The sequence below is a fragment of the Acidovorax sp. sif0632 genome, assembly GCF_019218805.1.
Lineage (GTDB): Bacteria > Pseudomonadota > Gammaproteobacteria > Burkholderiales > Burkholderiaceae_C > Acidovorax > Acidovorax facilis.
Map to the genome: position 1 here is coordinate 840,516 of NZ_JAHUWW010000002.1, position 55,473 is coordinate 895,988.

A 55,473-nucleotide genomic window follows, 5' to 3' on the forward strand; every position below is an offset into this window, starting at 1 on the left:
GCAGGCGGTGGCATCGGGCGGTAGCTGGGCGGCAGCCAGGGCGGTGGGGGACGCAGGCTCGCTCCAGGCGGCGCCTGATCCTTGGTCCCAAGCGGGCGACAGGCCGGGCGTGCCGTCGGTGCGGTGCTCCAGCACGCCGCAATGGGCCCAGTCCATGCCCTCGCTCAGCAGCCAGCGGGCCTGCTCAAGCGTGGTGCGTATACCGCTGCGCGACAGGCGCGAGAGCACACTGTCATCCGGCGACACATGGGGCGCAAACACCCCGGCGGGCAGGGCCGATGCGCCTGCGGCGGGCTCGGGGGCCTGGTCCAGCACTGTGACCTGCCAGCCGCGCCGGGCCAGGCTGGCGGCGGCGGCGGCGCCTGCAATGCCCCCGCCGATCACGATGCAGGGGCCGGGTGGGGATGGGACGGGTGTCGCCCCCGCTTGGCGCGTGGTGCGCGGCTCCCAGCGCGGGTTGTAGGTGGCGTGCAGGTTGTCGCGCTTGGGCGGCACACCGGGCACACGGGTCACTTCAAAGCCACATTGCGCCAAGCCATCGCGCACAGCGCGTGCGATGGTCCAGGTGGCGAGCTGTGTACCGCGACGGCAACAGCGCGCCACGGCCTTCAGAGTGTGCAGGTCCCAGCTTTCGGGGTTGCGCTGGGGGCTGAAGCCGTCGAGGTAGATGGAGTCCACCGTCAGGTTCTGCTGGCGCAGCATGGCTTGGGTGTCGCCCACATACAGGGTGAGCAGCACCCGGCCCTCGTCAAAACGCAGGCGGTGCACGCCCGGCAGCAGGCCCCACCACTGGCGGTGCAATGCCTCAGCCAGCGGCGCCAGCTCAGGGTGGACCGAGGTGGCGCGCAGCAGGTCGGCTGCACTCACAGGCCAGGCTTCGGTCGATACGAAATGCAGCAGCGTGGGCCGCGCGGGGTCGGCCCGCCAGGCGGCCCAGGTCACCAGGAAATTCAGGCCAAAGCCAAACCCGGTCTCCAGAATGCGCCACTGCGATTGCCCCGCCCAGGCCTCGGGCAGGCCACAGCCGTGCAAAAACACGCGGCGGGCCTGGGTGAGGCCGCCGTTTTCGCTGTGGTAGCGGTCGCCGAAGCGGGGGCTGTAGGGGGTGCCATCCGGCAGCCACTCGATGGGTTCAGTCATGGAAACGGCAAAAGGCCGGCGTGGGGCCGGCCTGTTGGAAAGGGAAGGCGGTTTCTACCGCGAACCGCTCCGGGGTGTGTTGCGCTGCGTCACGCACTGGGCGGGACGTATCCCGCCGCAGCATCTGCTCCGCCGCCAAAGAAATGGTTTTCCATCTGGCGTGCCAGGTACTGGCGGGCGCGCGCATCGGCCAGGTTCAGGCGGTTTTCATTGACCAGCATGGTCTGGTGCTTGAGCCAGCCGGCCCAGGCTTCCTTGCTCACGCTTTCCCAGATTCGCTTGCCCAGCTCGCCAGGGTAGGGCGGAAAGTCGAGGCCTTCGGCTTCCTTGCCGAGCTTGATGCATTGAACGGTGCGTGCCATGGGATGTCCTTGGTGTGGGGCGAGCGAAAAAGGCTTCGCTCAGATGATTTGGATATTAAGAACTGAAATCTCAGTAGTTCCAGTTTTGAAGAGGGCCTTCCAGAATGCGTTCCATCGGTGATTTGCACCGCAACACATTCACAAAAGAGGCCCTTCCATGAACTTTCGCCGCGACTTTATCAAGTTTCCCTTCGCCGCCGCCCTGGTGGGCAGTTTGGCCCTGACGGCATTGCCGTCGTTTGCACAGTCTGTGACGCTGCTCAATGTGTCGTACGACCCGACGCGCGAGCTGTATGTGGAGTTCAACCAGGCGTTTGCCAAGCACTGGAAGGCCAAGACCGGCCAGGACGTGACCATCAAGCAAAGCCACGGCGGCTCGGGCAAGCAGGCGCGATCCATCATCGACGGGCTGGACGCCGACGTGGCCACGCTGGCCCTGGCGGGCGACACCGATGCGCTGCACACCAACGGCGGCTGGATTCCCAAGGACTGGCAAAAGCGCCTGCCACACAACAGCTCGCCCTACACCTCGACCATCGTGCTGGTGGTGCGCCAGGGCAACCCCAAGGGCATCAAGGACTGGGACGACCTGGTGCGCGCCGATGTGAAGGTGATCACGCCCAACCCCAAGACCTCGGGCGGCGCGCGCTGGAACTACCTGGCCGCGTGGGAATTCGCCAAGCGCAAGTACGGTGGCGACGCCAAGGCCAAGGACTTCGTGGCCAAGCTGTATGGCAACGTGCCCGTGCTGGACACCGGCGCGCGTGGCTCCACCATCACCTTCGCTCAGCGCAACCAGGGCGACGTGCTGATCGCCTGGGAGAACGAGGCCTACCTGCTCGAAAAGGAGTTCGGCACCAAGTTCGACGTGATCGCGCCTTCGATCTCCATCCTGGCCGAACCCGCCGTGTCGGTGGTGGACAAGAACGTGGACAAGAAGGGCACCCGTGCCGTGGCCGAGGCCTATCTGCAGTACCTCTACACCGAAGAAGGCCAGGACATTGCGGGCAAGCACTTCTACCGCCCCGCCGTGTCTGACAAAGCCAAGGCCAAGTACGCCAAGCAGTTCCCCAAGCTGAACCTGTTCACCATCAACGACGCGTTCGGTGGCTGGGACAAGGCGGCCAAGGACCACTTTGCGGACAACGCGAGCTTTGACCAGATCTACACGCGCAAGTAAGTAAGCCAGCAAGCCCGCCCGCCTCTGTGCGCGGGTGGGCAGTGCCCCGATCTCCACGCAAGAAACCCAGCCCGGGCGGGCCGGGTAGGGCGCTGTACGTCCTTTTTATAAGAAAAAACAGCCTTCTGCGCGCGTCCATCAAGCGCTGATAGCTATCAAAACAGTAGTAATCAAGGAATCCACACTATGTCCGCCTTGCTCATCGCTGGCAGCCCTTCGGAGCGTTCCCGCTCCGCCGCCTTGCTCGACGCCGTGGCCCAGCGCCTTTCGGTGCGCGGTGCGCTGGTGGACCGCATCCACATCCGCGACCTCTCGCCCCAGGCGCTGCTGCTGGCCGACTTTGGCCACCCCACGGTGGTGCATGCCATCGACCAGGTGGCCGATGCCAGCGTGCTGGTGGTGGCCACCCCGGTCTACAAGGCGGCCTACAGCGGCGTGCTCAAGGTGTTTCTGGACCTGCTGCCGCAAACGGCCCTCAAGGGCAAGGTCGTGCTGCCCCTGGCCACGGGCGGCAGCCCGCACCACATGCTGGCGCTCGACTACGCGCTGCGGCCCGTGCTGCAGTCGCTGGGCGCCAAAAGCATCCTCCCGGGCATTTACGCCACCGATGCCCAGGTCACGCTGACGCCCGAGGGCAGCTACCACCTGCAGCCCGACATCGCCACGCGGCTGGACGACGCGGTAAATGTGCTCGTGACCGAAACCCTGCGCCCATCGCCCGCCCAGGCCACGCGGTTTGCGCCGGTTCCGTTCTCGCAGGTGCGATGTAGCGTCTGACAACGGCCTGGCGCTGCGGCCCTGCCGTGGTGCCAGCGCCTGCCTTCCTCCCCCTTCGTCCCTCTTTTTTGATTTTGTTGCTGCGCCGGGTGCGCGGGCAGGGCGGTGTGCCGCCTGCTGCCAACCCAGTCCGGTCGTCAGTCCCTCACCTGTTTTGAATCTGGAATCCGCACCATGAACGAACTGAACCGCTTCTCCCTGCAACGCCGCCAACTGCTGGCTGCGGTTGCTGCCAGCACCGCAACAGTCGCAACGCCCCAGGCCTGGTCGCAAAACGCTGGCCGCGTGCTGCGCGTGGGCCACCAAAAGGGCTGGCTCTCCATCCTCAAGGGCCGAGGCACGCTCGATAAGCGCCTGGCCCCGCTGGGTGTGAAGGTGACCTGGACCGAGTTCAACGCGGGCCCCGTTCAGCTCGAAGCCCTCAATGTCGGCTCCATCGACTTCGGCGACGTGGGCGAGGCCCCGCCCATCTTTGCCCAGGCCGCTGGCGCGCCGCTGGTCTATGCCGGTGCCACCGTGCCGCGCCCCGCACTGGAGGCGGTCATCGTTCCCAGCGGTTCGCCCATCCGCAGCGTGGCCGACCTCAAGGGCAAGCGCGTGGCTTACAACAAGGGCTCCAACGTGCAGTATTTCCTGGTCAAGCTGCTCGAGAAGAACGGCCTGAAATACGGCGACGTGCAATCCATCTTCCTGGCCCCGGCCGACGCGCGTGCCGCGTTTGAACGCGGTGCGATCGATGCCTGGATCATCTGGGACCCCTTCCTCGCCGCCGCGCAAAAGCAGCTCGATGCGCGCCTGCTGGTCGATGCCACGGGCGTGGTCAACAACCGCGCCTACTACTTCACCTCGCGCGACTTCGCCACAAAAAACGCCGACGTGCTGCGCATTGCCATCGAAGAGGTCAACGCCATCGACACCTGGGCGTCCAAAAACAAGGAGGCCGCGGCGGCCGAGCTGTCTGCCGTGCTGGGTCTGGACAAATCCATCACCGACCTGTACCTGAGCCGCGCCCGCTTCGGCACCGCGCCCGTCACGCGCGAGATCCTGGCCGAGCAGCAGGCGATTGCCGACACCTTCTTCGACCTCAAGCTCATCCCCAAGAAGCTCAACCTGCTACACGCCGCGCCGGTGGATCTGCTGTGACCCGGGCCACGAAAGGACACATCGCCATGACCCACCCCACCATCAACTCCGAGCGCCGCCGCGCACTGCAGCTGCTGGGCGTTACCGCTTTCAGCTGGGCGCTGGCCAGCCGCTATGCCCACGCGCAAAGCGCAGCCGTGCAAGGGCCTGAGCAACTGCGCATTGGTTATCAGAAGTCGGCCGTCAACCTCGTCATCCTGAAGCAGCAGGGCGTGCTGGAAAAGCGCTTTCCGGGCACGCGGATCAGCTGGCTGGAGTTCCCGGCTGGGCCGCAGCTGCTGGAGGCGCTGTCGGTTGGCAGCCTCGAATTCGGCCTGACCGGCGACTCGCCCCCCGTGTTTGCCCAGGCCGCTGGCAAAGACCTGCTCTACGTGGGCGCCGAGCCACCCAAGCCCGACAGCTCCGCGCTGCTGGTACTCAACGATTCGCCCCTGCGCAAGCTGGCCGACCTCAAGGGCCGCCGCATTGCCGTGCAAAAGGGCAGCAGCGCCCACTACCTGCTGGTGCGCGCAGTCGAAAAGGCAGGGCTGCAGTGGGCCGACATCCAGCCCGTGTACCTGGCTCCGGCCGACGCGCGCGCCGCGTTCGAGCGCAAAAGCGTGGACGCCTGGGCCATCTGGGACCCGTTCTACGCTGCCACCGAGCTGGCCATCCAGCCCCGCGTGCTGGCCACGGGGCGCGACCTGGCCAGCAGCAACAACTCCTTCTACCTGGCGGCCCGCCCGTTTGTGCAAGCCCACCCCCAGGTGCTGCGCGTGCTGTTTGAAGAACTCAGCCGCGCCGACCGCCTGGCGCAAGAGGCGCGCAAGGACGCGATCAAGCTGATTGCCGACTTCAGCGGCCTGGACGCGGGCGTGGTGAGCCTGTTCATCCAGCGCCGTCCCTCGTCGCCCGTGGGGCTGTTGAGCAACGCCACGGTGGCCGACCAGCAGCGTGTGGCCGACGCGTTCTTCAAGCTGGGCCTGATCCCCAAACCCGTGAACGTGGCCGACATCGTGTGGCGGCCAGCGGCTGCGCAACTGGCCGCTGCCACCTCCAAGCCCTGAGTCACATCCGCCACATCCACCGCATCCAACCCATATCTATTCCGAGGCATTAATGAAAATTTTCTGGTTCATCCCCACCCACGGCGACAGCCGCTACCTGGGCACCGCCAAAGGCGCACGCCAGCTCAACCACGACTACCTCAAGCAGGTCGCGGTGGCGGCCGACAGTCTGGGCTACGAAGGCGTGCTCATCCCCACCGGCCGCTCGTGCGAAGACCCGTGGGTGGTGGCGTCCAGCCTGCTGCCCGTCACGCGCAACCTCAAGTTTTTGGTGGCCGTACGCCCCGGCCTGCACCAGCCCGCGCTGGCCGCGCGCATGGCGGCCACGTTCGACCGGCTTTCGGGCGGGCGCCTGCTCATCAACCTGGTCACAGGCGGCGACCAGGCCGAGCTGGAGGGCGACGGCGTGTTCCTGGACCACGCCACGCGCTACGAACAGTCGGCCGAGTTCATCCGCATCTGGCGCGAGATTCTGGCGCGCAGCCACCGAGGCGAGAGCCTGGACTTTGAGGGCCAGCACCTCTCGGTGAAAGGGGCCAAGCTGCTTTTCCCGCCGCTGCAACAGCCGCATCCGCCGGTGTATTTTGGCGGCTCGTCGCCCGCCGCACACGACCTGGCGGCCGAGCAGGTCGAGACCTACCTTACCTGGGGCGAGCCACCGGCTCAAGTCGCCAAAAAAGTGGCAGACGTGCGTGCGCGCGCCGCCAAACATGGCCGCACCGTCAACTTCGGCATCCGCCTGCACGTCATCGTGCGCGAGACCGATGAGCAGGCCTGGGCCGCAGCCGAGGAACTCATCAGCCATGTGGACGACGACACCGTGGTGCGCGCCCAGGCCGTGTTTGCGCGCATGGACTCCGAAGGCCAGCGCCGCATGGCTGCGCTGCACGCCGGTGGCGCCAAGCGCAGCCGCAAGGACCTGGAGATCAGCCCCAACCTGTGGGCCGGCGTGGGACTGGTGCGTGGTGGCGCGGGCACGGCCCTGGTGGGCGACCCGCAAACGGTGGCTGCACGCATCGAGGAATACGCCGCGCTGGGGCTCGACACCTTCGTGCTGTCGGGCTACCCGCACCTGGACGAGGCCTACCGCTTTGCCGAGCTGGTGTTCCCGCTGCTGCCCCTGCCGCTGCGCAACCAGCTGGCCAGCGGCAATCCCTTGTTTGGCAACCCGCTGGGCCCGTTTGGCGAAACCGTGGCCAATGACTTTGTGCCGCGCGCGTCGCAAAGCTGACTTGTCCCCGAACCGGAACTCTCCATGACACACACCGCAAGAGAACTGCAGGTATCCCCGGTGGCCGACGCCGTGGACCTGCCCATCGAAGGGCCGTTTTTGCCCGCACCCGTGGCCCGCTTTCTCGCCAGCGTCGCACAGCGCCTCTTGCCCTGGGCCGTGCCCATCGGCCTCATCGCGCTGTGGCAAATCGCATCGTCACAGGGCTGGTTGTCTACCCGCGTGTTGCCTGCACCGCTCGAGGTCGTCAAGGCCGCGTGGACGCTGGCCGCTTCGGGCGAGCTGTGGACCCACGTCCAGGTCAGCGCTGGCCGCGCGCTGGCCGGGCTTGCCGTTGGCGGCGGCCTGGGGTTGCTGCTGGGCCTGCTCACCGGCTCCATCAAGCTGTTCGAGACGCTGCTCGACTCCACCATCCAGATGGTGCGCAACATCCCTGCACTGGCGCTGATCCCGCTGGTGATCCTGTGGTTCGGCATCGACGAATCGGCCAAGCTGTTCCTCATCAGCGTGTCGGTGTTCTTCCCCATCTACCTCAACACCTTTCACGGCATCCGCAATGTGGACCCGGGGCTGATCGAGATGGGCCGCACCTATGGCCTTGGCCGCTGGCAGCTCTACAAGCAGATCATCCTGCCCGGGGCGCTCTCCAGCATCCTGGTGGGGCTGCGGTTCTCGCTGGGGTTGATGTGGGTGATCTTGATCGTGGCCGAAACCATCTCGGCGCAGGCGGGCATCGGCTACCTCACGATGAATGCGCGGGAGTTTCTACAGACCGACATCGTGCTCGTGGGCATCCTGCTGTATGCGCTGCTGGGCAAGTTGGCGGATGTGTTTGCCAAGGGGCTGGAGCGCTATTGGCTGAGGTGGCATCCCGGGTATCAGGCATGAGCATCCCCCTGAGCCACTACGCGGCTTCCCCCTTCTCTCAAATCGCTACGCGATTCGGGAAGGGGGACGACGCCAGCGCGGCGGGGCGGCCCTTGCGCGGCGTCCCTGGCATTGGGCCTCGCCGAGCGCAGTCATTGCGCCCAGGTACTCACTTTTTTATAGCTGCTAGCGCTTTTTAGACATGCGCAGGAGGCAATTTTGACTAGAAATATTACCCCGCCATCGCAGCCACAAGGCGTCCGCCTGGAAGTGCGTGGCGTGGACAAACGCTACGGCACGCGCGACGTGCTCAAGAAGACCGAGCTGGTCATCGAGCCCGGCCAGTTCGTCGCCATCGTGGGCCGCAGCGGCTGCGGCAAGAGCACGCTGCTGCGCCTGGTGGCGGGGCTCGAATCCGTCTCGGGCGGTGCGATCCGCCTCGACGGCCAGGACGTTGCGGGCCTGAGCAGCGACACCCGCATCATGTTCCAGGACTCGCGCCTGCTGCCCTGGAAACGTGTGGTGGACAACGTGGCACTGGGCCTGCCACCCGGGCAACGCGGCGCGGCGGCCGACGTGCTGGCCCGCGTGGGCTTGGGCGACCGGCTGGGCGAATGGCCCGCGCGCCTGTCGGGTGGCCAGCGCCAGCGTGTGGCCCTGGCCCGTGCCCTGGTGCACAACCCGCGCCTCTTGCTGCTCGACGAACCGCTGGGCGCGCTGGATGCGTTGACCCGCATCGAGATGCACCGCCTCATCGAAGGCCTGTGGCGCAGCAGCGGCTTCACCGCGCTGCTGGTCACCCACGACGTGCAAGAGGCCGTGGCCCTGGCCGACCGCGTGATCCTGATCGAGGACGGCCAGATCGCGCTGGACCAGCGCATCGACCTGCCGCGTCCGCGTTCACATGGCGACGCCGCGTTTGCCGCCATCGAAAAGCGCATCCTCGACCGTGTGCTGCAAAAGCCCGATGGGGAGCCTGCGCACGAGGTTTCCTGGCCCGGCGTGCCTGCGCATGGCTTGCGCTGGGCGGTCTGATTTCTCTCTCTCTCTCTCTCTCTTTTCGTTTGCTTGTTTTTCTTTCACTGACCTCTTTTTCAACGGACTATTCAAGGAGAACCCCATGTCCATTCAAGCCATCAACGTCCGCAACCAGTTCAAGGGCAAGGTCCGCGAAATCATCCGCGGCGACGTCGTCTCCGAGGTCGATGTCGAGACGCCATGGGGCGTCGTCACCTCGGTCATCACCACCCGCTCGGTGGACGACCTGGGCCTCATCGTCGGCTCCGACGTGGTCGCGCTGGTCAAGTCCACGGAGGTGTCGATTGCGAAGCTGTGAGGCAACCGTCGTACGGATGGTGGGGGCAGTTCAAGAGGCCCACACTTTGACGTCCAGCGCCCGCAGGATAAGCTCAAGAAGCCGTCAGGTGTGAAGTCTTCGGGCGCGGCTATCTTGCAAGAACCCTGGGGCCATTCAGCCCAAAACCGCCTGCGCGGCCTAGACTCTGCCGCATGACGACCCTCCTAATTTGCACTTTTGCCGCCTTGGCTGCGCTGCTCCACGCTGCGGCTGTCGCGCGAGCGGAAGCAAAGAAGAATGTGCGTCGTCAGCTGACGCCAGCACATTCATAAGCCCGGCGGCACCCTCTCCCCCCATCCTCTTTCAGCGCAACCATCCACCGCCGGGCACCAGCCTCGCGCGGTAGCGGCCGTCTTGTTCACACGGGGCGACAGCCGCATTTGATGGAGTGCTTTCATGCATGAAGCTGTTGTTGTCGTTCACGGCGAGCGCACGCTCACCGACCTGGACTATTCGCGCCTGAGCAAGCTGGTGGGCCACCAGCTCCCCGCTGTTCTTGACGATCTGCTTGCCAACGCAGACATCACCAACTCGCGCGCCGTGTCGGCCAACGTGGTCACCATGTATTCCCGCGTGGAACTGGTGGACGTGCACACCCACCGGCGCCAGGTGCTCACCATTTGCTACCCGCAAGACGCAGAGCCGGCTGCGGGTTTCATTTCGGTGCTGTCGCCCGTGGGCATCAGCCTGCTGGGCCTGAAGGTGGGGGATGTTGCCACGTGGCACACGCCGCATGGCGAAGAGTGCGCGGCCGTTGTCGAAGGCATTCAGTTCCAGCCTGAGGCCACGGGCGACTACGTCACGTAGTCGTCAGCCCCGCAGCAACCCGTCTGCGGCCCGTCAGGGGCCGCGCTCACCCGCGCTCACCAGCATCACCGCCGCCAGCCCGGCGCCACCTTGCGTTGGCGCTTTGGGATAGGTACGCGCTGTGCAAAACAGAAGGACCTTCAACCATGACCCCTCGCTCCATCCTCGCCATCACAGATTTCTCTCTGCAGGGAGGCCATGCCATCGCGCGCGCTGCGCTGCTGTGCGCTGAGCACCGTGCAACGTTGAAGCTCATCTATCTGGCTCCGCCTGCTGAGGCACCTCCGCCAGACGCGGGCGTGCGCCTGTCGCACCATGCGCTGCAACTTCGGCAGCGCCACGGCATCCACGTTCACGCGGTAACGCGCATCGACTTCACCGCTGCGGATGTGGTGCGCGAGGCGGCGGGCGCCGACCTGGTGGTGTGGGGCACGGCGCCGTTGCGTGGCCTGCGCGCCTGGTTCACCGCGCATCCCGCCATCCAGATGCTGCGTGCCTGTCAGCGCCCTGTGATCGTGGTGCGCAATCCTGCCGACCAGCCTTACCAAACTTTGATGGTGGCGGTGGACTTCTCGCGGGTGTCGCACCGTCTGGTCGAGCTGGCTTTTGCGCTGCATCCCACCGCGCGGGTTGAGCTGTTCCATGCGATCAGCACCGCCAACGAGGGCAAGCTGCGGTATGCCGAAGTGTCTGAACGCACCATTCAGATCTACCGGGAGGAATGCCGCCGCCATGCGCAAGACCGGATGTTCACACTGACCGATTCGTACGACGCACGGCGCAACCGGCTGTCGTCTTCCATCGGGCGAGGCGATCCAGCCCGGCAGGTGGTGGTGCAGCAGGAGAACACGGCAGCGGACCTCATCGTGGTGGGCAAGCACCCGGCGTCCAGGCTCTCTGACCTGCTGTTCGAGAGCGTGGCGCAACGCGTCGTGCGCGATGCGCTCGCGGATGTGCTGGTGGTGCCGAACGACTTTCAACCGGCGTCACGTGGCTCGGCGGTACAGCGCCTGGCCACCGATCTGCCGGTGCGCCGCGTCAAGGCGGGTTCGCCGCGTTTGCCGAGTTATCCCAACCCGGCCGCGCTACCGGACTCCTTGCGCCTGTTCACGAACAGTCCTGCACCACCACATCCTTGACCACGGCCAGCGCCCGGGCCAGGTCTTCAAGCGCCACCGACCCCAGCGCGATGCGCAGCGCGTGGGTCACATGGGTGGTGGTGGCAAACCCTTCGGCGGTCGACACGGACACTCCGCGTTCTGCCAGGGTGGCGGCGATGCGGTCGGCCCGTTGGTCGTCGCCCAGCGGCAGCCAGATGAAGTAGGAGTTCGGGTGCCGTACCAATTTCAACCCCGCCAGCGCCCGGGTGGCAACGGCCTGGCGCTGCGCGGTGTCTGCGCGTTTGTCGGCCTCCAGCCGGGCCACGGTGCCGTCTTCGATCCAGCCGCAGGCGATGGCGGTGACGACTCCGGCCGTGTTCCAGGCGGTGGCACGCACGGCGCGCTCGATGGGCCCGATCAGTTCGCGCGATGTGGCCACAAAGCCAAACCGCAAGCCCGTGGCCACGTTCTTGGACAGGCTGGAGAGGTACACCGTGCGCTCGGGTGCCAGCGCCGCGATGGGGGGCGGCGCCTCGGGCGCAAGGTAGGCATAGGGTGCGTCTTCGATCACCAGCAGGTCGTGTGCACGCGCAATGCCCACCAGGCGCTTGCGGGCGCGGGCGCCCATCACGCAGCCCAGCGGGTTGTGCAGGGTGGGCATGGTGTAGATGGCACGCACGGGCCGGGTGTCGCACAGGCGCTGCAAGGCGTCCAGGTCGGTGCCAGCGGGGCCCACGGGCACCGGGGTCAGGTCCAGCCGCAGGCGTTCGGCCAAAACCCGAAAGCCGGGGTAGGTGAGAGCGTCTACCGCCACGACGTCGCCGGGGTTGAGCAGGCCCATGGCCGCCACAGCCATGCCGTGCTGCGCGCCGTTGACGATGAGCACCTGCTCGCCCGTCACTTGCAGCTGGCGCGTCTTCAGGTGCCCGGCCACGATGGCGCGTTCATGCGGCCGGCCGCCGTAGGGGTGGTAGTGCAGCAGCGATTCCAGGTCGCCGGAGGCGGCCAGCTTGCGCAGGGCATCCCGCAGCAGGTCTGCCTGACCCGGCACGCTGGGGTTGTTGAACGAGAGGTCTGCGGCGCTGGGCGCGGGCGTGGTGAGGTCGGCGTCGGCACCGCGCGGGGAGGCGGGGTCGCGCACAAAGGTGCCGCGCCCGGTTTCGCCCACCACCAGGCCGATGGCCTCCAGCTCGGCATACACGCGGCTGGCCGTGGCCAGCGCCAGGCCATGCCGCTGGGCCAGTGCGCGGTGGGTGGGCAGGCGTGTGCCCGGCCGCAGCTGCCCCGCGCGGATGTCCGACGCCAGTGCGTCCACCACTTGCTTGTACCGAACCTGGCCCATGGCGTTGTGCCCCTGCGTTGAAACGTATCTATGACAATTTTTTGATTGTATTGAATACCGTCGATAGGATGCGCTTCGCACATTCCGTGCCTCATTCACTCTCCTTTCCGCTACAGAACAGGACTCCACCGCCATGCGCATCGCCATCCTGACCTTCGACGGTTTCAACGAACTCGACTCCCTGATTGCCCTGGGCCTGCTCAACCGGGTGAAGAAACCGGGGTGGGAGGTGTCGCTGTGCTGCCCTACAGACCAGGTGCGTTCCATGAACGGCGTGACGGTGCAGGCCCAGTCGCTGCTGCCCTATGCGCGGTCAGCCGATGCCGTGCTGGTGGGCAGCGGCGTGAAGACGCGTGAGGTGGTGCAGGACGCCGCCCTGATGGCGGAGCTCGACTTCGATCCGGCGCGCCAGTTGCTGGGCGCTCAGTGTTCGGGGGCTTTGATCCTGGCCAAGTTGGGGCTGCTTGACGGCGTGCCGGCCTGCACCGACCTGACCACGAAACCCTGGGTCCAGGAGGTTGGCATCACTGTGCTGAACCAGCCCTTTGTGGCTCGGGGCAATGTGGCCACGGCGGGCGGTTGCCTGTCGGCGCAGTACCTGGCTGCCTGGCTGATTGCGCGGCTGGAAGGGCCCGAGGCTGCCCGCGAAGTCATCCACTACTTTGCCCCGGTGGGCGAGAAGGAGGAGTACGTCGCCCGGGCTATGGGGCATGTCACCCAACATGACAGTTGATGCGAGTGACCTTGCCATCGCTTGCTAGGGGAACGGACCCTGTGCAGCGGTTGGCGGGTTGAGCGGCTGCGCTTGGGTCCCTATGCAGGGTATTCGCCGGTGCCGTGGGATTCAGAGCTTGCCCTCCCGTCGCGGCGGAGCTGTTTGCGCTGCGCTGTGCTGCGGCGCCAGGTACGCAGAAGGTGGCGGGCGGCGCTTGCCAGGGCTTCGTCCAGCGTGCAGCGCCAGTCCTTGGCCACAGAAGACACCACCACAGCGCCTGCACCATCGGTGCGCAGGGCTATCTGGCAGCGCTTGTCAGGGCCGCCCCGGGGGCCGTTGATGTCCTCCAGCTTGATCTCTGCACGCGGCACCAGGGCGTTCAGCCGGCGAAAGGCGAAACGCACGCGACGCTCCACGGCATCGCGCATAAGTGCGGCTTCGGGGTGGCGTGTTCTGAAAAGAATCTGCATTTGCGATCTCCTGAGTTGAGGGTGACACCGTAGCCCGCAGCTTGGCGGTAAACCAGCAGGAAGTTTCTTCGTTGCATTTCTGAAAATCCTGTGCATTGGCGGCGATTTCGCTGCGGATGAGTCACTTCGACTTTTTGGATGTCTACATCAGAGAAAACCTGCTTCTTGTAAGCGGGCGGTGGCCACACATTCAAGGCTTCTTCCTGTTCGCAACTTTCCGCCTCAAAGGAGCCGTCCGTGAAACCCTGGTCTGGAATCTCTTCACTTATTGCTTCCCTGCGTCATCGCCTTGTGCGCTGGCTCTCCCGTGTCGCCGTGGCTTGGGCACCTGTGCTGCGGCGCGTTCCGGTCAAGGTGCCGCTGCGGGTGCAAGCCCAGTACCGCGACGGCTGGCAGCCGCGTTCACGCTATCGCCGCTAGGGCGCGCTTGGTCAACCATTGCTTGCTTGTCACCTTTGTCATTGCACTTACCCCATTTCAAGGAGATCAGAGATGCGTAGCTATCCCCGCAATAGCCCCGAAGCTGTGGCCCGAATCGTCGCCTTGCTGTTGATATCGGATGGCCATGTGAGCCGGTCCGAGCTGGATGCCTTGCATGGCCTTTATATGGAGCAGGAACTGAGTCTGCCGCAAGGCGGCTTTGGCAAGGTGCTGCATGGCCTGTGCGAAGACCTGTGGATGGGCATGCATGAACAGCGAGTTTTGACCGCCAGCATTGATGGCCCCACGCTGACCTTGCTGTTCGCTGAAGTGACAGACCCTGAGCTGCGGCGCAAGACCCTGGAGTTCGCGTACACCGCAGCCATGGCAGACAGTCACCTGGCGCCGAGTGAGTGGTGGCTGATGAATGCAGCAGGCCAGTATTGGCAAATGGGCTTCATGCCCTCCGGGATCGGCCACTACGAGCTGGCGCAGGCTGCCTGATGCAGCTGTAACTGCAAGTGCAACCATAAACAAGGGGGATGGTGGTTGTGTGGGAAGCCCGCTAGGCTGTACCCAGCCCTGCGGAAGCATCCACCAACTGCCGCACCAGCGGGTGGTGCTGCCCCCGGCGCGACCAGATAGCGTGGACCTCCTCAAAAAGCTGGGGGCATTCACCCAGCAGGCGCAGCCCACGCACCAGCCCCACATCTTGCGCACCCAGACGGCTGACCGGAAACACCCCAAGCCCCCGGGCCGCAAACACGGCCAACAACGCGCTGTCTTCAAACTCACCCACCACACGTGGTTGCACCCCAACGTCCTGAAACCAGGCATCCAGAGTGGCCCGTAGTGGTGCATGGTGCGTAGGCAGCAGCACGGGAAAGTCTCGCAACGACTGGGGAAACCGGTCACGCACCTGCTTTTTTACCAGCGACGCCGGGCCATACCACTGCAGGGCCGAGCGGGCAATGCGTTGACTTGTCAAGCGCTGGTGGGGGTTGCGCGGCGCGGCTTGCCCGGCCAAAACCACGTCCAGCTGGTGCAGTGCCAGCTCGGATAGCAACTCGTCGGACTCGCCCTCGTGGCACACCAGCCGCAAATGGGGCGTGGCCAGAACGGGCTCCAGCAGTGCGTGCGCCGCCAGTTTGGAGATGCCGTCAGACAGACCCACCGACAACCGGGCCACGCGGGCGGTTGCGGCTTCGCGCACCTCTTCTTCGATGTGCTGGCCCAGTTGAAAAATCTCTTCAGCCCGTGTGAATGCGGCTTGCCCGGCTTCGGTCAGTGCCACACCGCGCCCCGAAGGCTTGAGAAGCTGGTGGCCCAGCGCTTTTTCCAGATCGCGCACCTGTGCGCTGATGGTTTGCACAGCCATGTTCAGCCGGTCTGCCGCACGGGCAAAGCCACCTTCCTTGGCAACCATCCAGAAGTAGTACAGGTGGCGGTAGTTCAGCATGGGCGGGCTCAGGTTCGAGAAAACCGAATGCTAGGTGCGGCTGGGGCTGGTGTCTATGCCGCGCAGGTTTGCCCATACTCGCCGCTTGCCAATTTGAAAATAAAGGAAGCTTTCACATGTTCTACGCACTCAACTGGTTTCTTTCATTGACGCTGCTGGCCCTGTGGTCTCTGGCATGCTGGGGAATGCATGCGGTCACGGTCTGGGCGGTGTCCAGCGCGGGCGCATTAACTGGCGGCAGCGCGGTGGCAAACACCATCCTGGTGCCAGGCTGGCTCAAGGCCTGGATGCCCCCAGAGTTGATGGGCCAGTGGGAGGCCTTCGTATCATCTGTGGGCCCCATGGCGGAAGCTGTGCTGGAGGCCGTGCCTGCTCTTGCAGGGGGCGTCACCTTCCTGGCCTGGGTGCTGTGGGGCCTGGGTGCCGTGCTGCTGGTGGCACTGGCGGTCGGTATCCACATCCTGATTGCGCTAGCAAAGCGCCATAACCGTGGCCCTGGCGCGGCCAAAGCGGCACTGGCTCGCTGAACGAGGCAGCGCAGCCATTGCACGGGCTGCGTCACATTCCGGGTATGTTGGCGTGGCGCTTCTGCATCAACGGTTTTCCGTCTCATCGGGGCGGCTGGGGCTGAGCCGCTCCATGAACAAATCCACCAGAGCACGCAGCCGTGGCAGCCTGCGCAAATCCTGGTGATAACCCAGCCAAACGTCGCGCCCTGGCGGAGCCTTGGCGCCTTCCAGCCTTTGCAAGCCGGGGTGTGAATCACCCAACGGGCACGGCAACACGGCCAGGCCCGCGCCCGATGCACAGGCCACCGCCTGCACGTGCCGATTGTTGCTGCGAAACGTGATGCGCGCAGATGGAAAGGCCTCGCGCAGCCACGCTGCGTCCGGCATTTCGCTGAAACCCAGGTCCATCGTGATGAGGCGAACGTGGGCCCCGTCTTGGTGTACATCTGCGCCGCGCTGGGTGTACAGCGCGTAGGGCACATGCATCAGCCGTCGCTGTATGACGTCGGGTTCGTCAAAAGGAACAATCCGCGCCACCAGGTCTGCCTCGCGGCGTGCCAGGCTGAACAGGCGCGCATCGGTCAGGAGTTCGATGGTGACCCGAGGGTGGTGGTTGGTAAACGCTGCGCAAAGGGGCGTCAGCACGTGCAGACCAAACCAGTCGGAGGTCGATAACCGCAGGCTGCCTTCCAGCTGTTGATCAGCGCCATCCAGTTGCCTGGAGAACGACAGTGCCTGCGCCTCCATACCCTCGGCATGGCTCAGCACGGCGGCCCCCTCGTCGGTCAACACGAAGCCCTCGGAGGTTCGCTGGAACAGGGTGTGGCCCAGAGAAAGCTCCAACGCCTTCAGCTTGCGGCCCATGGTGGGCTGGCTTTGTTTGAGCGCGCGGCCTGCCGCACCCAGCGTGCCGTGCCGGGCAATGGCCAAGAACACCTGCACGTCATCCCAATTCATCGGCTGCATCATGCAAAAGTGAATGAACGAGTTTCAATATTGTGGATTTTCATTCAAAAGCGAAAGGCAGACACTGGTGGCACTGTTCATTGCAAAGAAGGTAAACACCATGTCAACCTCTCCCACCCTCACCATGCAGGCGCTGGTACTCGCATCCCATCATGGTGCACTGACCCCCACCTGGTTGCCCCGGCCGCAGCCCGATGCGGGCCAAGTGCTGGTGCGTATCCATGCCAGCGGCGTAAACCCGCTGGACACCAAGATCCGTGCGGGCGCGGCCGAGCATGCCCAACAACCTCTCCCTGCCATTCTGGGTATAGACCTTGCCGGAGTGGTCGAGGAGGTCGGGCATGGCGTTTCACGCTTCCAAGTGGGTGACGAGGTGTACGGCTTCACGGGCGGCATTGGCGGCTTGCAAGGTAGCCCGGCGCAATATGCCGCCGTCGATGCCAGACTGATTGCACGCGAGCCCGCCAATTTGACGATGCGCGAGGCAGCAGCCCTGCCGCTGGTTTTCATCACCGCCTGGGAGGGCTTGGTGGACCGCGCCAACGTCGGCAATGGGCGCAAGGTGCTGGTGCACGGCGGTGCCGGGGGCGTGGGCCACGTGGCAGTGCAGTTGGCCCGCGCCCGTGGCGCTGACGTGTTCGCCACGGGTACAGCGGCGCAGGGCGGCTACATACGGTCCATTGGCGCCACGCCGATTGACTACGAAACGACCTCGGTAGAGGCGTATGTCAACGCGTTTACGGAGGGCAAGGGCTTCGACATCGTGTACGACACGGTCGGGGGTCCCGTGCTGGACGCGTCCTTCCTGGCTGTTCGCCGTTACTCCGGCCATGTGGTGACCTCTTTGGGCTGGGGCACCCACAAGCTGGGGCCTCTGTCGTTCCGGGGTGCCACCTTCTCGGGCGTGTTTACGCTGCTGCCCATCCTCACGGGGCAGTTCCGCGAGCACCATGGCGAGATCATGGAACAGGCCACCGCGCTGGCGGAAGCCGGACAGTTGAAGCCCTTGCTCGATCCCACCACATTCACGCTCGACACGGCTGACAAGGCACATGCCCTGGTAGCCGATGGCTGCGCCCGTGGCAAGGTGGTGGTGAGCGTGCTGGCATGAGCAAGCTTCGTGCTGAAAGCGCCAGTTCGTCAGCCGGTATGGACAGCATGGAAAACACGGGACGTGGTGCGATGGGCCCAACCCATGAACACCTTCGCCAGGTGGCCGATGTCTTGATCACGGCCACCAGTGCTTTTGATGTGGAGCGCGCGTTAAGCCTGTTCGCGCACGATGCGGTGATCGACGACCCATCCACCGGCCACCGCTTTGATGGCCATGCCGGAATACGCCGCTACATCGAACAGTACTTCGTTGGTTATCACACAGTGAGCCGGTTCCTCTCGATGAAGCGGCTTGGTCGCCAGCGGGCGGTGGTGAGGGTCGATTTCACGGGGGATTTCGGCCAAGAGATTGGCACGCTCGATATCACCGTGGATGCCAAGGGTTTGATTACCCGCATGGACGCAGATCTTGAATGATCTGACAGCTTTCTGGGCCGCGCGACTACCCACCAGGGCTTGTGTGTGACGCCAGACTGCTGGCGGCGGCTCTGGTATGTGTCGATACAAAATTTCATCAAAAAAGCCTGCAGCGCTAGGCAATCAAGCGGAAAGAGCTATCAAAAAGAGAGCGTTTTAGCGGCTCAACGCGGCATACACCCCGCAAACCCCTTCGGCCCCGCCGCATCCACATCCGCCAGCGTCAGGGCGTCCAGCCGGTCGTTTTGCCCCGGTATCTTGGTCAGCCGCTGGCCGTTCTGCCAGCGCCATTGTTTGCCATCAAAACTGTAAATGAAGGTGTGGGTGCGGTTGGAGAGCAGGTGCTCCGGGGTCAGGGTGATGGCCTGGGCGGCGGCTTCGGTGGTGGCGGTGGCCTGGGCCTCGTTGTCTTTGATGACAATCTTGCCCACGTAGGGGGTCACGGCTGATTCGGTGTGAGTGACCTCGGGCTGTACCAGGGCGGGGCTGTATCCGGTCTTGATCCATTCGCCGCTGCCCCCGGGGCGCACATGGGGCTCGCGCGCAGCAAGGGCTTGGGTGCACGCTGCTGCCAGCGCGTCAAAACCTGTCTGCGCGGGTCCGCTGGCTTCGGGCTTTTTGCACCCCAGCATGGGCAGGGTCAGCGTAGCGGCCATTAGGAGGAGTGCAGAGCGCAGGGGCGTTGGCATGTTCATCAAGGCGAGGGGGCGTTGGTGTGGAGGGCACGCGATGTGAAGGGGGAAAGCTCCCAGCCTCCTCTATCGACGGTGGGGCATTGTGTGCCGCTGCGCAGGGTGAGGCTTGATGGAAGTCAATTCGCCAGTCAATTCTGCGCGTCCGTCGGCATCAAGGCGGCTGCATCGCCCTGGTACCAGCGCGCCTGGGCGGCGGGGTCGTTCAGGGCGGCCAGCACGGCGGCGTTCAGCTCGTGGGCGCTGGCGGGCAGGGGCTGGTCGCGGTAGGCCAGGGCGGTGCCTGCCATCAGGGCCTCGGCATCCACCAGCAGGCGCAGGTTTTGGGGGATGGTGGGGGATTGTTCTGCACAGTGCGGGGCCGACAGCGAATGTGCCTTGCGGCAGGCGGCGGGGCGCACGGGGTAGATGCCGCAGCGGTCATCCACGAGAAAGCTGCAGGCCTGGCGTGCAGGGTTGGTGAGGTTGAGCGCGGCGGTGGCCACATGCCGCTGCAGAGCGCTGAGGGCATCGGCCAATGCCTCTGCGGGCTGGGCACGCAGGTGCTGGGCGATGTGGAAGACCTCGGGCTCGGTCGCTTCGACCCGCAGGTGGCAGCAGTGGGCGCAACCGGCCTGGCAGGCGGGCTGGGGGCCGGTGGCGCGGGCCTGCTCGGCCACGGTGTCCAGCCCCCGGTGCAGATGCGCGATGAAAGCCACGGCGCCATCCGCACCATCTGCGCCCTGGGCCTGCCGCAGCGCCTGCGCTGCCCGCTGCCGCACGCGGGCGATGGAATGCAGGAAAGCGGAGCGCTCGTCGTCGGTCAGCATGGGCGGTTGGCGGGAGTGGGGGAAGGTGGCTGTGCCTCGCACCTTAGCGTGTTTGCCACCACGCGGGCAGCAAGCTGCGCACCTGGGCCTGTGCAAAGCGCTCGTCCATCAGGTGCACCACGCCCTCGTCGCTGGGCGTGCGGATCACGCGGCCAGCGGCCTGCACCACCTTTTGCAGACCGGGGTAGAGGTAGGTGTAGTCATAGCCCGCGCCAAACAGCGCCTGCATGCGCTCGCGGATCTGCTCGTTGACGGGGTTGACCTGCGGCAGGCCGAGGGTGGCGACGAAGGCGCCTATCAGCCGCTGGCCGGGCAGGTCGATGCCCTCGGCAAACGCGCCGCCCAGCACAGCAAAGGCAATGCCCTGGCTGATGTCGGTGAAGCGGGCCAGAAAATCACGCTGCTCGCCTTCGAGCATGCGGCGCGACTGGCACCAGTGCGGCACATCGGGGTGCTGCTGCGCAAACAGCGCGGCGGCCTGCTGCAGGTAGTCATAGCTGCTGAAAAACGCCAGATAGTTGCCGGGCAGCGCACGGAACTGCTGCGCCATCAGCGCCGCAATCGGTGCCAGCGACGCCGCGCGGTGCGGGTAGCGTGTGGAGATGTGGCGCGCCACCTGCACCTGCAGCTGGTGCGCGGCAAAGGGCGATTCCACATCCACCCACACATGGTCCTCAGGTAGGCCCAGCAGGTCGGCGTAGTAGCGCGCGGGCTGCAGCGTGGCCGAGAACAAGGTGCTGGTGTGCGCGGCTTGCAGCCGGGGCTGCAAGAAGGGCGCCGGCACCACGTTGCGGATGCAGACCACGGAATCGCCGGGTTTGGCGACCCGCTGGTGGAGGCTTGACGAAGCTTGGGTGATGTCCACCATCGAATGCGCATCGAGCAGGTCGGCCATGCGCTGCAGGTGCAGGGCGTCGAAGTAGAACGTTTGCAGCGCGCCATCCGGCTCGGTGGGGTGGTCGGTGAAGTGTTCGGTGAGGGTGGTGGTGCACTGCTGCAGCGCGGCCAGCAGCTTGTCGGGGAAGGTTTCGAGCACCGTGTAAGGCACCGGGTGCGCCTTGTCCAACGCCACCCAGGCGCGGCGCACCTTATCCAGCGCCTTTTTCACCGGCGCGTGCTGCGCGGCGGTGGCGCTGCTGCGGGCCTGGGCCAAGGCGGCGGGGTGCAGCTCGGCCGTGAACATCTTGCGGCCGCGCTCCACCAGGTTGTGCGCCTCGTCCACCAGCAGCGCCGTGCGCCACTGGTTGGCCTGGCCCAGGCCGTGCAGCAGGCCGCCCAAGTCAAAGTAGTAGTTGTAGTCACCCACCACCACATCGGCCCAGCGGGCCAGCTCCTGGCTCAGGTAGTAGGGGCAGACGTCATGCTGCAGGGCTACATCGCGCACACGGGCTTGTTGAAGGGCGGGGGCGGGGTGGCCTGCGCTGCTGGGGGCCACGGCGGCAGCGCGGGCGGCTGGCAGCCGGTCGTAAAAGCCCCGGGCCAGCGGGCATGACTCGCCATGGCAGGCCTTGTCGGGGTGCTCACAGGCCTTGTCGCGCGCCACCAGCTCCAGCACGCGCAGGGGCAGCGCCGGTGCGCTGTCGGCCAGGCGAGCCAGCGCATCCAGCGCCATCTGCCGCCCCGAGGTTTTGGCGGCCAGAAAGAACACTTTGTCGATGCGCTGCGCAGGCGCAGCCTTGAGCAGCGGGAACAGCGTGCCCATGGTCTTGCCAATGCCCGTGGGTGCCTGGGCCAGCAGGCAGCGGCCCGCCACTGCCGCCTTGTACACGGCCTCGGCCAGCGGGCGCTGGCCCGTGCGAAAGCCGCCAAATGGAAACGCCAAGGTGGTCAGTGCCGCGTCGCGCGCAGCACGGTGGGCCACCTGCTGTTCGGCCCAGGCAATGAAGCGCTGGCACTGGGCCTCGAAGTGCTGGCGCAGGTCGTCGGCGCTGCAGTGTTCGGTGAACACCGTCTCCTGCTGCGTGCCCACATCCAGATACACCAGGGCCACGTCGATGTGCGCCAGCTGCTCCTGCTCGCACAGCAGCCAGCCATACACCTTGGCCTGCGCCCAGTGCAGGTGGCGGTGCGATGCGGGCTGGCGGTCCAGCCGCCCCTTGAAGGTCTTGACCTCGTCGATGCGTTGCTGCGCGGGGTCGTAGCCATCGGCCCGGCCGCGCACGCGCAGGCTTTGGTAACTGCCGCTCAGTGCCACCTCGGCGCGGTAGCCTGCACCCCGCCGTGACGCTGCCACCGCATGACCCGCCATGCCCTCCAGTGCGGTGGGTGCGGGCGTAAAGCGCAGGTCCAGGTCGCCCTGCTTGGCGGTGAACTCGCACAGCTCGCGCACCGCCACGGTGTAGGTCATGGCGGGGTGGTCGGGGTGTCTGTGGCGGGAGGAGCAGGCTCGCCCAAATGGGTCTGAGCCATGTCGTCATCGCTGCGCAGCGGCGTGGCCTTGCAAAGCGCCATCCACACCGAAAAGGGCAGGGTGCAGCGGTTGTGCCGCGCGGGGCGCAGCAGCTCAAAGCGCCCGTCCTCCACACTGCCATGCAGCACCCAGATGCCGAAGTGCTCGGGGATCTCTTCGGGCTCGGCAATGCCTGCCGGGAAGACGTAGTAACACTCCTCGCACAACCACTGATAGGCCTGCCGCTTGGCGTCGTGCCGCAGGTCCGACAGCAAGTCGGCCCGGCTCGCCTTCACCTCGTGCACCATGGGCTGCAGGTAGGCGGGCACAGAGGTATTGCGCACCGAGAACAGATCGGGCCGGGCCATGCGCCACACATTGGCGGCGGCGCGGGCAGCGGGGGCGTGGTCATCTTCGGCCCACAGCGGTGCCATGGCGGGCGCGGTGTTGGTGGGTGCATCGGCAGTGGCCGCAGGTGGCACCACATCCCCCATCGGCACGGTGTCGATCACCGCGCGCAGTGACAGTTCGGTCCATACGATGCGCCCCGAAGCCAGCAACTGCGCTGCAAACTTCTGCCCCAGCCGGTCGTGCAGGCTCAGCGCCCGCACGCCACGCTGGCGGGCCTGCGCTAGGGTGCGGATGCCTTCATCGGTTAGGCGCAGGGTCTCGCAACCATCGACCGCAATGTGCAGCCTGATAAGGCCCGCAGCCAGCAGGTCAATCTCCAGACCATCCTTGCACGGCCAGCCTGCCGAGCGCCAGATCTGCATGAGGCGGGTGCGGTGAAAGCGGGTGATGGGGGTGGAGGGCGGGGAGTCCGAAGTGGGGGAGGGCAGCGCCGTCATGGCAGGGTGGGTGGGCTGGCGTCACACTGATTTTAATCACAGTGTCTGGGAGGGACTGCTTTTTGGACAAGGGTAGAACAGGGTTGCAGAGGAGTTGGGGGTGTGATCGGCACCTGGCGCAATATGGGTGGGTGCTAAAAGCTATTGAAATGTGAGCATCCCCACGGTGACATTCCGAGGTAGAAGCAATGAGTCACCAGGGGCCTGAATGAGGACGCTCCTGCCCGCCATTGGGCTAACAACCGGAAGTTGTTGTCGCGTGGCCGTCTATGCCGCAGGAAAATTGAAAGCGGTTGCGTGAGGCTGCAACGTAGCGTTTGCGGCCGGTCAGTTTTCTGACGCTGATAGCAGACTCCCGGGCAACAGCAATCCTTATCCCATACCTTGCCAACGTCCTCGGCTCACCGCCTCCCAATCTGCGGATGCGCCCCCAGCAGCGCATTGGCCAGCGCGCTCACGCTGGGCAGTTCACTGCCTGCCGGTGTCATGCAAACGAGCAGCTTTCTCCGAGACCAAGCATCAGATAGCCCTAGGATCTGGGTGCCTGACTTGGCAAAGCGCACAGCCGCGCTTTCGGACATCACCGCCACTCCCACGCCTTCGGCTACCAATTGCGCAACAGCGTCAAATCCGCCCAGACGCACCCGATGGCGCGGGACCCGGCCACTGCGACTGGCCTGGGCTGCCAGAAAGCGGCTGAGTCCACTCTCCCGGGCCAAACCCACAAAGGGATGCACTAGCAATTCGCCATACGCCACGGAACGGCGGCGGCCCAAAGACCAGCGCTTTGGCAGGAGTGCCACCAGACGGTCATCGACCCATGGCTGCACAAGCAGCCCAGAGGTGTCCACGTAATCGGCGACGATGCCCAGGTCGGCGGTGCCACGGCGCAATGCCTCTACGACCGCCTCGCTCGAAAGCTCTTGCACGTCCACATCAAGATCAGGGGTCTTCACCAAGAATTGGCCAATCGTGCGCGGAAGGCTCTCGGACATGGCGGCTGTGTTGCACAGCAGCCGAACGGTCCCGCGCAATCCATGACCAAAGCTCGCCATCTCTACATGCAGCGATTCGAGCTCAGCCAGCACGCGGTTGGCATGGCGCAGCAGAGCGCGTCCCGCATCGGTGGGTATTGCGCCCGATTTGGACCGCTCCAACAACCGCGAACCGGTCGCGTCTTCAAGACCCTTGAGGCGAGCGCTGGCCGCAGCCAACGACAGATTCACCGACGAAGCAGCGGCAGTGATGGTTCCATGCTCCATCACGGCGGCAAAGAGGTGCAGGTCAAACGGATCAACGCGGTAATCCGTGGTGCGGCGCTTAGGGGTACTCATGACCGCCATCCTACGGAATACGCGAAGGATCTGTTCACTGCTATCCGATGGACAGCACTTGGGCTATGCACACACCATAGGGCATGGACATATTGCAGCTCTTGATGGTGGTCGTTGTTTTCGTTCTGGCCGGTGGTGTGAAGGGCGTCACCGGCATGGGGCTGCCTACAGTAGCCGTGAGCTTGCTCGGGCTGTGGATGCCCCCTGTGCAAGCGGCCGCACTGTTGGTCATACCCTCGCTGGCAACCAATATCGCGCAATGCCGTGGCCCTCACCTGCGCTCACTGGTATCCCGGCTGTGGCCTGGTTGGCTGGCAATCGCGATCGTGACTGTGACTGTGAGCGCGCCCGGTCTGGGGGACGCCGTGTCCGCACAAACGACCAAGGGCTGGCTGGGCGGGATTCTCATGGCCTATGGCATTTGGGGCTTGTGGCGACCTCAGCTGCCCGATCTTTCACTCACCAGCAAATGGCTCAGCCTGCCGACCGGCGCGGCCACTGGGTTCGTGACGGCACTCACTGCCGTCTTCGTATTGCCCTGGGTTCCCTACTTGCAGACGCTGCGGCTGGGCAAGGACGAGATGGTGCAAGCGCTGGGCCTTTCATTCACAGTGGCCACTCTGTCGCTCGCCGTAAAAGTGCAGATGTCCGCCCCTTTGGGGTTGATCTCGTCGTCTGTTGCTATTGCAGTCGGTGGAGCATTGATCGGCGCATTGAGCGGGCTCAAGCTTGGTGAGCTGGCACGTAGCCGCCTTGTCGGTCCCGTCTTCCAGAAGGCACTTTTTATGGTGTTCCTCGGATTGGGTGCAGCCAACCTGATCCAGGCACACTGACACAGCATGGGCGGACAAAAGGAGTTGCTTGAAGCTGCAGCCTTGTTAGAGCGGGCTTACCGGCTGGCACATGTGTTGCAAGGCGAAGGTTTGCTTGAAATCGGAAGCAGACAGTTTGTCGCAGATGAGCTTGTCGAGGTGCTTGATGAAGCTCGGGTGGCGCTTTTTGCAGCCTGTGATTTGCCCAAGCCGCTCTGATTTTCTCAGAGCAGGAATGAGTCATCCACGTACCAGCAAGCGTTCGAAAGATGAAACCGCGCGACTGCTCCTGGCCTGTTGATCTGGCGCAATCCAATCATGAGCCCCGTTCGAGCCGAGGCTGCCGAAGCCCTGGGCAAGCTGAGGTACAGCGCCATCGATACTCTGGAGTAAACCGCGCCGCATCAATAACAAGGCGCCCAACCCCCTCACCACTCCGCAAAACTCCCATCCCGATGCCGCCACACCGGGTTCCTCCACCGGTGTCCCTCTTGCGCCCGCTCGCGCACATAGTCTTCGTTCACCTCAATCCCTAGCCCCGGCCCGGTGGGGATGGCGACCATGCCGTCCTGGTACGCAAAAACCCCGGGGTTGGACACATAGTCCATCAGGTCGTTGGCCTGGTTGTAGTGTATGCCCAGGCTCTGCTCCTGGATGAAGGCGTTGTAGCAAACCGCATCCAGCTGCAGGTTGGCCGCCAGTGCAATCGGGCCCAGCGGGCAGTGCAGGGCCAGGGCCACGTCGTAGGCCTCGGCCATGCTGGCGATCTTGCGGGTTTCGGTGATGCCGCCTGCGTGTGAGGGGTCGGGCTGGATGATGTCCGCATAGCCGCCTTGCAGCACGCGCTTGAAGTCCCAGCGCGAGTACAGGCGCTCGCCCAGGGCGATGGGGGTGGAGGAGATGCGGGCAATCTCCTTCAGCGCCTCTTCGTGTTCGCTCAGTACGGGCTCTTCGATGAACATGAGCTTGTAGGGCTCCAGCTCCTTGACCAGCACCTTGGCCATGGGCCGGTGCACGCGGCCGTGGAAGTCCACGCCAATACCCACATTGGGCCCCACGGCCTCGCGCACGGCGGCCACGTTCTGCAGGCAGCGCTCCACCTTGTCGTAGCTGTCCACGTACTGCACCTCTTCGGTGCCGTTCATCTTGACGGCCGTGAAGCCGCGCGCCACGGCGGCCTGGGCAGCGGCGGCGGTCTCGCTGGGGCGGTCTCCGCCAATCCAGCTGTAGACCTTGATGTGGCTGCGCACATTGCCGCCCAGCAGTTCGGACACGGGCACGCCCAGCGCCTTGCCCTTGATGTCCCACAGCGCCTGGTCGATGCCGGCCAGCGCGCTCATGTGCACGCCGCCGCCCCGGTAGAAGCCGCCCCGGTACAGCACGGTCCAATGGTCTTCGATGTGGCGCGGGTCCTTGCCGACGAGGTAGTCTGCCAGCTCATCGACCGCAGCGGCCACGGTGTGCGCGCGGCCCTCCAGCACGGGTTCGCCCCAGCCGGTGATGCCTTCGTCGGTTTCGATTTTGAGAAAGCACCAGCGCGGCGGGACGATGAACGTGGTGAGTCGGGTGATCTTCATGGGGGATGGGCAGTCGGTTCAGAAATGCTGGGTTGTCTGGAACGAGTAGGGGGCGGTTCAGGCCGTGGCGGGCGCGGTGCCAAAGGACGCCTGCCACGCCCGCGCAAACGCTGCAGCCTTGTGCGCCACCTCGGGAGCCTGGTCGCCGGGCCGGTACAGGGCCGAGCCCAGGCCAAAGCCGCTGGCGCCAGCGGCCGCATAGGGGGCAATGCTCTCGGGCACGATGCCGCCCACGGGCACCAGCGCCATGGGCGGCGTGATGACGGCGCGCCAGGCCTTGAGCACATGGGGCGGCAGCGCCTCGGCCGGAAAGAGCTTGAGCATGTTGGCGCCCGCTGCCAGCGCGGCATAGGCTTCGGTCAGCGTGGCCACGCCGGGCGCGCAGGCCATGCCGGCGGCGCGGGCAGCGCGGATCACATCGGTGTCGCTGTGGGGCATGACGATGATCTGCCCACCGGCTGCGGCCACATCGGCCACGGCATCGATGGAGAGCACGGTGCCCGCGCCCACCAGGCAGTCGGCTGGCAGTGCATCGCGCAGTGCGCGGATGCTGGCCAGCGGCTCTGGCGAGTTGAGCGGCACTTCGATGATGCGAAACCCCGCGTCGTACAGCGCATGGCCGATGGCCACCACCTCGTACGGCTGCACGCCGCGCAGGATGGCGATGAGCCCGCAGCGCTGCAGGATGTGGAACAGGGCTTTGTCGATGGGGTTCATGCAGCCAGGCTCCCGGAGGTGAAGGGGTGTGAGGAGGCGGCGGGTGCGGGCGCAACGACCAGCCCTGCCGCCAGCGCGATCTGCCACAGCCCGGTGGCCGTGGCCTGCGTGGCGATGGTGGGTGCGGCAAAGCCATGGGTCTGCAGCGCGACGGCGTAGCGGCGGCACAGGTCGGGCTCACCGCACAGCACCAGCGTTTGTGGTGTTGTTGGGGTTTGATCCTGTGCGCGTGCCAGGCTGGCCACCTCGTGCCCGATCAGCAGGCCCGAGAGGTAGTCCGCTTGCGCGGTAGGCGCCAGCGCGCCGGTCAGCCCCAGCGTGCGGGTGCTGAAGATGTGCGAGAGCAGTCCCAGCGCGACATCGCTGCCCCGCGCCACCTCCAGCCCGCGCGCAAAGGCGCCGTCGTCGGGGGCCGCTGCAGCCTGCATGGTCTTGCCCAGAATCGTGTGGCCGCGCAGTGCGGCAAACACCTCGCCGGTCATGAACGTGTGGAACTGTTCGATGCGGCCCCGGCGTGCCAGCACCCATTTGCTGTGCGTGCCGGGCAGGCCGATGAGCACGGGCGCATCCGCAGGCAGTGCAAGGCCTGCCAGCACCCCAAGCACCTGGGTTTCTTCGCCGCGCATCACGTTGGGCAGGGCACCCTGCTGCAACAGGCCCGGCACGATGTGCAGCGGCGGGCCGTCGCGCCGCTCCACCAGCGTCAGGCCCCGCGCCAGTGCATCGAGCGAGGTGGGCGTCGGCAGGTACTTGGCCTCGCGCCAGCCCTGGGCGCTGCCCACCATGCCGCAGGCCAGCAGGGGCAGGTCAGGTGTGGCGGCCAGCCAATCGCCGCAGGTGTCTTGCAGTGCGCGTTCAAATGCGGCGCCGGGCTCGCCGTCTGCCACGCTCGCGGTGGCGGGGGGCAGGTTCATGATGCCCCAGGGGCGGTGCCGTGTCTCCAGCACCTCGCCATGCGCGCCCATGCGGAAGGCGCGCAATGCGCTCGTGCCCCAGTCCAGGGCAATCAGGCCCGCCTCGGCGGGCACCAGAAAACGTGCAGGCACCATGTGAGTCCTGCTTAACGTGCCCAGCGCAGCACCAGCGGGTCCAGCCGCCGCGCGATGTCGATCAGGCCGCGCCGCACCTCGGGGTGCATGGCCGGGAAGGGGTGGCGGCCTGCCTCGCAGGTGATCACGCCGCCTTCCTTCATCAGTGCCTTGGCCGTGAGGATGCCGCCCTGGCGGTTTTCGTGGTTGATGAGGGGCAACCAGCGCTGGTAGAGCGCAAAGGCCTGGTCCATGTCGCCCTGGCGGTGCGCCTCGATGATGGGGCGAATGCCGTCCGGGAACGCGCCGCCCGTCATCGCGCCCGTGGCGCCGGCATCCAGGTCGGCCAGTAGGGTGATGGCCTCTTCGCCGTCCCACGGGCCTTCGATGGCGTCTCCACCCAGGCGGATCAGCTCGCGCAGCTTGCTGGCGGCGCCGGGCACTTCGATCTTGAAGTAGGCCAGGTTCTCGATTTCCTGCGCCATGCGCGCGAGGAAGGGAGCCGACAGCACGGTGCCGCTGGCGGGCGCGTCCTGCACCATGATCGGGATGCGGATCGCATCCGACACACGGGCATAGAACTCGTAGATCTGTGCCTCGGGCACACGGAAGGTGGCGCCGTGGTAAGGCGGCATGACCATCACCATGGCCGCGCCCATGTCCTGCGCGGCGCGGCTGCGCTCGGCGCACACGCGGGTGCCGTAGTGGGTGGTGGTGACGATGACTGGCACGCGGCCTGCCACATGCTCCAGCGATGTGCGGGTGAGGACTTCGCGCTCGGCGTCCGATAGCGAGAACTGCTCAGAGAAGTTGGCCAGGATGCAGACGCCATCCACACCGGCGTCGATCATGAAGTCAAGGCAGCGCTTCTGGCTGTCGAGGTCGAGGCGGCCGTCTTCATGGAACGTGGTGGGCACCACGGGGAAGATGCCGCGGTAGCGAGGGTTCTGGAGGGAATGGGTGGCTGGCATGGCGGGTGCGGGTAAGAATTTGAGTGAAATATGCCTCTAGCGCTAGTTGAACAAGCGCTGGTAGCTATTGAATCTGTAGCAATTGACTGCGACGAGCGCCTCAGTGGGGCACATCAATGCGAGTGGCGGGGCACAGCAGCCCCCCGGCAGCCGACCAAGAAGTCAAAGTCGCAACCATCGTCCGCCTGCAGTACATGGTCCACATACAGCCGCTGGTAGCCGCCGCGTCCCCCGTTGTCCGTGCCAGCCAATGCGGCCAGGCGTGCTGCCAGTTCCTCGTCGCTGATGTCCAGGTGCAGGCGGCCGTTCTCGCAGTCCAGCTCAATGAAGTCGCCATCGCGCACGGCAGCCAGGGGGCCACCGGCTGCCGCCTCGGGCGCCACGTGCAGCACCACGGTGCCGTAGGCGGTGCCGCTCATGCGGGCGTCGGAGATGCGCACCATGTCCTTCACGCCCTGGCGCAGCAGCTTCGGGGGCAGGCCCATGTTGCCCACCTCGGCCATGCCGGGGTAGCCCTTGGGGCCGCAGTTCTTGAGCACCATCACGCAGCTGGCGTCGATGTCCAGGTTTTCATCGACGATGCGTTCCTTGTAGTGCTCCAGGTTCTCGAACACCACGGCGCGGCCCCGGTGCTTGAGCAGTTCGGGCGACGCGGCGGAGGGCTTGAGCACCGCGCCACGCGGCGCCAGGTTGCCGCGCAGGATGCAGATGCCGCCGTCGGCGATCAGCGGGTTGTTGATCGGGCGGATCACCTCGTCGTTGTATTGCGGGGCTTCGCGCACGTTGTCCCACAGGCTCTTGCCGTTGACGGTGAGTGCGTTGGGGTGGGGCAGTAGGCCGTTCTCGCCCAGGCGGCGCAGCACGGCGGGCAGGCCGCCCGCGTAGTAGAACTCTTCCATCAAGAAGCGGCCCGAGGGCTGCAGGTCCACCAACGTGGGCGTGCCGCGGCCGATACGGGTCCAGTCCTCCAGGTCGAGCTGCACGCCAATGCGGCCTGCGATGGCTTTCAAGTGAATGACGGCGTTGGTCGAGCCGCCGATGGCGGCGTTGGTGCGGATGGCGTTCTCGAATGCCTCGCGCGTCAGGATCTTGGACAGCGTGAGCCCTTCGTGTGCCATTTCCACGATCCGTTTGCCCGACATGTGGGCCAGCACATAGCGGCGCGAGTCCACCGCCGGTATGGCTGCGTTGTGCGGCAACGATGTGCCCAGCGACTCGGCCATGCAGGCCATGGTGCTGGCCGTGCCCATGGTGTTGCAGGTGCCGGCAGAGCGGGACATGCCGGCCTCGGCCGCGAAGAACTGGTGCTCGTTGATCTCGCCGGCTTTCAACGATTCGTGCAGGCGCCATACGGCGGTGCCCGAGCCGATGTCCTTGCCGTCGAGCTTGCCGTTGAGCATGGGCCCGCCCGTGACCACGATGGCGGGCACATCGCAGCTGGCCGCGCCCATCAGCAGCGCAGGCGTGGTCTTGTCGCAACCCACCAGCAGCACCACGGCGTCGATAGGGTTGCCGCGAATGGCCTCTTCCACGTCCATGCTGGCCAGGTTGCGTGTGAGCATGGCCGTGGGGCGCAGGTTGGATTCGCCGTTGGAGAACACCGGGAACTCCACCGGGAAGCCGCCCGCCTCGTAGATGCCGCGTTTCACATGCTCGGCAATCTTGCGGAAGTGCGCATTGCACGGGGTCAGCTCGGACCAGGTGTTGCAGATGCCGATCACGGGGCGGCCGTCGAACGTATGGTCGGGGATGCCCTGGTTCTTCATCCAGCTGCGGTACATGAAGCCGTTTTTGTCGGCCGTGCCGAACCATTCGGCGGAGCGGAGTTTGCGCTTGGGGGTGGTCATGGTGGGGTGCGAGAGAAAGAGGAGAAATGAAGAGTCAACGGGCCTTGCCCGAGCGGCGCGAAAGCAGCCGCTGCAGCAGACAGAAAGCGAACAGCAGCACACCAACGACGATGCGCGTCCACCAGGAGCTGAGCGTGCCGTCGAAGGAAATCAGGGTCTGGATGATTCCGAGCATGAGCACGCCAAACAGCGTGCCCGCCACATAGCCCACGCCGCCCGTGAGCAGCGTGCCGCCAATGACCACGGCGGCAATTGCGTCCAGTTCCATGCCCACGGCATGCAGGCCGTAGCCCGACAGCATGTAGAACGTGAACACCACGCCCGCCAGCGCCGAGCAAAAGCCCGACAGCGTGTACACGCCAATGAGCGTGCGGCGCACCGGCAGGCCCATGAGCACAGCCGAGTGCTCGCTGCCGCCCACCGCATACACGCTGCGGCCAAACGGCGTGCAGTGCGCCACAAAAAGGGCCACCAGCAGCACGCCAATGGCGATGAGCGCGCCCAGCGAGAGCGATGCGCCTTCCCACAGCGGCAGTCGCCACTGGGCCAGCTCCGAATAGCCTTCGTGGGTGATGCTGATGGAATCGATGCTGATCAGGTAGCACAGCCCCCGCGCCAGGAACATGCCTGCCAGCGTGACGATGAAGGGCTGCAGCCGAAAGCGCTCGATGAGGAAGCCCATGAACGCGCCAAATGCCGTGCCCATCAGCAGCACCAGTGGGATGGCGACTATCGGGTTCCACCCCCGGTGTTCCACCAGCGCGGCCAGCACCATGGTGGTCAGCGCCACCACCGAGCCCACCGAGAGGTCAATACCGCCCGACAGGATCACGAACGTCATGCCCACCGCCACGATGATGAGGAAGGCGTTGTCGATCAGCAGGTTGAGGAACACCTGGGCCGAGAAGAACCCGGTGTACAGCACCGAACCCAGCGTGGCCATGGCCACGAACAGCGAGATGGTGGCCGCCAGCGGCAGGTACTTGGGGTTGAACCGGGCGCGCGCAGCGGCGGCCGGTGGGGCAGGGGGGCTCACGGTGCCGAAGCCTGCGGTCTTGGGAACGGCGCTCATTGCAAGGCTCCCGCGCCAGGACGGCGTGCCAGCGCGCCGACTTGCGCCCGGAACTCGGGCGACTGCAGCAGCATGACGATGAATACGACCACGGCCTTCACCACCAGGTTGATCTCGGGCGGCACGCCCAGCGAGTAGATGGCGTAGGTCAGCGTCTGGATGATGAGTGCGCCAATCACGCTGCCCACCAGGCTGAAACGGCCTCCGGTGAGGGCGGTGCCACCCAGCGTGACGGCCAGGATGGCGTCCAGCTCCAGCAGTTGCCCGGCGTTGTTGCCGTCTGCACTCTTCACGTTGGAGCTGATAAGCAAACCCGCAATGCCCGCGCACACGCCGCAGAACACATAGGCCGCCACGATAAGCCGCCCCGCCTGCACACCCGCCACCCGCGCCGCCGTGGGGTTGATGCCCACTGCCTGGATGAACAGGCCCAGCGCAGTGCGCGTGATGGCGAGGTACAGCACCACGAAGACTGCGGCCACTACGAACACAGAGAACGGCAGCCCTGCCAGGTACCCGCCGCCCATGAAGAAGTAGGGCGTGTAGTAGATGGTGATGATCTGCCCGTCGGTGATGAGCTGGGCAATGCCCCGGCCTGCCACCATGAGGATCAGTGTGGCAATGATGGGCTGCATGCCCACCTTGGCGACCAGCACGCCATTCCACAGCCCGCACAGCAGTGCCACGCCAATGGCGCCCAGAATGGCGACTGGGAGCGGAAACCGGCTTTCGGTGCCTGACACCGAGCCGCCGATCAGCCACGCGGCCACTGCCGCTGCAATGGCCACCGTCGCACCCACCGAGATGTCGATACCCCGAGTGGCGATCACCAGCGTCATGCCCAGCGACACCAGCACCAGCGGTGCGGCGCGGTTCAGTATGTCGATGAGGCTGCCGTACAGGTGCCCATCCCGCCACTCAATGCGCAGAAAGCTGGCGTTGAAGGCCGTATTGACAGCCAGCAACAGCAGCAGCGTGATGATGGGCCACGCTAGGCGGTGGCGCAGCAGCGCGGCCAAAAGGGAAGGAGAGGGGGAACGTTCAAGCATGTTCTGCGGCGATGAGTTCGTAGACGGCGTCTTCGCTACTGCCCGCAGGCAGCTCACCCACCTTGTGGCGGTCGCGGAGCACCACGATGCGGTGCGCCACGCGCACCACCTCGCTCATTTCGGAAGAGATGAACAGCACGGCCATGCCCGCCTGGGCCAGGCGCAGGATCTGGTCCATGATTTCCTGCTTGGCGGCCACGTCGATGCCGCGTGTGGGTTCGTCCAGGATCAACAGGCGCGGCTCGATGGCCATCCAGCGCGCGAGGATCGCCTTTTGCTGGTTGCCGCCCGAGAGCAGGCCGATGGGCTTGTCCACACTCTCGGTCTTGATGCCCAGCAGCTTCACATAGCGCTCGGCCAGCGCCGTTTGCTCGTCGCGCGAGAGAAATTTGCTCACGCCCATGCGGGCCTGCAGCGCCAACGCAATGTTCTCGCGCACCGAGAGTTCGGCCACGATGCCGTCGGTCTTGCGCTCTTCGGGGCACAGGGCCAGGCCATGGCGGATGGCGTCCATGGGGTTTGCGAACTTCACCACCTGCCCGTCGATGCGCAGCGCGCCCCGGTCGGGCTGCTCCAGGCCAAACAGCAGGCGCGCCAGCTCGGTGCGGCCTGAGCCCAGCAAGCCCGCCAGGCCCACCACCTCGCCCGCGCGGATCTGCAGGTCCAGCGGCTGCAGTTGCGTGTCCTGCCCCAGGCCCTCGGCTTGCAGCAGCGTGGCCTGGCGGCGGTCCACGGCGGGCGCTGGTGCGGGTTGCTCCGACGCTGCGGCCAGGTCGCGCCCCAGCATGGCCGCGATCAGTGCCTGTGGGCCCAGGTCCTGCGCGCGCCACTCGCCCACCCAGCTGCCGTTGCGCAATACGGTGATGCGGTCGGAAACGGCATACACCTGGTTCAGGAAATGCGTCACAAAGACGATGGACAGCCCCTCGCTGCGCAGGCGCCGAAGCACCTCAAAGAGCTTTTGCACCTCATCGTCGTCCAGGCTGGAGGTGGGCTCATCCAGAATCAGCACGCGCGATTCGATGCTGAGTGCGCGCGCAATCGCCACCAGCTGCTGCACGGCCACGGGGTAGTCCGACAGCAGGCGCGTCACGTCGATCTGCAGCCCGATGCGCGCCACCAGATCGCGGGCGCGCTGGTGCAGCGTGGCCCAGTCGATGCGAAAGCCCTGCGCGATGCCGCAGCGCGGGTAGCGGCCCGCAAAGATGTTCTCGGCCACCGAGAGGTTGGGGCAGAGATTGACCTCCTGGTACACGGTGCTGATGCCCAGGCGCTGCGCGGCCAGGGGCGAGTCGGGCCACACGGCTTCTCCACCCAGCCGCATCTGCCCACCGCTGGCCTCCAGCACGCCCGTCAGCACCTTGATCAGTGTGGACTTGCCCGCACCGTTTTGCCCCATCAGCGCATGGATCTCGCCAGGGTAGAGGTTGAGCTGCACATCACGCAGCACGGTGATGCCCGCAAACTGCTTGTGGATGCCCGAGAGCTGCAGCACCGGGGCTGCAGCAGGGGCGTAAGCGGTGGATGCGTCCATGGCAGCCGTCATGCCTTGTTCTTGTTGTAGACATCCACGAGCACGGCGGCCAGCAGCACCACGCCCTTGATGACCTGCTGGTAGTCGATGCCGATGCCCAGGATGGACATGCCGTTGTTCATCACGCCCATCACAAAGGCGCCAATGACCGCGCCCATCACCTTGCCCACGCCGCCCGATGCCGATGCGCCGCCGATGAAGCAGGCCGCAATCACGTCCAGCTCAAAACCCAGGCCGGCCTTGGGCGTGGCGGTGTTGAGCCGCGCCGCAAACACCAGCCCGGCCAGGGCGGCCAGCACGCCCATGTTGATGAAGGCATACAGCGTGAGCCGCTCGGTCTTGATGCCCGAGAGCTTGGCCGCCTTCTCGTTGCCGCCCATGGCATAGATGCGGCGGCCGACGGTGGTGCGGCTGGTGACAAAGTCGAACAGCACGATCAGCAGCGCCATCACGATGAGCACGTTGGGCAGGCCCTTGTACGAAGCGAGCAGGTAGCTGAAGTACCCCAGCAACCCACCAAACACCACGGTGCGGGCGATGAACAGACCTGCAGGCTCGGTCTGCACGCCGTGGCGCAGGCGGTTTGTGCGCTGGCGCAGTCCACCCACGGCCAGGGCCGCAGCCACGGCCGCACCCAACAGCAGCGAGGTCATGCGCAGCCCTTCCACGCTGAACAGGTCGGGGATGAAGCCCGAGCTGAGCATCTGGAAGGCCGAGGGGAACGGCCCCACCGACTGCCCCGCCAGCAGCGCCAGCGCCAGGCCCTTGAACACCAGCATGCCCGCCAGCGTGACGATGAACGACGGAATGCGCGAGAACGCCACAAAGCTGCCTTGAATGGCGCCGATGAGCCCGCCGCACAGCAGGCACACCAGCGTGGCCGGTACAAAGTGCCAGTTGTATTCGACCATCAGCACCGCTGCCAGCGCGCCGATGAAGCCACACACCGAGCCCACCGACAGGTCGATGTGCCCGGCCACGATGACCAGCAACATGCCCAGCGCCATGATGACGATGTAGCTGTTCTGCAGCACCAGGTTGGTGAGGTTCAAGGGCTGCATCAGCGTGCCCTCGGTCATATACTGGAAGAAGCCCATGATGGCCACCAGCGTGATCAACATGCCGTATTCGCGCAGGTTGTGCTGCAGGTGCTGCAACAGCGATTTGTCGTGCCGCGCCGCTGCTGTCGGGCTGCCGTCGGCCAGCGTGCTGGCGGGGGGATGGGTGGTCTGGCTCATTTCGGTCATCAGTTCAATGCGTTGTGCGGTTCATCAGGCGCTGAAGAGGGGCGCTGCAGCTACGCGCGGCCGCCGTGCAAGGGCCGCCCCGCCGCACGGGCGGCGTCCCCCTTGGGGGGGATGGCGCGAAGCGCCTCAGGGGGGGCACTCACGATGGCTCGCATGATCTTTTCTTGCGAGGCATCTGAAGTTGGCATCTCGGCCACAAAGCGGCCTTCGTTCATCACATAGATGCGGTCCGTGATGCCCAGCAGCTCAGGCATTTCGGAGGAGATCACGATCACGCATTTGCCCTCGGCCGCCAACTGGGCGATGAGGGTGTAGATCTCATACTTGGCGCCCACGTCGATGCCGCGCGTGGGCTCGTCGAGGATGAGCACTTCGGGGCTGGTGAACAGCCATTTGCTCAGCACCACTTTTTGCTGGTTGCCGCCCGACAGGTTCAGCGTCTTCTGGTCCACGCCCGAGCAGCGGATGCGCAGCTTCTCGCGGTAGTCCTGTGCCACGCGGTGTTCCTGACCGCTGTCGATCACGCTGGCGAACGACACGCCCGGCAGGTTGGCCAGCGAGGTGTTGAACTGGATGTCTTCGTTCAGCACCAGGCCATTGCCCTTGCGGTCTTCGGTCACATAGGCCAGGCCGTGGCGCACGGCCTTTTCCACAGTGCTCACGTCGATGGGTTGGCCGTGCAGCCGCACTTCGCCGCTGATGCGCTGGCCCCAGGAGCGGCCGAAGATGCTCATGGCCAGCTCGGTGCGGCCTGCGCCCATCAGGCCCGCAATGCCCACTATCTCGCCGCGCCGCACATTCAGGTCGATGCCCTTGAGGTGCTCGCGGTCGCTGCGCTGCGGGTGGTGGGCGCGCCAGTTGAGCACCTCAAAAACAATGTCACCCACTTGCGGCTGGCGCTGGGGGTAGCGGTCGCTCATCTCGCGGCCCACCATGGCCTGGATCACGCGGTCTTCGCTCACCGGGCCTTCGCGGCAGTCCAGCATCTGCACGGTGCTGCCGTCGCGCAGCACGGTGATCGAGTCGGCTACGCGCGAGATTTCGTTGAGCTTGTGCGAGATCAGGATGCAGGTAATGCCCTGGGCTTTCAGCTCCAGCAGCAGGTCCAGCAGGGCCTGGCTGTCGTTCTCGTTGAGGCTCGCGGTGGGCTCGTCCAGGATCAGCAGGCGCACCTTGCGCGACAGCGCCTTGGCAATTTCCACCAGCTGCTGCTTGCCCACACCCAGCTGGCCCACCGGTGTGTCGGGCGACTCGCGCAGGCCCACCTTGTGCAGCAGCGCCTGGGCGCGGCTGTGTGCGGCCATCCAGTCGATGACGCCGTGCCGCGCGGTTTCGTTGCCGAGGAAGATGTTCTCGGCAATCGACAGCAGTGGCACCAGCGCCAACTCCTGGTGAATGATGATGATGCCCAGGTGCTCGCTGTCGCGGATGCCTGCAAACTCGCGCTCCTGCCCGTCGAACAGGATCTGGCCGCTGTAGCTGCCGTGCGAGTACACACCCGACAGCACCTTCATCAGCGTGGATTTTCCCGCCCCGTTTTCGCCGACGATGGCATGAATCTCCCCGGCCTGCACCTCCAGGTTGACCTGGTTCAGCGCCACTACGCCGGGGAAGGTTTTGCGGATGTTCCGCATTTCAAGAAGCATGGTCTCTCAGTCTGTTGGTGGGGCCTCTGGCCCCATCCCGGTTGCAGGCCGCCTGCGCTGCCCCAGAGGCATTCGCAGGCGGCGGCTTTAGATGCAGAAGCCGCTTGCGCTCACTTGATCTGAGACTCTTTGTAGTAGCCACTGCCGACCAGCACCGTGTTCCAGTTGGATACGTCCACCGACACCGGCTTGAGCAGGTACGAGGGCACCACCTTCACGCCGTTGTTGTAGGTCTTGGTGTCGTTGATCTCGGGCTGCTTGCCTGTCAGCACGGCGTCCACCATGTTGGCGGCCACCTTGGCCAGCTCGCGGGTGTCCTTGAACACGGTGGAAGACTGTTCGCCCTTGAGGATGGACTTGATGGAAGGCACCTCAGCGTCCTGGCCGCTGACCACGGGGCAGGGCTGCTGGGCGGTGCAGTAGCCCACGCCCTTGAGGGAGGACAGGATGCCGATGGAGATGCCGTCATAGGGCGAGAGCACCGCATGCACCTTGTCCTTGCCATAGTAGGCCGACAGCAGGTTGTCCATGCGCGCCTGGGCCACCGAGCCATCCCAGCGCAGCGTGCCCACCTTGTTCATACCGGTCTGCTTGCTGCGCACCACCAGCTTGCCGCTGTCGATGTAGGGTTGCAGCACGCTCATGGCGCCGTCGTAGAAAAAGAAGGCGTTGTTGTCGTCGGGCGAGCCGCCGAACAGTTCGATGTTGAATGGGCCCTTGCCTTGCTTGAGGCCCAACTTGTCCACGATGGACGTGGCCTGCAGCACGCCCACCTGGAAGTTGTCGAACGTGGCGTAGTAGTCCACGTTCTTCGATCCCTTGATGAGGCGGTCGTACGCGATGACCTTCACGCCCTTGTCGGCCGCACTTTGCAGCACGCGCGACAGCGTGGTGCCGTCAATCGACGCGATCACCAGCACCTTGGCACCCTTGGTGATCATGTTCTCGATCTGCGCGAGCTGGTTGGGGATGTCGTCTTCGGCGTACTGCAGGTCGGTCTTGTAGCCCCGGTCCTTGAGCACCTTGACCATGTTGTCGCCATCGGCAATCCAGCGCGCCGAGGACTTGGTGGGCATCGAGATGCCGATGGTGCCCTTGTCCTGGGCCGATGCCACGGACGTGGCGCCAATGGCAGCCAGTGCCACGGTGGCCAACACGGCCTTGAAAATTGCACGCTTCATTTGAGTCTGTCTCCTGGTGTTGTTCTAAATTTAGGTAGCTTGGAGGCCGTATGAAACTGGCGCGATCTAGTACCAGTGCCACCGCGCAAGGGCCGCCCCGCCGCGCTGGTGGCGTCCCCCTTGGGGGAAGACGCCGCAGGCGGCTCAGGGGGCAATAGATCAATACTTCCTGTTCGGGAATTCCTTCGCCGCCACTTCCATCGGGAAAATGCCTTCCTCGGTCACGATGCGCTTGGGCACGGCCTTGCCAGCCTTGATGTCCTTCACGGCGCTCATCAGCTGCGGGCCCAGCAGGGGGCTGCACTCCACGCTCACGTTGAGCTTGCCGGCGATCATGGCTTCGAAGGCGCCCTTCACTGCATCGATGGAGATGATCACGATGTCCTTGGCGGGCTTCATGCCGGCCTCTTCGATGGCCTGGATGGCGCCAATCGCCATGTCGTCGTTGTGCGCGTACAGCACATTGATCTTCTTGCCCTCGGCCTTCAGGAAGGCTTCCATCACTTCCTTGCCCTTGGCGCGGGTGAAGTCGCCGGTCTGGCTGCGGATGATCTTGAACTTGGGGTCGGCCTTGATGACTTCTTCAAAACCCTTCTTGCGGTCGATGGCAGGGGCGGAGCCCACGGTGCCTTGCAGCTCGACGATGTTTACCTCGCCCTTCTGGTCCTTCATCTTTTCCACCAGCCAGCGGCCCGCCTTGCGGCCTTCTTCCACGAAGTCCGAGCCCATGAAGGTCACATACAGCGACGTGTCCTTGGTGTTCACTGCGCGGTCGGTCAGCACCACGGGGATCTTGGCGGCCTTGGCCTCGCGCAGCACGGGTTCCCAGCCCGACTCCACCACGGGCGAGAACGCAATCACGTCCACCTTCTGCGCGATGAACGAGCGGATGGCCTTGATCTGGTTCTCCTGCTTCTGCTGCGCGTCCGAGAACTTCAACTCGATGCCGGCCTCTTTGGCGGCGGACTTGATGGACTCGGTGTTGGCGGTGCGCCATTCGCTCTCGGCCCCCACCTGGCTGAAGCCCAGCACGAGGGGCTTTTGCGCCCAGGCGGCGCCGGGCAGCAAGGCGGCCACGGGCACGCTGGCCAAGGCGGCAGCAACGGTGCGGCGGTTCATTTTCATCATCTTGTCTCCTGTCTGTAATGGTTGGTTGACGATGGTTGCGGGATGGAAAGAAGGAACGCTCGAAAAAGGGCAAGGCTCAAGCCAGCATGTAGCCCGTCTTGACCGTGGTGTAGAACTCGGCGGCGTAGCGCCCCTGCTCGCGGGCGCCGTAGCTCGATTCCTTGCGGCCACCAAAAGGCACATGGAAGTCCACACCCGCCGTGGGCAGGTTCACCATGGTCATGCCCACGGCAGCGTGGCGCTTGAAGTGCATGGCGCGCTTGAGCGACGTGGTGCAGATGCCCGCACACAGGCCAAAGGGCGTGTCGTTGGCCAAGGCCAGTGCGTGCTCGTAGTCGTCAGCCCGCAGCACGCAGGCCACGGGGCCAAAGATTTCCTCGCGCGCCACGCGGTGCTCGGGGCGGGCCAGAAAGAGGGCGGGGCTCATGTAATGGCCTGGGGTGGGGCGCTCCAGGCGCTCGCCACCCCAGGCATGCTCCGCCCCCTCATTGCGCGCAATGTCGATGTAGCCCAGGTTCTGTGTCAGCTGGTTGTCGTCCACCACCGGGCCCATCTCGGTGCCGCGCTCCAGCGCATGGCCCACCTTCAGGCTGGCCAACCGGTTGCGCAGGCGCGCCACAAAGGCGTCGTGCACCTCGGCCTCGACAATGAGGCGGCTCGATGCGGTGCAGCGCTGGCCGGTGGAAAAATACGAGCCCTGCAGCGCGCAGTCCACCGCCTGGTCCAGGTCGGCGTCGGCCAGCACGATGAGCGGGTTCTTGCCGCCCATCTCCAGCTGCACCTTGGCGCGCCGTGCTGAGGCCGCGCGCAGGATGCGGTCGCCGGTGGAAACAGAGCCGGTAAAGCTCAGCGCATTGACCAGCGGGTGGTCCACCAGCGTCTGGCCCACCTCGCGGCCGCTGCCCATGACGAGGTTGAAGGCACCGGCGGGCAGGCCGCTGCGGCTGATGATTTCGGCCAGCGCCCAGCCACAGGCGGGCACCAGCTCGGCGGGCTTGAAGACCACGGTGTTGCCGTAGGCCAGGGCCGGGGCGATCTTCCAGGCCGGGATGGCGAACGGGAAGTTCCACGGCGCGATGATGCCCACCACGCCCACGGGCTCGCGGGTCACATCCACCTGCACGCCCTGGCGCACAGAGGCCAGCAGCTCGCCCTGGATGCGCAGCGCCTCGCCCGCAAAGAACTTGAAGATCTGCCCGCTGCGCGCCACCTCGGCGATGCCTTCGGGCAGCGTCTTGCCTTCTTCACGGGCCAGCAGTGCGCCCAGCTCGTCCTTGCGTGCCAGCAGCTCGCTGCCGATCATGTCCAGCACGTCGGCGCGGCGTTGGGGCGTGCTCTGGCTCCAGGTGGGCAGGGCGTCGGCCGCAGCGCGCACGGCCAGCTCGGTCTGGTTGCGGTCGGCGCGGGCGTATTCGGCCACCACCTCGCGGGTGTCCGACGGATTGGTGCTGATGCCGGTGGTGGTGCCGATTTCCCACCGGCCGTTGATCAGGTGCCGGGGGCTGAGCTGGAGGTCGCCGAGCTTCATGGAGAGAGGCCTTTGTTGCAGTTGCGGCGAAGTCTATGGAATGTTTTGATATCAATCCAATCGTTTTTTAGACAAAATACATATCGTTCTTTGCATTCTGGAAAACCCCTCCCTTTTCCCGTCCTCCTATCCATGAGCACCTACAACCACTGGTTCATCCGCGCCCGCCTCAAGACGCGCCAACTGCTGCTGCTGGTGGCCCTGGCCGAAGAGGGCAACATCCACCGCGCCGCCCAGGTGCTCAGCATGACCCAGCCCGCTGCGTCCAAGCTGCTCAAGGACCTGGAGGACGTGCTGGAGGTGTCGCTGTTTGACCGCCTGCCGCGTGGCATGCGCCCCACCTGGTACGGCGAAACGATGATCCGCCACGCGCGCATGGCCCTGGCCAACCTGAACCAGGCGCACGACGAGATCGGTGCGCTCAAGCGCGGGCACTACGGCCAAGTGGGCATCGGCGCCATCACCTCACCCGGCCTGAGCCTCCTGCCCGCCGCCGTGGCGCTGGTCAAACAGGAGCATCCCAGCCTGCGCATTTCGCTCGACATCGAGACCAGCCCGGTGCTGCTGGAGCGGTTGGAGCAGGGCAAGCTCGACATCGTGGTGGGCCGCCTGTACGAGGAGCACGACAAGGAGAACCTGCGTTATGAGTCGCTGACGGAGGAGCTGGTCTGCGCCATGACGCGCCCGGGCCACCCGCTGTCGAGCATGACCGGGTTGACGCTGCGCGATGTGGTGTCGGCCAGCTGGATCGTGCCGCCTGCGGGCAGCGTGCTGCGCCACCGGTTTGACCTGATGTTCCAGCAGGACGGGCTGGCGCCGCCGCTGCACACGGTGGAGACATCGGCGCTGTTGTTCATCACGCGCATGCTGCAGCAGAGCGACATGATTGCGGTGGTGGCGGAGGATGTGGCGCGCTATTACGCGGCGCATGGGATCGTGACGGTGTTGCCGCTGGCGATGCCGTGCCATATGGATGCGTTCGGGATCATCACGCGGTCGGACCGGCTGTTGTCGCCAGCGGCGAAGGTGATGATGAAGGCGTTGAAGCAGACGAGTCTGGTGCAGTATGGGCGGAGGTTGGAGGTGGGGGATTGATGGTTTTGAATGAATATTGGCTGTATGCGCCAGTGGGATATGTGCTGGTAGCTATTGATTTTGTAGTGTTGGTTTTTGTGCGCTGATTGGGTGGCGTGCCTTTGTTGAGGGCGGAGGCCGGGAGTCGCCCCGGCGGGCGAGGTACTTTTCTTTGCTTCGCCAAAGAAAAGTACCCAAAAGAAAGGCGACCCCCAGTCTGCGACCCCTGCGCTTCGCTCCGGGGCAAACCTGCGGCGGGGCGGTTGCGGGGTGCGCCGTGGAACTCGCTCTGCGCTGGCGCGCGCCGCTCAAACATCCACGGCGAGTCAGAGCACGAAGCATGGGCGCTCCGACGCCCATGCTCACCCCGCAACCGCCCCGCCGCAGGCGCAGCCAGCAGGGGGTTGGGCAGCCGAACCTCCAACAGCCGAACAGCCACACGGGCCATTGCTGCGCTCGGCCGTGCCTGCGCAGCGCGAGGCGCTTGCGCCCGCGAGACCGTGCCGAGCGCAGCGCAGCGAAGCAATGGCCCGTGTGGATGTCCGCTCCCCCGGGTTCCCTTCTGTATGCGCCTGGGGCGCGCATGCTTCGTGAACTGACTCACCGCAGTTGTCCGAGCGGAGCGCCGCAGGCGCGCAGCGAGTTCTGCGGTGCACCCCGTGACCGAGCACCCCAGGTTGCCCCGCAGCGCAGCGAAGGGGTCGCAGACAGTAGGGTCGCCCTTTCTTTGGTTCCTTTCTTTCGGCGACGCGAAAGAAAGGGACTCGCCCGCCGGGGCGACATCCCGGCCTCTGCCCTCAACCCAAGCACGCCGCCCAAACTAGAGAACGAGCTTCCACCGGCTTCGACAGGCTCAACCCGAACGGGCGGGAGTCATCAGGACTGCAAAAACAATAGCTGCTAGCGCTTGATGGATAGGCGCCAGAGCCCAAAAAGACCTCAAAAATTCAAACCCACCCCGCATCCACCTTGAACTCCTGCGCCGTACACATCGCCGCATCATCCGACGCCAAAAACAACACCATCCGCGCAATGTCATGCGGCCGCAGCTTGTCCGGCAAACACTGATTGCGCGCCAGCTCCTTCTCACCCTCGGCGTCCAGCCACAGCTTGATCTGCCGCTCTGTCATGACCCACCCCGGCGACACCGTGTTGATGCGGATCCGGTCCTGCCCCAGCGTCTTGGCCAGCCCGCGCGTGAGGCCGTTTACCGACGACTTGGCAATGGCATAGCAAGGGTAGCCCGTGCCCTTGCCCTGCCAACCGGTGGAGCCCAGGTTGATCACCGAGCCCGCGCCCAGCCTGCGCATGCCCGGCACCACGGCCTGGATGGCGAAGAAGGCGGGGCGCTCGTTGATGGCCATGCGCTCGTCGTAGTACTCGGGCGTTACGGATTCGAGCGTGTGCCGGTCATCGCTGGCCACGTTGTTCACCAGCACCGCAAAGTCGCTGCCCAACTCGGCCGCCGCTTCGGCCACGCAGGCCTGCAGGGCGTTCACGTCGCGCACATCACACACACGCCACCAGGGGCGGGGCAGGCCTGCGTCGGCAATGTGCTGGGCCAGGGCTTCGCTCGCGTTGCGCGCCACGTCCACAAACGCCACGCGGGCACCTTGTTCGGCAAACGCCGCCACGATGGCCGCGCCAATGCCGCTGCCGCCGCCCGTCACAAACACGGCACGGCCTTGCAGGCTGGGGAATTTCGCCAGGCCCTGGGGGGCGCCGGTTGCATCGGTCGAGGAAGAGGAGGGGGTAAAAACCTTTGACATATAAATATTGCAATCAATCAATTGAAAAAAATTTCATTTCAAGCATCAATTGGCGTTGATAAGATGCCGTTCGTCAAGTGCCTGGCGGCAGGCCGATACAAAAAAAGACCGGAGACACGCATGCGCCCCTTGCTGGATACCCCCTTCTCTCCACCCGAGGGCGCTGCCCGTTCCGCGCCCATCACCGGCGCCGTGCGCTGCGTGATCGCACTGGGCAACGCGCTGGGCGAAGGCGTGCTCTGGTCGGTGCGCGAGCAGGCCGTGTACTGGGTGGACATCCTTGGTCGCGAACTGCACCGCTGGGACCCGGCCACCGGCGCCCACCAGCGCTGGACGTTTGACGAAGAGATCTCCGCCATCGCCGAGCGCGCGCACGCCCCGGGCTTCATCGTCACGCTGCGCCGGGGTTTTGCGCTGTTTGACCCGGCCACCGACATTGCACCGCGCTACCTGCACCAGCCCGAACCCGACCGCGCGGGCAACCGTTTCAACGACGGCAAGTGCGATGCACAAGGGCGCTTCTGGGCGGGCTCCATGGACTTTGCGTGCGAGGCGCCCACGGGCGCGCTCTACCGCTATGACCCCGACGGCAGTTGCACCCGGCACGACGACGGCTTTGCCGTGACCAACGGCCCTACCTGGTCTGGCACGGGGCAGGGCGCGGCCATGTTTTTCAACGCCACCATCGAAGGCAACACCTACCGCTACGACAGCAATCTGGCCGCAGGCACCGTGTCCAACAGAACGTTGTGGAAGCATTGGCTACCCGAAGACGGCCTGCCCGATGGCATGACCACCGACGCGCAGGGCCGCCTGTGGATTGCGCACTGGGGCGGCTGGTGCGTGACCTGCCACGACCCGGTCACCGCCGCCGAACTGGGCCGCGTGCGCTTGCCAGTCAGCCAGGTCACCACTTGCGCGTTTGGCGGCGCAGACCTGCGCACACTGTTCATCAGCTCCGCGCGGGTAGGCCTCACGCCCGAGCAACTGGCTGCCGAGCCGCTGGCCGGGGCGCTGTTTGCGGTGGACACCGACAGCCTGGGTCTGCCCGCCCATCCATTTGGCGGCTGAGAGCGGCTCACAAAACCCTTCTGGCGCCGTTGCCGCGTCTTGTCGTACTACGCGTACTGCCTGCGATGCGGCGCCTGGCCAGAACCGCTGCGCGGGGTTTTGATATCCGCTCTAAGCGCTGAACGCAGCCCCGAGCAATCTGCCAACCCGCAATTCCCGTCAACACACCAAAGAAAGCACACCGCCCATGACCGAGGCCACATCCTCCCACCCCATCGTCTGGCTGCACCACGCGGGGCAGCACCTGGGCCTGGTGCCCACACTGGGCGGCAGCGTGGCAGCCTGGCAGATCGACGACCCGCAAGAGGCTGGCGCACGCATCGACCTGTGGCGCCCGTGGGACGGCGCCACGCCCGACCTGTACCAGCTCGCGTCGTTTGCCATGGTGCCCTGGTCCAACCGCATCAGCGGCGGCGGGTTTGAGCACGCGGGCCAGTTCCACCCCATGCGCCCCAACCGCTTGGGCGAGCCGTACCCTATTCACGGCGATGGCTGGCTGCAGTCCTGGCAACTCACCCAGCCCGCGCCCGACACGCTGCAGATGCAGCTGCGCTCCGAGCGCTTTGACGACAACCCCTACGAGTACGAATGTGTACAGACCTTCCGCCTGGTGGACGGCGGCCTGGACCAGTCGGTGCAAGTGCGGCACCTGGGCGCGCAGCCGCTGCCCTACGGCCTGGGCCTGCACCCCTGGTTTCCGCGCACGCCCCGCACGCGCATCACGGCGCCGGTGCAGGGCGTGTGGCTGTGTGGCGATGACCCTCTGCCCACACAGCACACGCAGCACTTCCCGCCCGGCTGGGACTTGAACAGCGGCGCTCCCGCCAATGGCGGCCTGATCGACAACGCCTACACCGGCTGGGGCGGCACGGCCCAGATCGACTGGCCCGAGCGGGGCCTGCGCTTGACCGCCCAGATGCCGGACTTTGCGCAAGACGGCGGTACCGACCAGCACTACTGCCTGATCTACCGACCGCCACAGGGCCCAGCATTCTGCTTTGAGCCCATCACACAACCCATCGACGCCTTCCATCAGCGCGGGCAGCCCGGCCTGCGCACGCTGGCGCAGGGGGAGTCGATGGCGCTGCGTGTGCAGTGGCGCTACAGCAGCTGCGTGAGTGAGGTGGATGCGGGGCAGTAGATTTTGATTGAAATTGGCCCTAGCGCTTAATGGTTATCGGTTGTTTGCTATCGAAATAATAGTTTTCAGACACGACTGACTCCACGGGCTTTCTGCACCTAACTGGCCGTGCGTGCACCCCGCGCCGATTTCGCCTTGGCCTTCGCACCCCCGGCATTCAGGGCCACCGCTGCACGGATTAGCGCCTTGAAGGCCTCCGCGTCCACGGTGTCCCCTTCGTGGATGTCTATGGCACGCCGGGCGTTGCCGTCCAGACTGGCGTTGAAGAGCTTCGCCGGGTCTGGTAGCGATGCTCCCTTCAGAAAGGTCAGTTTTACCGCTGACTTGTACGACTCGCCCGTGCACAGAATCCCGCCCAGCGACCACACGGGCGTGCCGTTCCACTTCCATTCCTCCAACACCTCGGGCGCCGCCTCATGGATCAGCAGGCGCATGCGGCCCAGTGCTTGCCCGCGCCAATCGTTCAGGTCGGCGATGCGCTGGTCGATCAGCACCGATGCGGGCGGGCCTTCGGGGGTTTTTTCAGTGCTCATGAGGTCTCCTGGTCAGTCAAGGTTGCAAGCCCCGCCTGCAACCGGTGGGGATTCCGCGCAGCGGCCGGGTAGCACCTGAGGGGTCAGAACGTTGGTGATGAAGCGTGATTTTTCCTCACGGTAGCGCTCCATGCCAAAGGGCGCAAAACGCTGCTTGAGCAGGTTGTACTGCTCCACCAGGCACGGGTCTGCACGCAAGGCATCGCGAAAGTGCAGAAAGAACTCAAACTCCGATCCTTTGGCCACCACCTGCAATGCCACGTCCGTGTCTGTGCGTGGCGACAGCAGCATGCACAGCTCTGGCGTGCGCAAGGTGTCCTTTTTGGCCACGTAGCCTGCGCCCTGCAGCACCTGAACGGCCCGCGCGTGCTCTTGCGCAGTCACCAGCACGCAAATGTCCAGATCGCCCTTGGACACGGCACCAGGTATGGCCGACGCACCAATGTGCTCCAACTGGGCAAGAGGTAGGAGCCGGGCGATCTCTTGCACTACCGACAGATATACGGCACCAGCGGCTGCCTGGTACTCGGAGGGTTCCAACAACTTCATGGGGTCATGATGATGCCAGTCTGGCGGGGCAGCGGCCCCTGCAAAAGCCTGGTTCAGGACGGCTCGGGCTGTTGCTTTCGATCACCCCCATGCGCCCCCGTCCGCCCTGCTGAGGTTGTGATAATTTGCAACTATTCGACCGCCACCCCAACCACCCCGCAGGGACGATCAACCGATGAAGAACACCCAACCTGGAATCTCTGGTCCGTTTGCACCACTTGCCATGCTGATGCTGCTGTCAGCGCTGCCCTTTGCCGCGTCGGCCCAAACGATTTCCAGCGGCGCCCCTGCCGTGGCCAACGTGCCGGTGGACAGCCCCTTGGCGCTGGGCGCCTTGCTGGTGGCTGTTGCGCTGGCCGGGTGGTGGTCGCTGCGCCGCAGTCACGGCGTGCGGCGTGTGGCTTCGCTGCTGCTGGTGGCCGCAGTGGTGGGCCTGGCGGGGCAGGGGGCGGGTTTGATGGCGCAGGTTGTCAGTGCCTTCACCCAACCTGCGGGCGAGACACTGCCCATTACCGTCAGCCCCATCACAGCCGGTGGCTTCACAGGCTTTCAGCCTGCGGACTTCAGCAACAACTCAGGCGCTGCGCTGCGAATTGCCGCCATCGACCCGCCCGACCTGGCCCAGTGTTTTGCCACCAACCCGGCCAACACCTTGCTGCCCCCCGGGCCTCCCACGCCATCGCCCCATCCCGCCTGCGGCGTGGGGGCCATGCTGGCCAATGGTGCCACCTGCCGGGTGGATGTCGAGGCCATCTGCCGCAGCCTCTACGTCTCGGGCGCCACGCTGACCGCCATCAGCCCCACCTCTGGCACTGGATCGGGTGGGGTCGGCGTCACGCTGACCGGCACCGGGCTCACCGGCGCCACCAGCATCACTTTTGACGGTGTGCCCGCTACCTCGATCAACGTGGTCAACGCCACCACCATCACGGCGGTCGCGCCAGCGCATGCAGCGGGTGCCGTCAATGTGGCGGTTTTCACCCCGGCCGGGGCCGCTCAGCTGGCCAACGGCTATACCTACCTGATCACCGCTGTGGGGCAGACCAGTGGCGGCGGCGTGATTGCTGCGCTGGGTGGCGGGCTGAACAACCTGATTGCGGCCACCGCAGACAACAGCACCGGGATCGGGTGGGGTGGCTTCGGCACGGCCGTGGGGCCGGGTGCGCAAAGCGACACCGACGGCGCCAGCAACACCGCGGGCGTCGGAGTGGCCCTGGGTGCGGGCGTTTATGCCGCGCAACTGTGCAGTACCTACCAGGTCGATTCGCAAGGCAATACACCCTGCCAGGCGGGTAACACCTGCTACAACGACTGGTTCCTGCCCGCCCGCAACCAGCTCGCGGCGCTGTATACCAACAGGGTGGCGGTAGGCGGCTTCGCCAACGCCCTCTATTGGAGCTCCACCGAGGGCTCGGCCTCGCCCCTGACCGACGCATGGATCAATGATTTTTCCATCGGCAATCCGGTGACCATCCCCAAGACCCAAAACCTGCAGACGCGGTGCGTGCGTGCCTTCACGCCTTGAAGGCCCGGGCGCATGCCGTAAAGCGCCGAAAATTTGGTTGAAATATGCTCTGGCGCTTGATGGACAAGCGTCAGAAGCTATCAAATAGTGAGCAATCGACCTTGGGCATATGCAGAACACCGGCCGGGCCGCAACGGCCCGTGGTTTACCCGCTTGCTGCCCATTACGCCTGCCCACACCCTTAACGTCATCCGCAGCGGGGCGTAGGCTGCAAGTGGTGGTGCATGGCGCCCCTCATGCTCTGTCGCCTTGGCCTGTGCAGCCCATCCCCCAAACTGGAACGATTCCGGCAAACTGGCACCACCATGAACGTGATAGACCCGCGCACCGCCATCGTGTTGATCAGCGCCATGAGTGCGCTGATGGCGCTGGTGCTGTGGGCCCTCAAGCGCAGCTACCCACCCAGCATTCAGGGTCTGGGTCAATGGGCGCAGGCGCTGTTGATCATTGTGGTGGGCGGCATCCTGGCGGCCTCGCGTGGGCAACTGCCTGAAATCCTCACCACGGCCGTGCCCAATTTCTTGCTGTGCTGGGGCGTGTATGGCCTGTATGCGGGCACCCAGCGTTTTTACGGCGTGCGCCCAGCCACCTGGCGCTGGCTGGCGGTAACTGTCGCCGTCACGCTGGGCACCCTTTGGTTTGCCCTGGGCGACCCCAGTTACACAGCCCGCCTGCGGCTTGTGACGGCACTCTTGGCCGTGATGTTTGCCGTGCACGCCTGGTTCATCGTGCGGCAGGGCATGGGCAGCTTTTCGCGCTGGCTCACGGTGGGGGTGATCGTGTACATCGCCGTGATTCAGCTGGTGCGGCTTGCCACCACGTTCTTCCTGCCCATGGGCGACACCATCTTGAGCGGCACGCCGCAGCACGTGCTGTTCATCGCCAGTTTTTCCGTGTCTGTCCTGCTGTTTTCGGTGGGCGCCGTGCTGATGGCTGGCGACCGCCTGCGGGCCGAGCTGGAGCTGCTGGCCACCCGCGACTCGCTCACCAACACCCTGACCCGGCGCTACATGGACGAAGCCTGCGCCATAGAGCTGGAGCGCAGCCACCGCACCGGCCAGCCCCTGGCCATGCTGATGCTGGACCTGGACCATTTCAAAACCATCAACGACACCCACGGCCACCAGGCCGGCGACCGCGTGCTGGTGGAGTTTGCCGCCAAGGTACAGCGCTGCCTGCGCAACAAGGACCTGCTGGGCCGCTTTGGCGGCGAAGAATTTGCCCTGCTGCTGCCCAACACCCCCCTGGACGCCGCCCTGCAAGTGGCCGAGCGCATCCGCGCCGCCTGCGTGCCCCAGGGCAACGAGGTGGGCTGTACCGTCAGCATCGGCGTCACCCTGAGCCTGCCGCAGAACGACTCGATGGACAAGCTGCTGGCGAGAGCGGATGCGGCGCTGTATGAAGCGAAGAACACGGGGCGGAATCGGGTGGTGGCGGGGTGAGAGGGCTCTCTGACGAAGGGTAGAAGTGGGGCGCTTTCGGCCCGAAACGGCCCATGGAGGAGATCCGGCAGATGATCGCCCAGCAGCGGTTGATGTCATCCGCGCTTCGTCGTTGAACGCTTACTATCGGCCACAAGCGGACACTGAAGATCATGGCAATGCAGACTGTCTCCATCGCATTTGGCGCTCTAGCAACCCTGCTGGGCCTCTACTACTCGTTTCTTGGGTTGTCCGCAGTCCGACATCTGCGGAAGGCCGATGAAATCGATAGGGTCGCGGGATGGACGCTTTTGTGGTGCTTAGATACAGACCGCTACGAGCTAGAAGGAAAACGACTTTGCAAGATTGGGCTGATTGTTTCCCTATGTAGCGCAGCGCTTTGGATTGGCGCTTTTACCGTGCATCGTGTGTCTTGAGCGTCGTCTGTTCAGGGCCCGATAGCGTCCCTCGCCGCCGGGCAGAATTCGGCCAGAAGCTGCCTTCAGTGATGACTACAGACAACTACACCCCTCCGTCAACGCTTCAAGAACTGATGCAGCGATACGCGCTGGGTGAACGGCATTTCCCGAACGTAGATTTGTCTGAGGCCAATCTTTCTCGCGTTACCCTTGATGGAACAAGCTTCGGGCCACATTCCTGGTTTTCCAGTGCAGACTTCACTGGCGCAAGCCTTCGCGGGACCAGCTTTAGCAACTGCAACGTCAAGTGCGCGACGTTCAATGGAGCCGATCTGACCAACGCGACCTTCGCAAATGCGGCTATCGAGTCGATAGGCTTAGATGGCGCTGTGCTAGCCGGAACGAACTTTGTTGGTGCGACGTTCTACGGCATTGCGCTGGGTCCAGCCGATGAGTTTCCTTGAGAAGCAAGGGCGTTTCGCAATTCTGAACGACTGATTTGGGAGACAACGCCCTGCTGCTTTGGGCCCGTTAGCATCCCCCACGTCAGCGCTACGATGGCGTAATCGGGAGTTGTTTATGTCGCCTATAGCCTTCAGGAGCTTTGCGCAGAGAGGTGTCGTTTTCGGAGTGCTGCTTGCGGCATCTGGGGCGTTCGCATTGGCACAGGAGATACTTGAGCACGTTGAATTTTTACGGCTGCAAACTGACAAGTTGTCGCCACGCGAATGGCCAAATGCCGAGTACGTAGTTCGAACCCAGCAACAGTGGGATGAGATCTGGGCGATGGGCAAATTAGAACCCAATCCGCGGGATGCTGAGAGCATAGGCGCACCGAAGGTCGACTTCAGTCAATTCACTCTCGTTGGCGTTTCACGCGGAAAGCAGAGCCATGGGTGTACGAGCCTAAATATCAAACTTGTAATCCGACGCGGAAAACGAATTGATGTGCACTTCACCGACCCTGAGAACGCGAGACGAACCTACGGAGCGATGACGGTCTGCCCTGCGGTGGTTACCTATCTGAACGACTGGGTTTTGATACCGCGTACGCCCCGGCACTCGGTGATCAGATTCGTCGATAGCCAATCGATGCGCTAGAAGCTGCCCCGCAAAGCTGTAGCAAGATCTGCCCCGCCCCTGGCGGCGTGTCAGCGTCGCCTTTGGGCCCTGAGCGGACACTCGTCAGACGCTCTCTTACGGCGACAGCACTTGATCAAGTGCTCGAAGCATGTCTAAAAGGAGCGGCCGTCTTCAGCTGGCGCGACCTAGGCGCAAAACTGCCCAGAACACAAGCGCCTCAGCCGCGCCCGCACCTGCGCCGAACAACGCCGCTTGAGCGGTCGCCTGTGTCACCGTGCACAAAGCCGTCCCAACGGCGGCACCGCTCAACAGAGCAGACCACCACGTTACCTGCCCCCAGCGTCGAACGACAAGGTAAAGGGGAATTCCTAGAGCGACCGTGACAATCAACGTGAACTGGTAGAAAACTATGACCCACGTGCCAATCATTTTCCAACTGCCATCTGTGAGGTCAGGGCTTGTCAGCGAGAGCAGGGCTGCAGGGACCAGGGGTGCAAGCAAAAAGCCAAGAATTGGCGCCTGGACCTGCTTCATACGAGAGCCCCAGATTTAGTCATCTGCATATCGGAAGGTATTTCTGGGAGACAGCTGCTGGCCGGCAGTCGTCGTCCGCTCAAGACACCACCCCCCGCATCCCCGCCAACCCCGGCATCGCCCCCCGCATCCCCTCCAAAAACAACCGCAACCGCGCCGGATAAAACCGCGCATGTGGATACACCAGATACACCGGTAGCGAGGGGGCCTGCCAGGTGGGCACCAAGTGCAGCAAGCCGCCTGCGCGCAGATCCGCATCTACGATCCACGCCGATGCAATACACGCGCCGAGCCCGGCCAGGGCGGCGCTGCGCAGGGCGTACAGGCTGTCAGTGGCCAGGCGGGGGGTGATGGCGAAGGTGCTGGCCTCGCTGCTGTGCTGGTGGGTCAAGGTGACTTCGCGCTGGTAGAAGGTGCTGAGCGCCAGCCAGGGTAGATCCTTCAGATCCTGCGCGTGTTGCGGTGTGGGCCGACTTGCCATGAGGGCGGGCGATGCCAGTACGATGCGCGGCACTTCGGCAAGGCGAATGGCGACCACCGAGGGGTCTTCCACCGCACCCACCTGGATGGCGCAGTCGATACCTTCTGCGATGAAGTCAGGGCGGCGGTCGTGCAGCATCCATTCCACCGAAACATCGGGGTAGCGGCGCAGGTAGTCCATCAGCGGGGGGATGAGCTGGTTTTGCCCGAAGGCGTGGGGCGCCAGCACGCGCAGGGTGCCGCGCGGGGTGTCGGCCGTGCCGCGCAGGTCGTCCTCCATGGCGCGCCAGTCTTCCAGCAGGGCCTTGGCGTGGGCAAAGCAGCGGTCGCCGTCTTCCGTCAGCTTCATCACATGGGTGGATCGCTGCAGCAGCTTGATGCCCAGGCTGCGCTCCAGCGCTTGCAGGCGGCGGCTCACGGTGGGCTGGCTGGTGCCCAGTTGCTGGGCGGCGGCCGACAGGCTGCCGGCCTCGACGATGCGGACAAAGGTCTGCATCAGCTCGATGCGGTCGGCGCCGGGCGGCTGGGTCGGGAGGGCCGGGAGGGTGTTGGTCATACGTCAAGCGTATAACGAATCTGCAATTCAGCCTACTACCCAGCGCGGCGACGGGATAGAACAATCGCACCATTCCTTTTAAACCGATGGTGTTGTGATGTCTTCCATTCAAAATGTGCATGCAAGGGGTGTGGCGGGGCGGGCCCCGGTGGCGCTGGCTGAAGAGAGTGCGGCAGGCGCGGTGAGCGCGCCGCTGCTGTTGCTGCTGGCGACCACGGCGGGGCTGAGCGTGGCGTCGCTGTATTACAGCCAGCCCATGCTGGGCGTGCTGGGGGCCGACATGCAGGCCGACAGCCGCGTGGTGGGGCTGGTGCCCACGCTCACGCAGTTGGGGTATGCGCTGGGCATCTTGCTGCTGGCGCCGCTGGGCGACCGGTTTGACCGGCGCCGCATCATCGTCATCAAGTCCATTGCGCTGATGCTGGCGCTGCTGCTGAGCGGCCTGGCGCCCGGCATGGGCGCGCTGCTGGCGGCCAGCCTGGCCGTGGGCCTGGCGGCCACGGTGGCGCAAGACGTGGTGCCCGCCGCCGCCACGCTGGCCCCGGCCGCACAGCGCGGGCGCATGGTGGGCACGGTGATGACGGGGCTGCTGCTGGGCATTTTGCTGTCGCGTGTGGTCAGCGGCTTTGTGGCGCAGCAGTGGGGCTGGCGCACGGTGTATGTGGCGGCGGCGGTGGCCATTGCGCTGCTGACGGTGGCCGTGTGGCGCGGGCTGCCGCGCTTTGCGCCCACCACGCAGCTGGGCTATGGCGCGCTGATCGGCTCGATGGTGGCACTGTGGCGCCAGCACGCAGCGCTGCGCCGTGCGGCCTGGGCGCAGGGGTTGCTGGCCGTGGGCTTCAGCGCGTTCTGGTCCACGCTGGCGGTGATGTTGCACAGCCAGTTCCAACTGGGCACGGCGGCGGCGGGTGCGTTTGGCTTGGCTGGGGCGGCAGGTGCCTTGGCTGCCCCGCTGGCCGGGCGTCTGGCCGACAAGCGCGGGCCCGAGGTGGTGACGCGCTATGGCGCGGGGCTGGCTGCCGCGTCGTTTGCCGTGATGGCGCTGGCACCGCTGCTGCCTGCGCAGGCCCAGCTGGGCTTGATCGTGGCCAGTGCCATCGGCTTTGACTTTGGCGTGCAGGCCACATTGGTGGCGCACCAGACCATCGTGTACGGCATCGACCCCGCAGCGCGCAGCCGGCTGAATGCGCTGCTGTTCACAGGCATGTTCATCGGCATGTCGGCCGGGGCTGCGCTGGGCGCCTTGGTTCTGGCGCAGTGGGGCTGGCAGGGGGTTGTGGGGCTGGCCACCGTGTCGTCACTGGCGGCCCTGGGGGTGCGGTTGGCGCGGCGGGCAGGATGATCTGAATAAAAAATGGCTCTGCCGCCTGATGGGTAAGCGTTAGCAGCTATCAAAAAAAGAGCGGCCCGGGAGCCGCTCTTTCTTTCTGCTGGGCTACCTTGCCGGTGGCCTCAGGCCTTCTTCACTTCAATGTGGTACAGCCCCCA

At 65.2% G+C, this 55,473-nt stretch carries 53 protein-coding genes (2 of these 53 running past the window's edge); 24 read left to right on the forward strand and 29 right to left on the reverse strand.

Features of this window, described 5'->3' with window-relative positions; all coding sequences use genetic code 11:
- Both mnmC and KW832_RS09130 read right to left on the reverse strand, forming a co-directional pair.
- Positions 1-1,140: the 5' portion of an FAD-dependent 5-carboxymethylaminomethyl-2-thiouridine(34) oxidoreductase MnmC gene (gene mnmC, locus KW832_RS09125; RefSeq protein WP_218299623.1), read on the reverse strand. The gene continues 831 nt to the left of window position 1, outside the view; only the first 1,140 of its 1,971 coding nucleotides appear in the window; the start codon lies at positions 1,138-1,140; its stop codon lies off the left edge, out of view.
- Positions 1,141-1,229: 89 nt separating this feature from the next.
- Positions 1,230-1,502, reverse strand: coding sequence for an oxidative damage protection protein (locus tag KW832_RS09130; protein WP_010461281.1), 273 nt, complete (start codon positions 1,500-1,502; stop codon positions 1,230-1,232).
- 157 nt (positions 1,503-1,659) lie between these two features.
- On the opposite strand from KW832_RS09130, the gene KW832_RS09135 reads away from it, so the two are divergent.
- From KW832_RS09135 to KW832_RS09180, 10 genes are all read left to right on the forward strand, one after another.
- Positions 1,660-2,682, forward strand: a complete 1,023-nt coding sequence (locus KW832_RS09135) for a sulfate ABC transporter substrate-binding protein (protein ID WP_121506678.1) — start codon at positions 1,660-1,662, stop codon at positions 2,680-2,682.
- 186 nt (positions 2,683-2,868) lie between these two features.
- The gene (ssuE, locus tag KW832_RS09140) at positions 2,869-3,459 is read left to right on the forward strand and encodes an NADPH-dependent FMN reductase (protein ID WP_121506677.1); all 591 of its coding nucleotides are present in this window, start codon (positions 2,869-2,871) and stop codon (positions 3,457-3,459) included.
- 174 nt (positions 3,460-3,633) lie between these two features.
- The gene (locus KW832_RS09145; RefSeq protein ID WP_218299624.1) at positions 3,634-4,602 is read left to right on the forward strand and encodes a sulfonate ABC transporter substrate-binding protein; all 969 of its coding nucleotides are present in this window, start codon (positions 3,634-3,636) and stop codon (positions 4,600-4,602) included.
- A gap of 26 nt (positions 4,603-4,628) precedes the next feature.
- On the forward strand, positions 4,629-5,648 hold the full coding sequence (locus KW832_RS09150; RefSeq protein WP_218299625.1) for a sulfonate ABC transporter substrate-binding protein: 1,020 nt from the start codon (positions 4,629-4,631) through the stop codon (positions 5,646-5,648).
- Between the two features lie 52 nt (positions 5,649-5,700).
- Positions 5,701-6,879: an FMNH2-dependent alkanesulfonate monooxygenase gene (gene ssuD / locus KW832_RS09155; protein ID WP_218299626.1), complete on the forward strand. Its 1,179-nt coding sequence runs from the start codon at positions 5,701-5,703 to the stop codon at positions 6,877-6,879.
- 24 nt (positions 6,880-6,903) lie between these two features.
- Positions 6,904-7,767, forward strand: a complete 864-nt coding sequence (ssuC, locus tag KW832_RS09160; protein WP_218299627.1) for an aliphatic sulfonate ABC transporter permease SsuC — start codon at positions 6,904-6,906, stop codon at positions 7,765-7,767.
- Between the two features lie 195 nt (positions 7,768-7,962).
- Entirely contained in the window at positions 7,963-8,781 is an 819-nt protein-coding gene (locus KW832_RS09165) for an ATP-binding cassette domain-containing protein (RefSeq protein ID WP_218299779.1), read from the forward strand.
- Between the two features lie 85 nt (positions 8,782-8,866).
- Positions 8,867-9,082, forward strand: coding sequence for a molybdopterin-binding protein (locus KW832_RS09170; RefSeq protein WP_055393898.1), 216 nt, complete (start codon positions 8,867-8,869; stop codon positions 9,080-9,082).
- Between the two features lie 417 nt (positions 9,083-9,499).
- The gene (locus tag KW832_RS09175; RefSeq protein ID WP_218299628.1) at positions 9,500-9,910 is read left to right on the forward strand and encodes a GreA/GreB family elongation factor; all 411 of its coding nucleotides are present in this window, start codon (positions 9,500-9,502) and stop codon (positions 9,908-9,910) included.
- 146 nt (positions 9,911-10,056) lie between these two features.
- Positions 10,057-11,049 (forward strand): universal stress protein, encoded by a 993-nt coding sequence (locus KW832_RS09180; RefSeq protein ID WP_218299629.1) that lies wholly within the window; start codon positions 10,057-10,059, stop codon positions 11,047-11,049.
- On the opposite strand, the gene KW832_RS09185 is transcribed toward KW832_RS09180, so the two are convergent.
- Entirely contained in the window at positions 11,018-12,352 is a 1,335-nt protein-coding gene (locus KW832_RS09185) for a PLP-dependent aminotransferase family protein (protein WP_218299630.1), read from the reverse strand. The genes KW832_RS09180 and KW832_RS09185 overlap by 32 nt on opposite strands.
- Positions 12,353-12,485: 133 nt before the next feature.
- On the opposite strand from KW832_RS09185, the gene KW832_RS09190 reads away from it, so the two are divergent.
- Positions 12,486-13,085: a DJ-1/PfpI family protein gene (locus KW832_RS09190; RefSeq protein ID WP_218299631.1), complete on the forward strand. Its 600-nt coding sequence runs from the start codon at positions 12,486-12,488 to the stop codon at positions 13,083-13,085.
- Between the two features lie 80 nt (positions 13,086-13,165).
- On the opposite strand, the gene KW832_RS09195 is transcribed toward KW832_RS09190, so the two are convergent.
- Complete coding sequence (locus KW832_RS09195; protein ID WP_218299632.1) at positions 13,166-13,537, reverse strand: HPF/RaiA family ribosome-associated protein; 372 nt, start codon at positions 13,535-13,537, stop codon at positions 13,166-13,168.
- Positions 13,538-14,029: 492 nt separating this feature from the next.
- On the opposite strand from KW832_RS09195, the gene KW832_RS09200 reads away from it, so the two are divergent.
- The gene (locus KW832_RS09200) at positions 14,030-14,461 is read left to right on the forward strand and encodes a TerB family tellurite resistance protein (protein WP_218299633.1); all 432 of its coding nucleotides are present in this window, start codon (positions 14,030-14,032) and stop codon (positions 14,459-14,461) included.
- Between the two features lie 61 nt (positions 14,462-14,522).
- On the opposite strand, the gene KW832_RS09205 is transcribed toward KW832_RS09200, so the two are convergent.
- Positions 14,523-15,416 (reverse strand): LysR substrate-binding domain-containing protein, encoded by an 894-nt coding sequence (locus tag KW832_RS09205; RefSeq protein WP_218299634.1) that lies wholly within the window; start codon positions 15,414-15,416, stop codon positions 14,523-14,525.
- Positions 15,417-15,532: 116 nt separating this feature from the next.
- Between KW832_RS09205 and KW832_RS09210 the strand changes: the two genes are divergently transcribed.
- Positions 15,533-15,943 (forward strand): hypothetical protein, encoded by a 411-nt coding sequence (locus tag KW832_RS09210; RefSeq protein WP_218299635.1) that lies wholly within the window; start codon positions 15,533-15,535, stop codon positions 15,941-15,943.
- Between the two features lie 66 nt (positions 15,944-16,009).
- On the opposite strand, the gene KW832_RS09215 is transcribed toward KW832_RS09210, so the two are convergent.
- Positions 16,010-16,882: a LysR family transcriptional regulator gene (locus KW832_RS09215; protein WP_218299636.1), complete on the reverse strand. Its 873-nt coding sequence runs from the start codon at positions 16,880-16,882 to the stop codon at positions 16,010-16,012.
- Between the two features lie 109 nt (positions 16,883-16,991).
- On the opposite strand from KW832_RS09215, the gene KW832_RS09220 reads away from it, so the two are divergent.
- Together KW832_RS09220 and KW832_RS09225 are read left to right on the forward strand one after the other, a co-directional pair.
- Positions 16,992-18,002, forward strand: coding sequence for a zinc-dependent alcohol dehydrogenase family protein (locus tag KW832_RS09220; protein ID WP_218299637.1), 1,011 nt, complete (start codon positions 16,992-16,994; stop codon positions 18,000-18,002).
- Positions 17,999-18,421, forward strand: a complete 423-nt coding sequence (locus tag KW832_RS09225) for a nuclear transport factor 2 family protein (RefSeq protein ID WP_255577589.1) — start codon at positions 17,999-18,001, stop codon at positions 18,419-18,421. Before KW832_RS09220 ends, KW832_RS09225 begins: the two co-directional genes overlap by 4 nt.
- Before the next feature lie 164 nt (positions 18,422-18,585).
- Here the strand turns inward: KW832_RS09225 and KW832_RS09230 are convergent, their stop codons facing one another.
- The 5 genes from KW832_RS09230 to KW832_RS09250 all read right to left on the reverse strand — a co-directional run bounded on the left by KW832_RS09230 (position 18,586) and on the right by KW832_RS09250 (position 24,502).
- Complete coding sequence (locus KW832_RS09230; RefSeq protein WP_255577590.1) at positions 18,586-19,077, reverse strand: hypothetical protein; 492 nt, start codon at positions 19,075-19,077, stop codon at positions 18,586-18,588.
- 167 nt (positions 19,078-19,244) lie between these two features.
- Complete coding sequence (locus KW832_RS09235) at positions 19,245-19,922, reverse strand: YkgJ family cysteine cluster protein (protein WP_218299639.1); 678 nt, start codon at positions 19,920-19,922, stop codon at positions 19,245-19,247.
- A gap of 43 nt (positions 19,923-19,965) precedes the next feature.
- On the reverse strand, positions 19,966-22,269 hold the full coding sequence (locus KW832_RS09240; RefSeq protein WP_218299640.1) for an ATP-dependent DNA helicase: 2,304 nt from the start codon (positions 22,267-22,269) through the stop codon (positions 19,966-19,968).
- Complete coding sequence (locus KW832_RS09245) at positions 22,266-23,159, reverse strand: hypothetical protein (protein ID WP_255577591.1); 894 nt, start codon at positions 23,157-23,159, stop codon at positions 22,266-22,268. Before KW832_RS09245 ends, KW832_RS09240 begins: the two co-directional genes overlap by 4 nt.
- 401 nt (positions 23,160-23,560) lie before the next feature.
- On the reverse strand, positions 23,561-24,502 hold the full coding sequence (locus tag KW832_RS09250; RefSeq protein ID WP_218299641.1) for a LysR family transcriptional regulator: 942 nt from the start codon (positions 24,500-24,502) through the stop codon (positions 23,561-23,563).
- Positions 24,503-24,576: 74 nt separating this feature from the next.
- Between KW832_RS09250 and KW832_RS09255 the strand changes: the two genes are divergently transcribed.
- Both KW832_RS09255 and KW832_RS09260 read left to right on the forward strand, forming a co-directional pair.
- A complete protein-coding gene (locus KW832_RS09255; RefSeq protein ID WP_218299642.1) occupies positions 24,577-25,326 on the forward strand; it encodes a sulfite exporter TauE/SafE family protein in 750 nt (249 codons plus the stop codon).
- Positions 25,327-25,332: 6 nt separating this feature from the next.
- Entirely contained in the window at positions 25,333-25,524 is a 192-nt protein-coding gene (locus KW832_RS09260) for a hypothetical protein (RefSeq protein WP_218299643.1), read from the forward strand.
- Between the two features lie 209 nt (positions 25,525-25,733).
- Here the strand turns inward: KW832_RS09260 and dgoD are convergent, their stop codons facing one another.
- The 13 genes from dgoD to KW832_RS09325 form a co-directional block, all read right to left on the reverse strand.
- Positions 25,734-26,882, reverse strand: coding sequence for a galactonate dehydratase (gene dgoD, locus KW832_RS09265; protein ID WP_099729999.1), 1,149 nt, complete (start codon positions 26,880-26,882; stop codon positions 25,734-25,736).
- A gap of 57 nt (positions 26,883-26,939) precedes the next feature.
- Positions 26,940-27,599 (reverse strand): 2-dehydro-3-deoxy-6-phosphogalactonate aldolase, encoded by a 660-nt coding sequence (locus KW832_RS09270; RefSeq protein ID WP_218299644.1) that lies wholly within the window; start codon positions 27,597-27,599, stop codon positions 26,940-26,942.
- Positions 27,596-28,648, reverse strand: coding sequence for a 2-dehydro-3-deoxygalactonokinase (locus KW832_RS09275; protein WP_218299645.1), 1,053 nt, complete (start codon positions 28,646-28,648; stop codon positions 27,596-27,598). Before KW832_RS09275 ends, KW832_RS09270 begins: the two co-directional genes overlap by 4 nt.
- Positions 28,649-28,659: 11 nt before the next feature.
- Positions 28,660-29,598 carry a dihydrodipicolinate synthase family protein gene (locus KW832_RS09280; protein ID WP_218299646.1) on the reverse strand — a complete coding sequence of 313 codons (939 nt, stop codon included), beginning with the start codon at positions 29,596-29,598 and terminating at the stop codon, positions 28,660-28,662.
- 113 nt (positions 29,599-29,711) lie between these two features.
- Positions 29,712-31,445 carry an IlvD/Edd family dehydratase gene (locus KW832_RS09285; protein ID WP_218299647.1) on the reverse strand — a complete coding sequence of 578 codons (1,734 nt, stop codon included), beginning with the start codon at positions 31,443-31,445 and terminating at the stop codon, positions 29,712-29,714.
- A gap of 34 nt (positions 31,446-31,479) precedes the next feature.
- Complete coding sequence (yjfF, locus tag KW832_RS09290) at positions 31,480-32,517, reverse strand: galactofuranose ABC transporter, permease protein YjfF (RefSeq protein ID WP_218299648.1); 1,038 nt, start codon at positions 32,515-32,517, stop codon at positions 31,480-31,482.
- Positions 32,514-33,566, reverse strand: coding sequence for an ABC transporter permease (locus KW832_RS09295; protein WP_218299649.1), 1,053 nt, complete (start codon positions 33,564-33,566; stop codon positions 32,514-32,516). Before KW832_RS09295 ends, yjfF begins: the two co-directional genes overlap by 4 nt.
- Entirely contained in the window at positions 33,559-35,112 is a 1,554-nt protein-coding gene (locus tag KW832_RS09300; RefSeq protein ID WP_255577592.1) for a sugar ABC transporter ATP-binding protein, read from the reverse strand. The genes KW832_RS09295 and KW832_RS09300 overlap by 8 nt, the downstream gene beginning before the upstream one ends.
- A complete protein-coding gene (gene mmsB, locus KW832_RS09305) occupies positions 35,109-36,338 on the reverse strand; it encodes a multiple monosaccharide ABC transporter permease (protein WP_255577644.1) in 1,230 nt (409 codons plus the stop codon). Before mmsB ends, KW832_RS09300 begins: the two co-directional genes overlap by 4 nt.
- A gap of 59 nt (positions 36,339-36,397) precedes the next feature.
- The gene (mmsA, locus tag KW832_RS09310; protein ID WP_218299650.1) at positions 36,398-37,993 is read right to left on the reverse strand and encodes a multiple monosaccharide ABC transporter ATP-binding protein; all 1,596 of its coding nucleotides are present in this window, start codon (positions 37,991-37,993) and stop codon (positions 36,398-36,400) included.
- A 110-nt stretch (positions 37,994-38,103) separates the two neighbouring features.
- Complete coding sequence (chvE, locus tag KW832_RS09315) at positions 38,104-39,174, reverse strand: multiple monosaccharide ABC transporter substrate-binding protein (protein ID WP_121419871.1); 1,071 nt, start codon at positions 39,172-39,174, stop codon at positions 38,104-38,106.
- Positions 39,175-39,333: 159 nt separating this feature from the next.
- Positions 39,334-40,299, reverse strand: coding sequence for an ABC transporter substrate-binding protein (locus KW832_RS09320; RefSeq protein WP_121508715.1), 966 nt, complete (start codon positions 40,297-40,299; stop codon positions 39,334-39,336).
- Positions 40,300-40,378: 79 nt separating this feature from the next.
- Positions 40,379-41,830, reverse strand: a complete 1,452-nt coding sequence (locus KW832_RS09325; RefSeq protein ID WP_218299651.1) for an aldehyde dehydrogenase family protein — start codon at positions 41,828-41,830, stop codon at positions 40,379-40,381.
- Between the two features lie 132 nt (positions 41,831-41,962).
- Here KW832_RS09325 and KW832_RS09330 point away from each other — a divergent pair, with 132 nt between their 5' ends.
- Complete coding sequence (locus KW832_RS09330; RefSeq protein WP_108497702.1) at positions 41,963-42,925, forward strand: LysR substrate-binding domain-containing protein; 963 nt, start codon at positions 41,963-41,965, stop codon at positions 42,923-42,925.
- 926 nt (positions 42,926-43,851) lie between these two features.
- Here KW832_RS09330 and KW832_RS09335 read toward each other — a convergent pair.
- Positions 43,852-44,673 carry an SDR family NAD(P)-dependent oxidoreductase gene (locus KW832_RS09335; protein ID WP_218299652.1) on the reverse strand — a complete coding sequence of 274 codons (822 nt, stop codon included), beginning with the start codon at positions 44,671-44,673 and terminating at the stop codon, positions 43,852-43,854.
- A gap of 120 nt (positions 44,674-44,793) precedes the next feature.
- On the opposite strand from KW832_RS09335, the gene KW832_RS09340 reads away from it, so the two are divergent.
- Both KW832_RS09340 and KW832_RS09345 read left to right on the forward strand, forming a co-directional pair.
- Positions 44,794-45,744 carry an SMP-30/gluconolactonase/LRE family protein gene (locus KW832_RS09340; RefSeq protein WP_218299653.1) on the forward strand — a complete coding sequence of 317 codons (951 nt, stop codon included), beginning with the start codon at positions 44,794-44,796 and terminating at the stop codon, positions 45,742-45,744.
- Positions 45,745-45,931: 187 nt separating this feature from the next.
- Positions 45,932-46,885 carry an aldose 1-epimerase gene (locus tag KW832_RS09345; RefSeq protein ID WP_218299654.1) on the forward strand — a complete coding sequence of 318 codons (954 nt, stop codon included), beginning with the start codon at positions 45,932-45,934 and terminating at the stop codon, positions 46,883-46,885.
- Between the two features lie 98 nt (positions 46,886-46,983).
- Here the strand turns inward: KW832_RS09345 and KW832_RS09350 are convergent, their stop codons facing one another.
- A complete protein-coding gene (locus KW832_RS09350) occupies positions 46,984-47,418 on the reverse strand; it encodes a DUF1801 domain-containing protein (protein WP_218299655.1) in 435 nt (144 codons plus the stop codon).
- A 12-nt stretch (positions 47,419-47,430) separates the two neighbouring features.
- Positions 47,431-47,967 carry a GrpB family protein gene (locus KW832_RS09355; protein ID WP_218299656.1) on the reverse strand — a complete coding sequence of 179 codons (537 nt, stop codon included), beginning with the start codon at positions 47,965-47,967 and terminating at the stop codon, positions 47,431-47,433.
- 175 nt (positions 47,968-48,142) lie between these two features.
- Here KW832_RS09355 and KW832_RS09360 point away from each other — a divergent pair, with 175 nt between their 5' ends.
- The 3 genes from KW832_RS09360 to KW832_RS09370 all read left to right on the forward strand — a co-directional run bounded on the left by KW832_RS09360 (position 48,143) and on the right by KW832_RS09370 (position 51,796).
- Positions 48,143-49,492 (forward strand): midcut-by-XrtH protein, encoded by a 1,350-nt coding sequence (locus KW832_RS09360; protein WP_218299657.1) that lies wholly within the window; start codon positions 48,143-48,145, stop codon positions 49,490-49,492.
- Between the two features lie 305 nt (positions 49,493-49,797).
- Positions 49,798-50,934, forward strand: coding sequence for a diguanylate cyclase (locus tag KW832_RS09365; protein WP_010461410.1), 1,137 nt, complete (start codon positions 49,798-49,800; stop codon positions 50,932-50,934).
- Positions 50,935-51,421: 487 nt separating this feature from the next.
- Entirely contained in the window at positions 51,422-51,796 is a 375-nt protein-coding gene (locus KW832_RS09370; RefSeq protein WP_218299658.1) for a pentapeptide repeat-containing protein, read from the forward strand.
- 1,232 nt (positions 51,797-53,028) lie between these two features.
- On the opposite strand, the gene KW832_RS09375 is transcribed toward KW832_RS09370, so the two are convergent.
- Positions 53,029-53,985 (reverse strand): LysR family transcriptional regulator, encoded by a 957-nt coding sequence (locus tag KW832_RS09375; RefSeq protein WP_218299659.1) that lies wholly within the window; start codon positions 53,983-53,985, stop codon positions 53,029-53,031.
- 97 nt (positions 53,986-54,082) lie between these two features.
- On the opposite strand from KW832_RS09375, the gene KW832_RS09380 reads away from it, so the two are divergent.
- Positions 54,083-55,327 carry an MFS transporter gene (locus KW832_RS09380; protein WP_218299660.1) on the forward strand — a complete coding sequence of 415 codons (1,245 nt, stop codon included), beginning with the start codon at positions 54,083-54,085 and terminating at the stop codon, positions 55,325-55,327.
- Positions 55,328-55,437: 110 nt separating this feature from the next.
- Here the strand turns inward: KW832_RS09380 and KW832_RS09385 are convergent, their stop codons facing one another.
- Positions 55,438-55,473 carry the 3' portion of a molybdopterin-dependent oxidoreductase gene (locus tag KW832_RS09385; protein ID WP_094290564.1) on the reverse strand. It continues 561 nt past the right edge of the window, so the window shows 36 of its 597 coding nt (coding positions 562-597); its start codon lies beyond the right edge, outside the window; its stop codon occupies positions 55,438-55,440.

Bases quoted from the DNA above. Each gene is read 5' to 3' on its own strand.
- KW832_RS09130 (WP_010461281.1), bottom strand. From the start codon at position 1,502: ATGGCACGCACCGTTCAATGCATCAAGCTCGGCAAGGAAGCCGAAGGC.
- KW832_RS09135 (WP_121506678.1), top strand. From the start codon at position 1,660: ATGAACTTTCGCCGCGACTTTATCAAGTTTCCCTTCGCCGCCGCCCTG.
- ssuE (WP_121506677.1), top strand. From the start codon at position 2,869: ATGTCCGCCTTGCTCATCGCTGGCAGCCCTTCGGAGCGTTCCCGCTCC.
- KW832_RS09145 (WP_218299624.1), top strand. From the start codon at position 3,634: ATGAACGAACTGAACCGCTTCTCCCTGCAACGCCGCCAACTGCTGGCT.
- KW832_RS09150 (WP_218299625.1), top strand. From the start codon at position 4,629: ATGACCCACCCCACCATCAACTCCGAGCGCCGCCGCGCACTGCAGCTG.
- ssuD (WP_218299626.1), top strand. From the start codon at position 5,701: ATGAAAATTTTCTGGTTCATCCCCACCCACGGCGACAGCCGCTACCTG.
- ssuC (WP_218299627.1), top strand. From the start codon at position 6,904: ATGACACACACCGCAAGAGAACTGCAGGTATCCCCGGTGGCCGACGCC.
- KW832_RS09170 (WP_055393898.1), top strand. From the start codon at position 8,867: ATGTCCATTCAAGCCATCAACGTCCGCAACCAGTTCAAGGGCAAGGTC.
- KW832_RS09175 (WP_218299628.1), top strand. From the start codon at position 9,500: ATGCATGAAGCTGTTGTTGTCGTTCACGGCGAGCGCACGCTCACCGAC.
- KW832_RS09180 (WP_218299629.1), top strand. From the start codon at position 10,057: ATGACCCCTCGCTCCATCCTCGCCATCACAGATTTCTCTCTGCAGGGA.
- KW832_RS09185 (WP_218299630.1), bottom strand. From the start codon at position 12,352: ATGGGCCAGGTTCGGTACAAGCAAGTGGTGGACGCACTGGCGTCGGAC.
- KW832_RS09190 (WP_218299631.1), top strand. From the start codon at position 12,486: ATGCGCATCGCCATCCTGACCTTCGACGGTTTCAACGAACTCGACTCC.
- KW832_RS09195 (WP_218299632.1), bottom strand. From the start codon at position 13,537: ATGCAGATTCTTTTCAGAACACGCCACCCCGAAGCCGCACTTATGCGC.
- KW832_RS09200 (WP_218299633.1), top strand. From the start codon at position 14,030: ATGCGTAGCTATCCCCGCAATAGCCCCGAAGCTGTGGCCCGAATCGTC.
- KW832_RS09205 (WP_218299634.1), bottom strand. From the start codon at position 15,416: ATGCTGAACTACCGCCACCTGTACTACTTCTGGATGGTTGCCAAGGAA.
- KW832_RS09210 (WP_218299635.1), top strand. From the start codon at position 15,533: ATGTTCTACGCACTCAACTGGTTTCTTTCATTGACGCTGCTGGCCCTG.
- KW832_RS09215 (WP_218299636.1), bottom strand. From the start codon at position 16,882: ATGAATTGGGATGACGTGCAGGTGTTCTTGGCCATTGCCCGGCACGGC.
- KW832_RS09220 (WP_218299637.1), top strand. From the start codon at position 16,992: ATGTCAACCTCTCCCACCCTCACCATGCAGGCGCTGGTACTCGCATCC.
- KW832_RS09225 (WP_255577589.1), top strand. From the start codon at position 17,999: ATGAGCAAGCTTCGTGCTGAAAGCGCCAGTTCGTCAGCCGGTATGGAC.
- KW832_RS09230 (WP_255577590.1), bottom strand. From the start codon at position 19,077: ATGGCCGCTACGCTGACCCTGCCCATGCTGGGGTGCAAAAAGCCCGAA.
- KW832_RS09235 (WP_218299639.1), bottom strand. From the start codon at position 19,922: ATGCTGACCGACGACGAGCGCTCCGCTTTCCTGCATTCCATCGCCCGC.
- KW832_RS09240 (WP_218299640.1), bottom strand. From the start codon at position 22,269: ATGACCTACACCGTGGCGGTGCGCGAGCTGTGCGAGTTCACCGCCAAG.
- KW832_RS09245 (WP_255577591.1), bottom strand. From the start codon at position 23,159: ATGACGGCGCTGCCCTCCCCCACTTCGGACTCCCCGCCCTCCACCCCC.
- KW832_RS09250 (WP_218299641.1), bottom strand. From the start codon at position 24,502: ATGGCGGTCATGAGTACCCCTAAGCGCCGCACCACGGATTACCGCGTT.
- KW832_RS09255 (WP_218299642.1), top strand. From the start codon at position 24,577: ATGGACATATTGCAGCTCTTGATGGTGGTCGTTGTTTTCGTTCTGGCC.
- KW832_RS09260 (WP_218299643.1), top strand. From the start codon at position 25,333: ATGGGCGGACAAAAGGAGTTGCTTGAAGCTGCAGCCTTGTTAGAGCGG.
- dgoD (WP_099729999.1), bottom strand. From the start codon at position 26,882: ATGAAGATCACCCGACTCACCACGTTCATCGTCCCGCCGCGCTGGTGC.
- KW832_RS09270 (WP_218299644.1), bottom strand. From the start codon at position 27,599: ATGAACCCCATCGACAAAGCCCTGTTCCACATCCTGCAGCGCTGCGGG.
- KW832_RS09275 (WP_218299645.1), bottom strand. From the start codon at position 28,648: ATGGTGCCTGCACGTTTTCTGGTGCCCGCCGAGGCGGGCCTGATTGCC.
- KW832_RS09280 (WP_218299646.1), bottom strand. From the start codon at position 29,598: ATGCCAGCCACCCATTCCCTCCAGAACCCTCGCTACCGCGGCATCTTC.
- KW832_RS09285 (WP_218299647.1), bottom strand. From the start codon at position 31,445: ATGACCACCCCCAAGCGCAAACTCCGCTCCGCCGAATGGTTCGGCACG.
- yjfF (WP_218299648.1), bottom strand. From the start codon at position 32,517: ATGAGCGCCGTTCCCAAGACCGCAGGCTTCGGCACCGTGAGCCCCCCT.
- KW832_RS09295 (WP_218299649.1), bottom strand. From the start codon at position 33,566: ATGCTTGAACGTTCCCCCTCTCCTTCCCTTTTGGCCGCGCTGCTGCGC.
- KW832_RS09300 (WP_255577592.1), bottom strand. From the start codon at position 35,112: ATGACGGCTGCCATGGACGCATCCACCGCTTACGCCCCTGCTGCAGCC.
- mmsB (WP_255577644.1), bottom strand. From the start codon at position 36,338: ATGAGCCAGACCACCCATCCCCCCGCCAGCACGCTGGCCGACGGCAGC.
- mmsA (WP_218299650.1), bottom strand. From the start codon at position 37,993: ATGCTTCTTGAAATGCGGAACATCCGCAAAACCTTCCCCGGCGTAGTG.
- chvE (WP_121419871.1), bottom strand. From the start codon at position 39,174: ATGAAGCGTGCAATTTTCAAGGCCGTGTTGGCCACCGTGGCACTGGCT.
- KW832_RS09320 (WP_121508715.1), bottom strand. From the start codon at position 40,299: ATGAAAATGAACCGCCGCACCGTTGCTGCCGCCTTGGCCAGCGTGCCC.
- KW832_RS09325 (WP_218299651.1), bottom strand. From the start codon at position 41,830: ATGAAGCTCGGCGACCTCCAGCTCAGCCCCCGGCACCTGATCAACGGC.
- KW832_RS09330 (WP_108497702.1), top strand. From the start codon at position 41,963: ATGAGCACCTACAACCACTGGTTCATCCGCGCCCGCCTCAAGACGCGC.
- KW832_RS09335 (WP_218299652.1), bottom strand. From the start codon at position 44,673: ATGTCAAAGGTTTTTACCCCCTCCTCTTCCTCGACCGATGCAACCGGC.
- KW832_RS09340 (WP_218299653.1), top strand. From the start codon at position 44,794: ATGCGCCCCTTGCTGGATACCCCCTTCTCTCCACCCGAGGGCGCTGCC.
- KW832_RS09345 (WP_218299654.1), top strand. From the start codon at position 45,932: ATGACCGAGGCCACATCCTCCCACCCCATCGTCTGGCTGCACCACGCG.
- KW832_RS09350 (WP_218299655.1), bottom strand. From the start codon at position 47,418: ATGAGCACTGAAAAAACCCCCGAAGGCCCGCCCGCATCGGTGCTGATC.
- KW832_RS09355 (WP_218299656.1), bottom strand. From the start codon at position 47,967: ATGAAGTTGTTGGAACCCTCCGAGTACCAGGCAGCCGCTGGTGCCGTA.
- KW832_RS09360 (WP_218299657.1), top strand. From the start codon at position 48,143: ATGAAGAACACCCAACCTGGAATCTCTGGTCCGTTTGCACCACTTGCC.
- KW832_RS09365 (WP_010461410.1), top strand. From the start codon at position 49,798: ATGAACGTGATAGACCCGCGCACCGCCATCGTGTTGATCAGCGCCATG.
- KW832_RS09370 (WP_218299658.1), top strand. From the start codon at position 51,422: ATGACTACAGACAACTACACCCCTCCGTCAACGCTTCAAGAACTGATG.
- KW832_RS09375 (WP_218299659.1), bottom strand. From the start codon at position 53,985: ATGACCAACACCCTCCCGGCCCTCCCGACCCAGCCGCCCGGCGCCGAC.
- KW832_RS09380 (WP_218299660.1), top strand. From the start codon at position 54,083: ATGTCTTCCATTCAAAATGTGCATGCAAGGGGTGTGGCGGGGCGGGCC.